This is a genomic window from Pelomicrobium sp. G1, assembly GCF_051905455.1.
In the GTDB taxonomy this organism is placed as follows: domain Bacteria; phylum Pseudomonadota; class Gammaproteobacteria; order Burkholderiales; family UBA6910; genus Pelomicrobium.
Map to the genome: position 1 here is coordinate 110,490 of NZ_JBQACR010000008.1, position 54,286 is coordinate 164,775.

Consider the following 54,286-nt stretch of genomic DNA (forward strand, 5'->3'; position numbering starts at 1 on the left):
CCAGGTTCGGGCCTGGGTCGCGGCGGCCTCGGCCGCCTGGGCCTGGTCTTCCGGGGACAGGTCCCGGCTCTGGGCCCGGGCTGCCAGGGGAGCCAGTTCCCGCGCCAGCGTCTCGGCCCGCTCCAGGGCTTGAGCCGTCTCCGGACGCTGTTTTTCTACCGCCTGGCGCGCCGCTTCGCGGGCGATCGCCTCCTGCTCGGCTTGGGCGAGGGCGGCTGCCGCGCGCTCGGCCCGGGCGGCCGCCTCGGCTTCGATCCGGGCCCGGGCCTCCGCCAGAGTTTTCCCTTCGGCCAGCGCCTCGGCCTGGGCTCGGGTCAGGGCCTGGACCACCCGATCGGCCGTGTCGCGGGCCTCCTGCAAGTCCTTAAGCTGTTCCTCGGTCGCGCCCCGCGCCTGGCCGAGTTCCGCTTTTTGCTTCTCGTCGGCGGCTTCCAACGCCCGCTCCAGGGCGGCGAGGCGCACTTCGGCGTGCCCGCACGCCAGGGCCAGGAGCTGGGCCTGGGAGGAAGCCTGCTCGATGGCGGTGGAGAGGGCCCGGGCCCTGGCTTGGGCTGCGGCGATGGCGCTGGCGAGGGCCTGCAGTTTCCCCTGGGACCCGGTTCCAGGAGCTTCGCTCTTGGCCTTGTGCTCGGCGAGATGCTTACCGTGGTGATCCGCCTCCGCGCGGGCTTTCGCCAGGGCGGTGGCGACCTGGTCCAGGCGGCGCTGGGTATCGGCCAGAACCCGGGCCGCGCCGTCCGCCTCCCGCCGAGCGCTGGCCGCGGCTTTGGCGCGCCGTTCGGCGGCGAGCCGCGCCTGGCGCGCCGCCTCTTCCCGGGCTTTCGCCTCCTCTTCCAGGCGGGCCCGTCGCTCCGCCTCCTCCCGGGCCCGGGCTGCTGCTTCCTCTCTCGCGCGCCGTTGCGCTTCTTCTCTGGCGCGGCGGCCCGCGTCCGCCTCGGCGGACCTGGGTCTAAGGGGCCCCGTATTGAGGATGATGGTGAAGTCCAGGGACTCGCCCTCGTCTTCCGGCGGCGGGGCGGTTCCAGGCCTGGCATTGGTGGCCTGGCTCGCGCCGCCGGGGGCGAACTCCTTGACGTAGCCTTCCTTCTCCAACTTTTCCATCGTCGCCAGCAGGCTCGCGGGGCTTAAGCCCGCGGCCTCGGCGAGCTGACGCACCGTCGACTTGCCGTCCACGAGCCTCAGCACCTTCATCAAGTCTCGGGGAAGCCGGCTCGCTCGGCTGGAGAGCTCCATGACCCCTTTGGCGCTCTTGGTGAATACGGTGCTTAAGTTCATGGAATAGGCCGCTACCCGGAAACTCCGTTGTCGCCCTTACAAGCCCGTGCGGCGCAGAAACGGAGGAAAAGCGTTCCTGGTCCACGTATCCGGCTCATTATATGGGGCTGATCCCCGGGCCGAAAGTGAAGTTTCCCCCGTCCTCCACCAGGACGACAAAGGGGGTGCCGGCGGCTTTCCATTGCCCCGCGGCCTCCTGCAGGATGCCGAGCAGGGTCGTGAAGGTCTCGGGTGCCTGGCGGGCCAGGCCTTCCGGCCGGATCACGTGCAGCACGTACCCCCGCGCGGGAAGCCAAGCGAGATCGTTCACGCACTCCTCAAAGGCGTCCCAGTTGCCGCCGAAATAGGAGGGGAACTGGAGCGCCTGGGCGGCGCGGGAGAGGAGCTCCTCCTTGGTTGCCACGCCGTCCAGATCCAGGGTGCAGACCCGGTAGCCCCGCTCGTGGGCGGCGGAGAGCAGCCGGGGCAGGGCAGCGGGGTCGGCGACTCGATAGACCCCAGAGACTTCGGCCCGGTCCAGATCGGCGGGGTTCATTCCCGGATGCGCATGAAGCTGCGGTAGTGGTCGCCGGTATAGTACGCCTCCCCCTGGGCTCCCATCACGATCCGCCGGGCGCCCCGGTCCCGCGCCCCGGGCGTGGGCACGGTGTATTCCCGGTAGTAGCCGGGGGGGTTGGGGGGCAGGCGCCCTTCCCGGTTGCGGAATTCCGTGCCGTCCTTGGCGTAGGGAAAGGGTCCTCCCTGCCGGATGAGGGCCAGGGTCTGCCGGGCCTCGAGGGGAAGCTCGGCGAGGCTCACCTCGGGAAAGGGAGCGTTCTCCCGCGCCGGGCCCCATTCCGGACCGAGAACGGCCAGGCCCGCCAGTACCGCCAGCGCCGCCGCCAGGAGGAGGGCGGCGGGGAGTAAGCGGTTTCGTCTCATGGGGGAAGGGGAAAAAGCGCAAGGGCGAAATACAGCCGGGCGAACGGTTCCCCCCGATGCCGCCCGAGGTGGCGGGCAGCGCCCGGGAACGCGAATCGCACCATCGCCCCGGAGCCTCAGAACCCCACTTTGACCGCGGCGTTTACCACGATCATCAGGTCGCTGGTGTCGCCTTTTTCCGGCAGCACAGTGCCACTGGGCACCAGCATGCCGCCGTCCACCACCTGAACCGTCACGCGCCCGTAGGGCAGGGCCTGGCGCACCCGCTCCACGTCCAGCTTGTCCCGGTCGCAGGGCAGCGCCAGGGTCACTTCCACTTCCATGGACCGGAAGTCTCCCCCGGGCAGCAGAGCCTTGAGCCCGGGCATGGCGTTGCGCCGGATCGCATCTTCCACTGCTCGCACCGCGGCCACGGTGACGTCTTGGCCGTGCTGGTCGATGCCCATGCCCAATTCGATCAGGTAGGCCAGATTCATCGCCGTTCCTCCAGGAAGCCCGCCGGCGGCTAACGCTCCACTACGAGGACGATCTTGCCGATATGGGTGCCGCTTTCCATGAGGGCGTGGGCCTGGGCGGCTTGCGCCAGAGGGAAGGTGGCGTGGATCACCGGCTTGATCTTGCCCGCCTCGATGAGGGGCCAGACCTTCTCCTGGAGGGCCCGGGCGATGGCCGCCTTCACGTCCACCGGCCGCGCCCGCAGGGTGGAGCCGGTGATGGTGAGCCGGCGCAGCATCACCTCGGCGAAGTTGACCGTCGCCTTGGCGCCGCCGAGGAAGGCGATCAGCACCAGACGCCCGTCGTCGGCGAGGGCCTTCAGCTCCCGGGGGATGTAGTCCCCACCCACCATGTCCAGGATCACGTCCACGCCGCGGCCTCCGGTCTCCTGGTGCACCACCTGGACGAAGTCCTCGGTCTTGTAGTTGATGGCCCGGTCCGCCCCCAGCTTGACGCAGGCGGCGCATTTCTCGTCGGAGCCGGCGGTGGCGAACACCCGGTGGCCGAAGGCCTTCACCATCTGGATGGCGGTGACGCCGATGCCGCTCGTGCCCCCCTGGACCAGAAAGCTCTCGCCCGGTTTTAGGCGACCCCGCTCGAACACGTTGTGCCATACGGTGAAGAAGGTCTCGGGGAGGGAGGCCGCTTCCGTCAGGGTCAAGCCCTTGGGGACGGGCAGGCACTGGGCGGCAGGGGCCGTCACGTACTCGGCGTAGCCGCCGCCTGCCAACAGGGCGCACACCGGGTCCCCCACCCGCCAGGGAGCCGCGCCGTTGCCCAGTTGGACGACGGTGCCCGCCACCTCCAGGCCCGGCAGGTCGGAGGCGCCGGGCGGGGGAGGATACTTGCCCTGGCGCTGGAGCACGTCGGGTCGGTTCACCCCGGCCGCGGCGACTTGGATGAGTACTTCCCCGGCCTGGGGCTGCGGCACCGGCCGAGTGGTCAGGATCAACGTCTCGGGGGGACCGGCTTCCTTGATCTCCACTGCCTGCATGGTCGTCGGTATTGCTTCGCTCATGACGTCCTCGATCAACAAGATATTAGCCACGGAGGCGCTTTCAGCCTTCAGCGCGGAACGCTCGGAGGCGCGCCTTGAGGCCCGGCCGGCCGACGGAACGGGCGAGCTCCGCCATGTCGGCGTCCCGGCTCTCGGTCACCGTCAGGGCGTTGAGCCGCGCCGCGCTCTCCAGGGGCAAGGCCCGGGCCTCCCGCGCCGCCTCGGCGATCAGGTCCTCCCACTCGTCCCGGGCGGCGATGCGGCTCAGAAATCCCGTGTCCATGGCTTCGTCGGCGCCGAAGGTGCGGCTCTCGATCAAGAGCCGCCGCGCCTCTTCCGGGCCGACCCGGTGCGCGAGCCGGCGGGTGCCCAGCACCACGCCGAAGCGCAGGCCCGGCATGCGAAAGGTGGCCTCGGGGGAAGCGATCCGCCGACTGCACGCCACCACCAGGTCGGCGCCGGCGCCGAAGTTGCGGCCGTGGGCCAGGGCGAGGGTCTGGAAGGGGGCGTGATAGATGGCCTGGAGCAGGGTCTCGATGCGCAGGAACCGCAGCGCCAGGTCGCCCTCGGTCTGGCTTTCGAAGTCGCTGAAGTCGAAGCCGGCGCAGAAGTGCTCGCCGCTGCCGTCCAGGATCAGGAGCCGGGTGCCGTCGCCCGCCGCCGCCTCCACCGCGGCGATCAGGGCCTCCACCAGGGCGCCGTCCAGGGCGTTCGCCTTGTGGGGCCGGTGGAGGGTCAAGCGCGCGACGCCCTCGGTGCGGGCGATGAGGAGCGGTTCGCCCGGATTCATGCGGCGGCCAGGGAGACGCGGACTTCCGCCGACCGATCCCAAATGTTAGGCAGGGCGGTGTTGGAATAGCCCGAGACGAACGGCTTCGCTTCCCCCGTCTCCGGCACGTACACGTGGCGCGCCACCGCGCCGATGTTGGCCCCGTAGACGTGGATCGACACCGAGGGGCGGTCTTGGAGCGCGTTCGACACCTGGTGCACGTCGCCGATGCGGGGGCTCACCAGGTCCACCTGGCCGGGCTGGAGGAGGTGCTCGTGACCGGCCGCGAGGGGGCGCCCGGGCCCCTGGAAATCGTACTCCCGGCACCGCTCCGCCCCGCGCATCATGCCTACCATGCCCCAGACCGTGTGATCGTGGACCGGCGTCGCCTGGCCCGGGCCCCACACGAAAGAGACCACGCTGAACCGTTCCAGGGGATCGCAATGGAGCAGGTATTGCTGGTAGTGATCGGGGTGGGGCCGGGCGAATTCTTCCTGCAGCCAGTCGTCATGGGACACCAGGGCCGAGAGGAGCTTCCTCCCCTCTTCCAGGAGGCGGGCTTCGTCGCCGCCGGCGGATTCCACCAAGCGGGTCATTTCCTGGACGAACGTGCGAAAGCGGGCCGTGTTCACTGTCTGCCTCCTGGAGCGGAAAGAAGGCTATGGTCTGCTTGAAACTCCATCTGCACCCCGTGCCGCGGTCGAGGGGCAGGGAGCGCGAGGGCTTTTGTGCGTCGGGGACGATAGGATAACATACCCCGCGCCCCGCTCCGCCGGGCCCCTTCCTGTCATCAGATCACCATGATCTACCGCCGCCTTGGAGAGAGCGGGCTCAAGGTTTCGCCTTTGTGCCTCGGCACCATGATGTTCGGCGACCGCACCGACGCCGCCGAGGCGGCGCGCATCGTCGCCTCGGCCTACGAGGCGGGGGTGAACTTCATCGACACGGCCGACAACTATGGGAAAGGAGAGTCGGAGCGCTTGACCGGCCGGCTCCTCCAACCCCACCGCCACCACTGGGTCCTGGCCACCAAGGTGGGGAACAAGGTGGGCGGCGAAGTCCATGCCGGGGGGCTGTCCCGCAAGTGGCTGGCGGTGGCCCTGGAGGCGAGCCTCGCCCGGCTCGGCACGGACTACGTGGACATCTACTACCTGCACCTGGACGATTACGATACGCCCCAGGAAGAGACCCTGGCCGCCCTCGGCGACCTGATCCGCGCCGGCAAGGCGCGCTATTGGGGCGTGTCCAACTTCCGCGCTTACCGCATCGCCTCCCTGGTTTGCCTGGCGAGGCAGATGGGCGTTCCGCCACCGGTCGCCTGCCAGCCCTATTACAACGCCATGAACCGGATGCCGGAGGTGGAGATCCTGCCGGCCTGCGGCGAGCTAGGCCTGGGAGTCGTCCCCTACAGCCCCCTCGCCCGGGGGGTGCTCACGGGCAAGTACCGGCCGGGGGAGGCGCCCCCCGAAGAGACGCGGGCGGGACGCCGCGACGAGCGGATGATGCAAACCGAATTCCGCCCCGAGTCCTTGGTCCTTGCCCAGGAAATCAAGGCTCGGGCCGAAGCCAAGGGCATGAGCGCCGGTCAGTGGGCCCTCAACTGGGTGCTGGCCAATCGGTTGGTTACCTCCGTGCTCGCCGGACCGCGCACGCTGGAACAGTGGCAGGAGTACCTGGGGGCCCTGGAGCACCGGCTGGACGCCGAGGACGAAGCCTTTCTCGATGCCCGGGTGCCTCCCGGGCATCCCTCCACCCCCGGTTACACCGACCCCAAGTACCCGGTCCGCGGGCGGGTGGTGGACGCGGCTCCCGCCCGGACGGGAAATTGAACCTCGACGGGGCGCCATGGGTGTGCTGAAACGAGTCTTCGCCGCGGTGGGCGCGAAGAGCGCCATCCCCTTCCGGGTGGTTTTCGCCGACGGCTCCAGCTACGAAAACCAGGCCGACGACGACCCGGCGTTTGTCATCACCTTCAAGACCCGGGCCGCCGAGCGGGCCACGGCCCTCTTCGGCCACGTGGGATTCCTGGAAGCTTACTTCGACCGGGAGATCGAGCTGGAGGGAGACTTAAGGCTCGCCATCCGCGCCGGCATGGAGGGCGGGTTCGACCGCCGCCCGGGCCCCTTGGTGCGAGCGCGCAACCGCTGGCACGAGCTGCGCTACGGTAACCGCACCGTCGAGCAGGCCAAGGCCAACGCCCGCTATCACTACGGCCTGGAGACGGCGTTCTACCGCTTCTGGCTCGACCACCCCTACATGATGTACACCTGCGCCTACTGGAAGGAGGGCACTCGCACCCTGGAGCAGGCCCAGCAGAACAAGCTGGAGCACGTGTGCCGCAAGCTGCGGCTCGCCCCCGGCGAGCGGGTAGTGGACATCGGCTGCGGCTGGGGTGGCTTTCTCTTCTACGCCCACGAGCGCTACGGCGTCACCGGCGTGGGCGTCAACACGACCCCCGAGCAGGTCAAGGCCATGCGGGAGGAGATCGCCCGCCGGGGGCTTGAGGACCAGATCGAGGCGGTGGAGGCGGACTTCCGCCAGGTGCCGGGGACCTACGACAAGGTGTGCTCCATCGGCGTGCTGGAGCACGCCGGGCGGGACCAGTTGGAGGAAGTGGTGCGCGCCCATGCCGATTGCCTGAAGCCTGGCGGGATCGGCGTGCTGCATTTCATTGGCCACGTGGGACGCTACGAGACCGAGTACTGGATCCGCGCCCATATCTTTCCCGGCGGCTGGATCCCGGCCCTCTCCGAGACCATCGAGGCGATGGAACGCGCCGGGCTCGAAATCCTGGACGTGGAGAACCTGCGGCGCCATTACGCCCTCACCCTGGACGCCTGGGCCGAGCGCTTCGACGCCCACTGGGAGGAAATCCACGCCCTCGATCCCCGGAAGTTCGACGAGCGCTTTCGACGCAAGTGGCGGGTCTATCTCTATTCCTGCGCGGAAATGTTCCGCTCCCCCCACGGGTACACCCATCTCTTCCAGATCGTGTACTCCAAGGGCAACACCACCACCTATCCCATGAGCCGGGCTTTCCTGTACCGGGGCGAAGCGAGCCCATGAACGGCGCGACCCACGCGGCCAAGGTGGAGCGGCTGCGGGCGCTGCTCGCGTCCCGGCAGGGGCCGGTGGGGCTGGCCAAGGGCACGTCCAACCTGTTTCGCGACCGGCGAGAGCAAGCCAAGCAGCGCCTCGACGTGGCGGACTTCGACACGGTGCTGCGGGTGGACCCGGCGGCCGGCCTGATCGAAGCCGAGGGCATGGTGACCTACGAGCGGCTGACCGACGCGGCCCTGGCCTGCGGCATGATGCCCGCCGTGGTGCCCCAGTTGAAATCCATCACCCTGGGAGGGGCCGTGGCCGGCGTGGGGATCGAATCCAGCGCCTTCCTCTACGGGCTGGTGCATGAGACGGTGGAGGAGCTGGAGGTCTTGACCGGGGACAGGCGCGTCGTCATCGCCCGCCGGGACAACGAGCACCGGGACCTGTTCTACGGCTTCCCCAATTCCTACGGCACCCTGGGCTACGCCCTGCGGCTCAAGGTGAAGGCGGTGCCAGTCAAGCCCTACGTGCGCCTGGAGCATCGGCGCTTCGGCGACGCCCGCCGCTTTTTCGAGGCGCTCGAGGGCGAATGCCACGGAGATGCGGACTTCATCGACGGCGTGGTGTTCGGGCGCGACGAGCTGGTTCTCACCCTGGGCCGTTTCGTGGACCAGGCGCCGTACGCGAGCGACTACCGTTTCGAGCGCATCTACTACCGCTCGCTGCGCAGCCGGCCGGAGGACTACCTCACGGTGCGGGACTACCTGTGGCGTTGGGACACCGACTGGTTCTGGTGCTCGAAGAACCTGGGGGCCCAAAACCCGCTGTTGCGGCGCTTCGTCTTCGGCCCGTCCCGGCTCAACTCGGTGACTTACACCCGCATCATGCGCTGGAACGCCCGCTGGGGGCTCACCCGGGTCTTGAATCGGGTGATGGGCTGGCACACCGAGTCGGTGATCCAGGACGTGGACATTCCGCTGTCGCGCTGCGCCGAGTTCCTGGACTTTTTCCTAGGCGAGATCGGCATTCTGCCCGTCTGGATCTGCCCCATCCGGGTGCACTCGGGGGATTACGCCCTCTACCCCATGCGTCCCGGGCAGCTTTACGTGAACTTCGGCTTCTGGGACGTGGTGAGGCGCCGCGAAGCCTTCCCTGCTGGATACCACAACCGGCTCATCGAAAAGAAGGTCCAGGCCCTGGGCGGAATCAAATCCCTCTATTCCGAGTCATATTTCACCGAGGACGAGTTCTGGCGGATCTACGGGGGGGAGGCCTACCACCGGTTGAAGACTCGATACGACCCGGAAGGGGCATTCCCTGACCTGTACCAGAAGTGCGTCCTGGGACGCTGATAGCCGTTGGTTTCCGTCGCTATAGAGGAAGAATTCGTTATGAGGCGTAAGAAAGTTGCGGGTTTCGGGCTCCTCGCTCTGGGGCTTGTCGCGGCGTCCGCCGCTGCCCAAGAGTTCGCGCTTCCTCCGGAAAGATCTCAAGGGTCCGTAACTTATCTCACCGGGGGCGTGGGCAAGGAGGAGTCGGACGCCATCAAGAGGGTCCAGGACCGCTACCCCTTGAGCTTGCTTTTCGTCGAGCGCGGTGGCCCGAACACCTGGCACTACCTGGCTAACGTACGGGTGAGCATCCAGGATGCCGCAGGTAAGAGCTTGCTGGAGACCACTGCCGAAGGGCCCTTCCTGCTGGCCAAGCTGCCGGAGGGCCGCTACACCGTGGTTGCGGAAGTGCGCGGTCAGCTCATCACCCGGCGGGTCGATCTTACACAGGGCAAGCGGGCCCAGCTCGTGTTCGAGTGGAGCCCATAGCGCCCTGAGCCGTTCATTCCCGGGGATGGACCCGGTCCTTTCTCGGGTCTGCTGAGGAAGGAACGCCCCCGCCGCCCGGCCGTCTAACGATTGTCCGTTGCGGGAGGCGTGGGTATGGACACAGAGCTCAAGGAGCGCGCCGAACGCATTCTCGCCAGCCTCAACGCGGTGGCCCGCCCGGACGGGGCCCTGGCGCACGCCCTGGCGCGCAATGCGAGCCTCGCCGTGATCGCCGACCACGCCCGGGAAGAGGGCTTCGAGGCCCAGGCCGAGGCGCTGGAGGAGATCGCCGCCGCCCTGGCCAAGGAAAGCGCCGGGTAAGGTTTACTCGAACCGGTTGGTGAGGATGCCGATCCCTTCGATCGCCACCTCCACGGTGCTGCCCGGCTTCATGGAGCCCACGCCCACCGACGTGCCGCAGGCGATCACGTCCCCCGGCTCCAGGGTCATGTCCCGGGAAATGAGGGCCACCAGCCGGTGCGGCCCGAAGATCATGTCGGACACGGGATAGTTCTGCCGCTCTTCCCCGTTGAGGATCGTGCGCACCGTAAGCCGGTGGGGGTCGAGGCCGGTGGCGATCGCCGGCCCGAACGGACCGAAGGTGTCGTAGCCCTTGGCCCGCACCCACTGGGGGAAGGTGGGATCCTTCTGGATGATCTCCGCCGCGGTCACGTCGTTCACGCAGGTGTAGCCGAAGATGTAGCGGGGGGCCTCTTCCTCGCTGCAGCCGCTCACCCGTTTTCCGATCACGATCCCCAGCTCCCCCTCGAACACCACCTTGCCCTCGTAGGCCCGGGGCGCGCGAATGGTCTCGCCGGGAGCGAGGAACGAGTTGTTGGCCTTGAGCAGGTAGAGGGGCTCGGGCGGCTCCGGCACCTTGAGCTTGGCGGCGAGGGCGTGGAAGTTGTTCCACAGGGCCACCATCTTGCCCGGCGCGCAGGGGGCGAGGAGCTTGACCTCGGCAAGGGGCAGGCGCTTCCCCGTAGGCCGGGGCGAGGCGAAGAGATCGCCTTCGTGCTCCGCGATGTCCTCCCCTTCCAGCGTTCCGAACCCGATGCGGCCTTCGGCCTCATAGCGTACCCATTGGGTCATTGAATCCTCTCTTGCGGCGGAAAAACGACGGCTAAGCGCAAAGAAGCCGCGCCCCAAATTTCGCGATGTGAATGGACGTATCGCGATCCGAGGCAAGCATACCGCGGATCGGCGCGGCCCGGAATAGCCGTGGAGGTTCCGGGTTACGGACGGGCTCGGGAAAGGCGGGCCGCCTCGCCCCAGCCGCCCCCCAAGGCTCTCACCAGATCGGCCACCGCCGCCCGCTGATCCCGCAGGGCGTCGATGCGGCTCAATTCCGCCGCAAGGAGACTGCGCTCGGCGTCCAGCACTTCCAACTGGCTGGAGAGCCCCTGGGCGTAGCGTACCCGGGCGAGCCGCAGGGTCTCGGTGAGGGCCTGCATGCGGCTGCCTTCCGCCTCAAAGATCTCCCGGGAGCGGGTCTGGCGGGCGAGGGCTTCCCGCACCTCGCTGAAGGCTTGCTGGATCGCTTTCCGGTACTGGGCCACCGCCTGGCGCTGCCGGGCCTTGGTTGCCTCCACTTCGGCGAGGAGCCGACCGCCCTGGAAGATGGGTTGCGTGAGCCCTGCCGCCAGTTGCCAGACGCCCGCCGGTCCGGAGAAGAGGTCCGACAAGGACGCGCTCTCGGAGCCGAGAAAGCCGGTCAGAGCGATGCGGGGGAAGAGGGCCGCCCGCGCCGCGCCGATATCGGCGTGGGCGGCGATCAGCGACTGCTCCGCTTCCACCAGGTCCGGGCGCCGCAGCAGGAGATCGGAGGGCAGGCCCTCCGGCACCACCACGGCGGGCGGCGCGTCCCGGTGGGCTCCCCGCTCCACCTCGCCCTCGAGAATGGCCCGGGGGCTGCGGCCCAGGAGCAGGGCGAGGGCCGCTTCCTCCGCTTCCCGGGCGCGCTCGAGGGCGGAAAGCTGGGAGCGGGCCGAGGCCACTTCCGCTTCCCGCTGCCGCAACTCGAATTCGCCGATCAAGCCGCTCCGATGCCGGACCCTCTGCAGTTCCAACTCTTCCAGGCGCAGCGCCAGGGAGCGGCGGGTGGCCTCCACCTGGCCGTCCAGGGCGGCCAGATTGAAATAGGACCGGGTCACCTGGGCGGTGAGGACGAGGCGCACGGTTTCCTGGGCGGCACGGGTCGCGAGCAGGCGGGCGCGGGCGGCCTCGGCGGCGTTCTTCAACCGTCCCCACAGGTCGAGCTCGTAGGCCACGTTGAGGGTGCCGCGGTAGGTATCCTGGGTGGCGGGGGTCCCCGGCGGCAGGGGAAAGGAGGAGCGCTCGGAGCGCCGGCCGCGGCTCGCCTCCGCCGCCGCGTCCACTGAGGGCAGCCGCTGGGCCTCCGCGATCCGGGCGAGGGCCCGGGCTTCATCCACCCTGGCCACGGCGAGCTGCAGATCCTGGTTGTGGGTCAGGGCTTCTTCCACCAGCCGGTCGAGGGCGGGCTCCCCGTAGAGCATCCACCACCGGTCGGCCGGGGCGGCGACGCCGTCGGCGGGCGCCACCTTCCACGCGGCCGGCAGTTCCTGGGCTGGCCACTCGTCATCCGGGGCGAGGGATACGCAGCCCGTGAGGAGAGATACCACCAGGAATGACAGAAGCAGCTTATGCGCCACCGCTGCCTCCTTTGCTGGTGGGATGCCGATGGGGCATGGCGGGCGCGGGCCGATGGGCCAGCGCCCGGGCGTGCTCCGCCTCCTGCAGGATGTCTTCCGTCGAGCGGGGCTCCCGCAGCGTGCGCGCCGTGATCAGCTTGAAGAACAGGGGCACGAAGAAGATGGCGAGGAAGGTGGCGGCCAGCATTCCGCCCACGACGCCCGTGCCCACCGAGTGGCGGGCGCCGGCCCCGGCGCCGGTGGATACCGCCAGCGGCAGCGCACCGAAGATGAAGGCGAGCGAGGTCATCAGGATGGGCCGGAAGCGCAGCCGTGCCGCCTCCACCGCCGCGGCGCTGGCGGACATGCCCTCGTGGAATTTCATCGAGGCGTATTCCACGATCAAGATGGCGTTCTTGGCGGCGAGGCCCAGCAGGGTCACCAGCCCGATCTGAAAATAGACGTCGTTGGTGAGCCCCCGCAGCCACACCGCGGCCAGCGCTCCGAAGGTGCCGAAGGGCAGGGCGAATAGCACCGACAGGGGCAACGACCACTTCTCGTACTGGGCGGCGAGGATCAGGAACACCATCACCACCGCCATCACGAGGGCAAGAGTGGAGGCGCCGCCCGCCTTCTTCTCCTGGTAGGAGGCGCCGCTCCAGTCCAAGCTGAAGTCGGGGGGCAGCACTTCCCGGGCGATGCGCTCGATGGCCTCGATGGCCTGGCCGGAGCTCACGCCCGGGGCGCCCGCGCCGAAGATCTTGGCCGCCGGCAGGTTGTTGAACCGGTCCAGGGTCTCCGGCCCCGAGGTGTAGCGCACCGCGGCCAGCGACGCGAGGGGCACCATTTCGCCCCGCTGGCTGCGCAGCCACACGTGACCGATGTCGTCCGGCGCCTTGCGGTAGCGGGGCTCCGCCGACATGAGCACCTGCCAGGTGCGCCCGTACTTGTTGAAATCATTGACGTAGAAAGTGCCCAGCGTCGCCGCCACCGTGTCGAACAGCTCGTCGATAGGCACCCCCAGCGCCTTCGCCTTTTCCCGGTCCACGTCCACGTAGAGCTGGGGTGTGTTGGATCGCCACAGGGTGTTCACCTGGACAAACGTGGGGTCCTGCGCTACCCGGGCGAGAAACTGCTGGGTGACCTGGGCGAGCCGCTTGGGGTCGCCTTCGCCGCGGTTCTGCAGGTATAGTTCGAAGCCGCCGGCGTTGCCGAGGCCGAAGATGGGCGGCGGGTTGAAGGCCAGCACCAGCGCCTCCTGGAGATGGGCGGTTTTCATGAACAGGTCTCCGATGAGGGCCTGCACGGGCACGTCCCGCTCGTCCCAGTGCTTCTGGGTGACGAAGATGGTGGCGGCGCTGTTGCGGAAGGCGCCGCCCAAAAAGTCGAAGCCGGTGAAGGCCACCGCATCCTCGTTAGCCGGGTTGGACCGGATCGCCTTCAGTACCTCGCCCACCACCTGGTCGGTGCGCTCGAGGCTCGCCCCGTCCGGCAGCAACACCGCGGCGATGTAGTAGCCCTGGTCCTCGTCCGGCACCAGGGAGCCGGGCGTCAAGCGCCACAGCCCGGCGGTCAAGGCCGCCATTCCGGCGAAGAGCAGGATGCCGATGCCGCTGCGCCGGATCATCCACGTCACGCCCCGGGTGTAGCGCCGGGTGACCCATCCGAATCCCTCGTTGAACCAGTGGAACACCCAGCCGGGCTGCTTGTGCTCCCGCTTCAAGATGAGCACGCACAAGGACGGCGTCAGGGTGAGGGCCACCAGGCCGGAAATGACCACCGAGATGGAGATGGTGACGGCGAACTGGCGGTAAAGCTCGCCGGTCAAGCCTCCCAGGAACGCGATGGGGATGAACACCGCGCACAGGGTGAGCACGATCGCCACCACCGGACCGGTCACCTCCCGCATCGCCTTGATCGCCGCCTCCCTCGCCGAAGCGCGATCCTCGTGCATGATGCGCTCCACGTTCTCCAGCACCACGATGGCGTCGTCCACCACGATGCCGATGGAGAGCACCATGCCGAACAGCGTCAGGGTGTTGATGGAGTAGCCCAGGGCGAGCAGTCCCGCGAAGGTGCCGATCAGGGACACCGGCACCGCGATGATGGGGATGAGGGTGGCGCGGACGTTTTGCAGGAACGCGTACACCACCAGGAGCACCAGGAGCATCGCCTCGCCCAGGGTCTTCAGCACTTCCCGGATGGAAACCTCCACGAAACGCGTGGTGTCGTAGGGGATGGCATAGGCTAGCCCGTCGGGGAAGCGCTGGGCCAGCTCGGCCATGGTGGTCTTCACGCTTTGCGCCACGTCCAGGGCGTTGGCCCCCGGCTGCAGGAAAATGCCCACCAGGGTGGCGGGCCGGCCGTTGTAGCGGCCGATGAACTCGTAGTCCTTGGAGCCCAGCTCCACCCGGGCCACGTCCTTGAGCCGCAGCGTCGAGCCGTCCGGGTTCGCCCGCACCACGATGTTCTCGAACTCCGAAACGTCGCTGAGCCGGCCTTTGGCGTTGACGGTGTAGGTGAGCTCCTGGGGCCCGCCGGTGGGCGTCTGGCCGACCTTGCCGGCGGCGAACTGGGCGTTCTGCTCGTTGATGACACGTACCAGGTCGGCCGTGGTGAGCTTTAACTGGGCGAGCCGGTCGGGGCGCACCCAAATGCGCATGGCGTAGTCCTTGGCGCCGAAGATCTGCACGTTGGTGGTGCCGGGGACGCGCTTGAGCACGTCCAGCACGTTGAGCGTCACGTAGTTGCTGGTGTAGAGATCGTCGTAGCGCCCGTCGGGCGAATAGAACGCCAAGACCTGGAGGAACGCCGACGAGCCTTTCTCCACCGTGACGCCCTGGCGCCGCACTTCCTCGGGCAGGCGGGCCTCCGCTTGCTTGACCCGGTTGTTGACGTTCACCGCCGCGATGTCCACGTCGGCGCCGATGTTGAACGTCACCTGGATCTCCACCACCCCGTTGGAGGCGGACGTGGAGCTCATGTACAGCATGTCCTCAATGCCGTTGATGGCGTTCTCCAGGGGCGCCGCCACGGTCTGCTCCAGGGTCTCGGCCGAGGCCCCGGGATAGACCGCCCGCACCAGGACCACCGGGGGCGCGATCTCCGGGTACTGGGCGATGGGAAGGCTTCGCATCGCCGCCAGCCCGGCGATCACGACGAAGAGGGAGAGCACGGCCGCGAAGATCGGCCGGTCGATGAAGAAGCGGGAGAACATGGATCGGCCCGGCTATTTCACGAAGACGCCCCGGGCCGTTGTTCCGGCTGCGGGGTCGTGACGGTCACCGGCACGCCAGGCCCGATCTTCATGACGCCGTCCACGATCACCCGCTCGCCCGCGGCGAGGCCTTCCCGGATCACCCAGGATTCCCCGTTCCACGGCCCGGCCTGTACCGGGCGCGGCTCTGCCTTGCCTTCGGCGTTGACCACGTACACGAACTTCCCGCCCGGGCCCTCCAGCACCGCCCGCTGGGGAACCAGCACTGCCTGGGGGCGCACCGCGCCGTGGAGCGCCACGCGCACGAACTCTCCGGCCCGGAGCCAACCTTCCGGGTTGGGCACCTGGGCGCGGGCCTCGGTGGTGCCGGTCTGGGCGTTCACCCGCACATCGGTAAAGTCGAGGGTTCCCCGATGGGCGTAGGTGCGGCCGTCCGCCAGATTGAGCACCACCTTGAAACGCCCATCCGGCGGAAGCTTGAGGCGCCCGCTTTCCGCCTCTTCCCGGATGGCCATGCGCTCCCGGTCGGGGATGCCGAAGATCACGTACATGGGGTCGGTCTGGGTCACCGTGGTGAGCAGCACGTTCGGGCCGGAGACGAGCGTTCCCTCGGAGACCAGCGCTCGCCCGGAGACGCCGGAGATGGGCGCTTCCACCCGGGTGTAATCCAGGTTGAGCCGGGCCTCGGCCACGCGGGCCCGGGCCGCCTGCACTTCGGCCTCGGCGATCCGCTCGGCGGAAACGGCGTCGTCGTAGTCCTTCTGTGCCACTGCCTTGGCCTCGAACGCGGGCGCAAGCCGCGCCGCGTCCCGCCTGGCCTGGGCGAGGCGCGCCTCCGCCACGGCCAGATCCGCCTCGGCCCGATGGAGCGCCACCTGGAACGGCGCGGGATCGATGAGGAACAGGGACTGCCCCTCCTTCACCGGCGCGCCTTCCCGGTAGTGGCGCTTGAGCAGAATGCCGGTCACCCGGGCCCGCACCTCCACTTCCCGGAAGCCGGCGGTCTGGCCCACGTATTCGTAGGTGACGGGCAGATCCCGGGGCTCCACGGTCACGACGCTCACCGCCGGCGGGGGCGGAGGGGCGGGCGGCGCGCCGGCGGGCTGGCATCCGGCCATGAGCACAGGGAAACCGGCCAGAAAGAGGGCTCGGGAACGGAACCTGGTTGGCATCGTCGTAAAATCCACTCACGGACAGCGGTCACACGCCTGGGGCCACGGCGTTGAGCGTTAGCAAAATAGAGGAACACCGCTGGGGCGCCAGTGTACATACAGACATGAATGTATGTAAAGTAGACACCTGACGCTGCTTTGTACCGTAACAGTTGCGCTTTTCATTTACTCGAAGGTGTAAGGGACCGTGGCGAGACGCACCAAGGAGGAAGCCCAGGAGACCCGCAGCCGCATCCTGGACGCGGCGGAGCGGGTATTCCGCGACAGGGGGGTGTCCGGTACGTCCCTGGAGGACATCGCCGATGCGGCGGAGGTTACCCGGGGCGCGATCTATTGGCATTTCGCCAACAAGGCCGACCTATTCCTGGCCATGTCCGACCGGGTTACCCTGCCCATGGAGGAGATGGTGAAGCAGGCGGCGGACGACGCCATCGCCGATCCCCTGGCGCGGCTACGGGAGGCCTGCGTGCATGCCCTCAAGAAGACGGTGGAGGACCCGCGCTGCCGGCGGGTGTTCGAGATCCTGTGCTACCGCTGCGAATACGTGGGGGAGCTCTCCGCCATCCTGGATCGCCACCGGCAGTGCCGGTCCTCTGCGCTCATCCTGATCGAGCGGGCGCTGCGCAATGCGGTCACCCGGGGCCAGCTTCCGCCCAAGACCGACGTGCGCCGCATGGCCATCGGGCTGGACGCTTATTTCTTCGGCCTGATCTACACCTGGCTGTTGGACCCGGCCTCTTTCGACCTGGCGAAGGACGCCGAACGGCTGGTGGACATCTACCTGGACAGCGGGGCGGTCCGCCGCCTGCCGGCTCAATCCGCCCCGCGCCCGGGGAAGTCCAGCGCCACGAATCCCCACTCCGCCCGCCGCCGGGCGGGCGCCGGCTCGTCGCGAAGGTAGGGGGCCGCGCCCCTGCTTCAATCCCGCCATCGCGGCCTCTATACTGATGTCGTCTTTGCGCGTTCCCGTCGACCGCCATGGCCTTCGTCGCCCTCACCCGCATACGCCTGCGCTCCCCCCATCTCCTGCTGCCCTTCATGCTCCATACCGGGCGGGCGTTGCGCTTTCTGCGGCACGCTCCCGGGTGGGTGGTGACCCAGACCCGCAAGACCCGGGGCCTCACCTTCTGGTTCATGTCCGTCTGGGAGAGCGCCGCCGACCAGCGGGCCCACCGGGGCGTGGGCGCGCCCCTGGTGGACCTGGGCAAGTTCCGCGACTGGTGCGAGGAAATCGCCACCGCCGAATGGACCCAGCCGTCCGCGGAGCCCCCCTCCTGGGAGCAGGCGGAGGAGCGGCTCAAGAACTCGGCGCGGCTGCACCGCGTGGAACATCCGTCCCCTTCCCAACGGGCCTGGATGATTTCGACCGACTGAGAGCGGAAAAGGAGGGGCGGCATGAGGCACCCGGCGAGGGGGCCGCTGAAGGGCGGAAGAGGTGCCCCAGCGTCAAGCTGGGGATCTGACCCCGAAGGGGGGCCATGGCGGTCGGCGGCCCCTTGCGTCCGAGCTCGGATCGCATCCCCATCGTGGCGATGGGGCCCCTGCTCCGCCTCGCCGACCGCCCCTTAGGGGGATCGACGGCAAGGCGAATGCCGTCGGTCGCCGACGCCCGAGCGTTTGCAGACCGGAAGCGGAAAAGGAGGCGACCCCATGACCGAGAAGCAGCCACAAGGAACTTCCCGGGAAGAGCTCAAAGCGGAGAAAGTCTTCCAGGAAGGGCAGGACATCCGCACCCAGGTTCATGACCTCACTCTGGAAGCCCTGGCGGGCCGCCGGTTCGACCCGGAAGGCATCCGAGACGTGGTGCGGACCATGGGGGAAAGCATCGCCTCCGGAGCCCAGCGCAGCGGGGAAAATACGCGCCAGGCGGTGTCGGAAGCCCTGGCGGGGCTGGACCAGGCCCTCATGCGCTCGGTGGAAGCGGGGCGCCTCGCCCTGGAGCAGCTCCTGGCCGAGGGGCGGCGTCTGTCCGAGCGGGAGCTCCAGGTGGCCTTCGACGGCCTGCGGCGCCTGGAAGAGGATTTCCTCGCCACCGTGGAGCAGGTGGCCGAGGCCGCGGGCGAGGGAGTCCGGCCGGAGCTGCGGGAAGCCCTGGCCCAGGCGCGGCGCAACGGCACCGAAACCGGGCGCGAAGTCGCGCGCCTGATGACCGAGCTGGGGCAGCGCATCTCGAAGGCGACCCTGCATGCCGCGTTCACCGGCGTGGAGACCGCGGTGGAGGTGGGCGCGCGCTTCGCCCAGGTGGCGGGCGGGATCCTCTCGGGCCTCGCCGATTCCCTGCGCGAGCGGCGCTCCGAAGCGAAGCGATAGTCTTCGGTGGCCGGGGGCGGCTTCGCCCCAGGGGCCGTCGCGTCAGGAGCGGGAGCCTCGATGTTCAGGGAGACGCTCAGTTTCATGCGGGACCTTCCGCGTCTGCATGAGATCAGCTCGGTTCTGATCCGCCACGGCCTGGGCGACCTGGTGCGCCGGCTCGGCATCGGCACCCTGCTGGAGCGGGCCGGGCAGATCCTGCAATGGGGCGAAGCGGGGACGGGCACCGGGCTGGAGCCGCCCCAGCGCATCCGGCTCGCCCTGGAAGAGCTGGGGCCCACCTTCGTCAAGCTGGGCCAGGTCATGGCGACCCGGGTAGACGTCTTCCCGCCCCAGTGGATCGCCGAGTTCGAAAAGCTCCACAGCGAGGTTCCGCCGGTGCCCTTCGAGGCGCTGCTGCCGGAGCTGGAGAAGGCCCTGGGCCGCTCGCCGTTCGAGGTGTTCCGGGACCTGGAAACCCGCGCTTGCGCCTCCGCCTCCATCGCCCAGGTGCACCGGGCGCGGCTCCAGGACGGAGCCCCCGTCGTTCTCAAAGTCCGGCGCCCCGGAATCCGCCAGAAGGTGGAGGCGGACTTGCGCATCCTCACCTATCTGGCGGGGCTGATCGAAGCGGAGCTGCCCGAGGCGCGCCGTTACCAGCCCGTGCAGATCGCCGCTCAGTTCGTGGGCTCCATGGAGCGGGAGCTGGACCTTTCGGTCGAGGCGCGCAACATGGAGCGCTTCGCCAAAAACTTCGCCCGCCACCCCTACGTGGTCATCCCCCGGGTCTACTGGGAATGGACCAGCGAGACGCTCAACGTGCAGGAGCGCATCGACGGCGTTCCCGCCACCCAGCTCGCGGCGGTGGAGGCGGCCGGGCTGGACAAGCGGGTGCTGGCGGCGCGGGGGGCCGAGGCGGTGCTCAAGATGATCCTGATCGACGGCTTCTTCCACGCCGATCCCCATCCGGGCAACGTGTTCTACCTTCCGGGCAACCGCATCGTCATCATCGACTGCGGCATGGTGGGGCGCCTCACGCCCCCGCGCCGCAACCAGGTGGTGGACCTGCTGGCAGGCCTCGCCCGCATGGACGAGGAGCCCATGCTGGAGGTCCTGCTCGACTGGGCGGGGGACGCCTACGTGGACGAAGCGAAGCTCGCCGCCGACATCAACGAGCTGGTGTTCAACTACGAGGACATGCCCCTCAAGGACATCCGCATCGGCGCGGTGCTGCGGCAGTTCGCCGGCATCATCCGGGAGCATTCCATCGTCATGCCGGCGGATCTCGCCCTCATGTTCAAGGCGCTGATCACGCTAGAGGGGCTGGGGCGCCAGTACGACCCGGATTTCCACATCGTCGATCACCTGACTCCCCTGCTGCGGCGGGCCCTTGCCCAGCGGCTGCGGCCGGCGGAGCTGCTGCGGCGCGGCCGCCATTCCCTCGCCGATTTCGTGAACGTGATGGGCAGCGTACCCCGGGACCTGGCGCGCCTCGTCCGGGAGGCGCGGCGGGGCAAGACCCGCATCGACCTGGATCTGAAGCGGCTGGACGACTTCGGCCAGCAGTTGGACCGCACCCTGGACCGGGTCACCATGGGCATCATGACCGCCTCCCTGGTGATTGGCTCCTCTATCGTCATGACCGTGACCTCCGGCCCGCGGGTACTGGGCTTGCCCCTGTTCACCGTCCTGGGCGTGTTGGGCTACGTGGTCGCCTTCTTCAACAGCGTCTGGATCATCGTGGGCATCTGGCGCTCCGGCCGGCGGTAGAGTAAAAAAAGGTGGAACCACAGAGGCGCAGAGACACAGAGAAAAGAAGAAAAAGAAATTTTCAACGCGAAGGGTGCAAAGGGCGCGAAAGGAAAAACTTTTTTAATCCTCCGTCAACAGGAATTCCCGCACCACGCCGATCTGGTCTTCGGTCATGAGCCAGGGGGCGTGGCCGACGCCGGGGAACTCCACTACCCGGGCCTGGGGCCCGCGCTGCGCCATCTCCCGCGCGGTGCTCGCGAGCAGCAGATCCGACTCGGCGCCCCGCAGCACCAGGGTCGGGCAGCGCACCGCGTCCCACACGGGCCAGAGATCCACGCCCATGAGGAAGTCGGTGCCGAACTCGATCCCTTCGGTGTTGTGGTTGCGCAGGGCGCTGACGATGCCGGGGTCGTAAGCGAGGGCGTAGCTTCCATCCTCCAGTTGCCGGGCGCTGTGGCGGGCCACGTGCCGCCACTTGGCGTCGTCCAGAGGCCCGAAGCTGGCGCAGACCGCCCGCAGATGGGCCTCCACTTCCTGCAGGTCGCGAAAGCGGTCTTTGCGCCGGGCGTGGAGGCCTTTGAGCCTCGCCAGGCCGGACCAGGGCACCAGGGGACCCACGTCGTTCAGCACCAGCCGGCGGATGGGGGTGCCGGCCTTCGACGCCAGCATCATGCCGATCAGCCCGCCCATGGACGTGCCGATCCAGTCGAGGCGCGGCGGGCGCTCCCGCGCGAGGAGTCGCCGCAGAAAGGTCCCTGGACCCTCGGGCGCGGGGGCGGTGACGTGGGCGATGAGGGTGGCGGCGTCCGAGAGGTACAAGGGAAAGCCGTAGTCCGCCTTGTCCTCGAGCCAGTCGCTGTCGCCGCGCCCCGCCACGTCCATGCACACGACCCGGCAGTGCCGGGCCAAGGCCATGGCGAGGAAGTCGAAGTCCCGGCTGTTGCGGGTGAGCCCATGGACGCACACCACCACGTGGGGATTAAACCGCTCGCCCCACTCGGCGTAGGCGATGCGGTGAAAGCCGTGGGGGTCGAGGCACAGGAGGTGGCCGTGGCGGGGACTCATGGCGTCGGGACGGCCGCTGCGCGATCCGTGGCGGACGAATGCATGGCCGCCGATGATACCGCGGCCCGCCATCCCGCGGCAGGTTCATTGGAATCTTGCCGCGATTGCGGGGATCGGCGCTCCCGGAACGGGGCGGCACGTCCGGGGAAGGGCTTGCCCGGCCTGGACGATCCGGCGATCTTGTCGCGCGCCGGCAGCGGGTGCTACCATGGTGTCACTATACATTCGTACCTACCGCTTGCCGGCATGGGTTCCACGACCACACTGAAGTTGCCGCAGCAGCTCAAGGAGCGCATCGCGGCGCTGGCCGAGCAGACGGGGCGTTCGCCCCATGCGCTCATGCTGGAGGCGATCGAGCGCGAGGTGGCGCGCGGCGAGAGGATGCGCTCGTTCGTCGAGGAGGCCATCGCGGCCGATCGGCGCATCGACGCGACAGGCGAGGTATTCGCGGCCGACGAGGTTCATGCCTGGATCGAGCGGCTCGCCCGCAAGAGGAAGGCGGCCCGGCCCAAGCCGTGGCGCAAGTAGTCTATTCAGCCAATGCGCTCGCTCATTTGGAGCGCCTCTTCGATTACCTGGCGGATTACGATCCCGGTGCAGCTCTCGACTCCGCCCGGGCCATTCGCAGCGCGATCGAAGCGCTTGCCCAACATCCCTTGATCGGGCGCCGCGTGAGCGGCGAGCTCAGGGAACTGGTGATCTCCTACGGCAAGACCGGTTACGTGGCCCTGTACCGGTTCGTTCCCGCAAAAGGTCAGGTGCGCGTTCTGGCCATCCGGCATCAGCGGGAGCTGGACTATCCCGTCTGATTGCCGTAAGCATGACGGGCACCGGTCCGGCTGGCCGTCGCCCCGAAGAACCTTGTCTATCCCGACGCCGCCACGCGCCAGGTATCGCCGCCCGCCGCCTTGGCCTGGTACATGGCCGCGTCGGCGGCGGCGAGCAGGGCCCGGGAATCGCGCCCGTGTTGGGGGTAAAGGCTCACGCCGATGCTCACCGTCATAGGGAGTTCCAGGTCTCCGATGGCGTAAGGCCGTGCGCCGGTGGCCACCAGCCTTTCGGCGATTGCGCGCAGCGCCCCGGCTTGCTGGATGACCTCGACCAGGGCGACAAACTCGTCCCCGCCCCAGCGCCCCAGGGTATCCCCGACCCGCAGGCCCGCCTGTAGACGGTGGGCGACAGCGGCGAGCAGCCGGTCTCCCACGGCGTGCCCCAGGGTGTCGTTCACCTGCTTGAACTGGTCCATGTCGATGCACAGGACCGCGAACGACGAATGGTGGCGCTGGCCGTGGGCGATCGCCAGGCTCAGGCGGTCCTCCACCAGAGCCCGGTTGGGAAGGCCGGTCAGCCCGTCGTAGAAGGCCAGGCGCCGCAGGGACTCCACCAGCCGCTGGCTGGTCATGTCCTGCACGAAATGGACGAATCCGGCAACGGGCCCGCCGGGCTCCCCCACCGCGCACACCGTTTCCAGGGCGGGCAGGAAGCCGGCCGCCCGGTCCCGGTAGCGCACTTCCCCCTCCCACCGGCCCCGGGCCAGCAGGAACGGCCGGATCTGGTCCAGCCGGGCGCCCTCGTCCGCGCAGCGGATGGCGTCGATTCCCAGGCCGAGGGCCTCCTGGAGCGAAAGGCCGGTCACGGCGCTCAAGCGGGGATTTACGTACTCCAGGATCCCGTCCGGGCGGGTCATGGCGACGCCGATGGGGATCTGGTCGATGGCGGCCAGCAGCCAGCGCATCGGCCGAGGAAGGCCCTCCGCCGCGCCCGCCGGGGGTTCCGGTTCCCGGGCCAGCGCCCGGGTGGACGGGCTCAGGGAAGGGTATTGCGCCTCGCCGCCCTTCGGCGCGGCGGGCTGGGGGGCCGGGTGCATCGTGACCTCGTTCTTCGCGGGATCGGTTTCGCTCATGGGCCGAGAGGCGGCACGGGGCATTCCACCATGCTCTTCCGGAGAGATCGAGGCGCCATGCGCGCGACCCACGCCAGGTATTCGAGTTGCATAGGTTATCAGCGGTTACTGATATATGCAACCTCGGGTTGGCATATGGTCTCGTGCTTGGTGCTACCGTTGCCGGCATGGGTCTGACCGATGAAAAGCGGGCTTTCAGCAAGCGACTCGTGGAAGCGATGCGCAAGGCCGGCATCGACACCCTCAGCCCCACCCACGTGGCCCGGGCGTTCAATCTGCGCTACCAGGGCGATCCGGTCAGCACCCAGAGCGTCAGAAAATGGCTCACGGGCCGCGCTCTGCCTTCCCAGGACAAGCTGCGCGTCCTCGCCGAATGGCTCGGCGTGGCGCCCCAGTGGCTGCGCTTCGGCGACGGCGCTGGCGAGGGCGCCCGGCGTGCCGGCGTCCTTCGTCAGGAGACGCGCCCCTACCGGCGCGACCAGGACATCCTGCTAGAAGTCTTCGGCCGCTTGAGCGAGCGGCACAGGAAGCTGGTGCTCGACCTGGCAGAGGCGCTGGCGGCGGCCGAACGGAAGCGGTGAGGCCTACGCGCCGGGGCGTGACTTGCCGGCGCTCGGGAAGGCGGGCTGCAGGCCCCGTGGTCCAACGCAAGCGGTCCCCATCCGCGGTTTATGCGTTTCCCTTGGAAACACCGTTCGTTCGGGCGCAGGTTGACGCAAGTCTGTACAGCTTGCACAGTTCTGGGCCGGAGGTGAACCTCCCTGAGCGGCATCAAGAGAAGCGGCGTCGAGGCGGCCCGCAAGAACCTTCCCACCTTGCTCGAGCAGGCCCACCGCGGCGAGCCGTGCCTGATCACGAAGCACGGCAAGATCTATGCGGCCATCGTTCCTCCTCTTATCCGGGCAAGCACCCGGGGGGGGCCGGACCTTCGTGCCCTGCGGGGGAGCGGCAAGGGGCTCTGGGACAGGTCGGTCAAGCGCGTCATCGCGCGAATGCGGGACGAATGGCGCTAGAAACCCCGGCAGAGCCCCCGAGCGGCTGTGTCCTGCTCGTCGATTCGGCACCGATCATCTACTTCCTCGAGGCCATCCAACCCTCGCGGATCGGTTTCAGCCTCTTTCGACCGTGCAGCGGCGGGAGACCTGAACCTCGTCGTTTCGACCATCACCCTGGCCGAGGCGGTCTCGGGACCTTTGGCTGCGGGCAACGAGTACCTGGCCGAGCAATACCGGCTCGCCATGACGAGGGGCCCGGGTCTGGCCGTTGTCGCCGTGACCGAGACGATCGCCGTGACTGCGGACCGTTTTCGTGCGCGATACCGGCTGCGCTTGCCCGATGCGATCCAGTTGGCCAGGCGGTGGAAGTCGGCGCCTACGCCTTGGTGACGCACGACCACGGCTTTCGCCGAGTCGAAGAAGTGCGGATATCGGGCCAGGCTCTCTCCCGGAAATAATCTGCCGACTCTGTTCAGCGGCGTTGCAGTATCGGGCGCCTGGACTACGCGCCAGCACGCCTTTGCCGTCAAGCCATCATCCGGCCGACGGTTTCAAGGGCCAGCCAGGGATGGCGCGGGCAGATGGCGCTTGAAACGCGTGAGGCAGGCGAAGGACAGCAGCGCACACCCCAGGATCAGGGCGAAGCCGGCGTGGAAGGCCGCCCGCCCGAAAAGCGGAGCGTTTCCGAGCGGCGCGTCGCTGGATAGCAGGTCCAGCACCCATCCGAAAAGGGGCTGCAGCAGCAGGGGCCCGGCGATGGAGCCCATGTTGACCAGCCCGCTGGCGGTGGCGGCGAGCCGGCGGGGCACCCGGTCCCGCGCCAGGGTGTAGCCCAGCACGATGGTGCCGGCGCCCGCCGCGGCGACCGCCAGCAGCGGGAGCAGCAGTCCGAGGGGCAGCCCCGGCACCCCGGCGATCACCCCCCAGGCCGCCGCCGTCGCCAGCGTTCCACCCCGGTAGAGGGCCCCGGCGCGGCCGGTGCGGTCCGCGAGCCACCCCCAAAACGGGCTGCTCGCGCCGAAGAGAACGATCAAGAGGGAGCACGTCAGGGCCGCGTCGGCCACCGGCATGCCATAGTGCATGTGGAAAAACGGCACGCCCCACAGGCCGGCGAAAGCGAACACCGAAGCCAGCACCCCTCCGCCGGCCGCCACCAGCAGCCACAGGGCCCGGTAGCGGGCGGTTTCCCGCAGGAGGCCGAGCATGCACCTGAGGGCTTCGTCTTCGGCGCTGGCGAGCGGCATCCAATGGCTGTGGTATCCAGCCTCCGACGGGTCGTCCCGCATCCGCTTCCACACCAGGAAGGCGAGGGTGAGGGCGGCAAGGGCGGTCGTCCCCAGGGCCGGCCGCCAGCCCAGGGCTTCCACCAGGAGCCGCAACGGTAGGCCGGCGGTGAGCGCCCCCAGCACGCCCGCCATCAGCAGCATGCCGCTCGCGAAAGAGAACTGTCGCGGCGGCATCCAGTGGCTGGAGAATTTCAGCATGCACACCCAGGTGACGGAGGTGCCGACACCGATCAGCAGGCGGCCGATGAAAAGCGAGGGGAGCCCGCCGGCGGCCGCGAACATCAAGGTGCCGGCGGCGGTCAAGAGGGCTCCAGCCGCCAGAATGCGGCGCGGACCCCAGGTGTCCACCAGCAACCCGGTGGGCACCTGCAGCATCAGGTAAGCATAGAAGTAGCTGGCCGACAGCAGCCCGAGCCCCGCGGCGCTCAGGGCGAAATCGGCCACCAGCTCGCCGGCGATGACCGACGGCGCGACCCGGTGCAAATAACCCAACAGGTAGAAGGTGGCGCCGATGGCCCACAGGCTCCAGGTGAGCCGGCCCCCCGGGTAGGGAGTGGAGACGGAATCAGTCGGCAACCGGGACCGCCTCCCGCTTGCGGGCTTCTTCCAGCAGCCACTCCCGGAAACGCGCCACCTGGGGCCGGTCGGCGGTGGCCTGGGGGCATACCAGGTAATAGGCGTACCCGGCCTCCACGGCAATGTCGAACGGTGCCACCAGCTTTCCCGAGGCCAGGTCCGGACCCACCAGCTCCAGGACGCCCAGGGCGACGCCCAGGCCGTCCTCCGCCGCCTCGATGGCGAGGGCCGAGTTGGTGAAACGGGGTCCCCGGGACGTGTCGATGCCGGTGACCCCGGCCGCTTCGAGCCAGGCCTCCCAACTGATCCACCGGCGGGCGTTCCGCACCGTGTCGTCGTGGATCAGGGCATGGAAGCGCAGGTCCGCCGGCGTGCGCAGGGGCCGCTGGCTTCGCAGGAGCTGGGGGCTGCAGACCGGGGCGTAGGTCACGGGGAAGAGCTTGTCCGCCCGCCAGCCGGGATAGCGGCCATGGCCGAAGCGGATCGCCACCTCGGCCCCCAGGTCCGAGGCCTCGGGCGTGGCGAATCCGCCCGGGCTGTCCTCCCCGTCCCGATCCACCATGGCCTCGCTCTGGGAGATGCGCAAGGTCACCTCCGGATGGAGGGCCGTGAAGCGCTGCAGCCGGGGCACCAGCCAGCGGGTGGCGAACAGGGGCGGGGCGCTGACGCCCAGCGGCCCCAGCCGGGCGTGGCTGCGGGTGCGTTCCACACCGGCTGCCAGCGCCTCGAAGCCCTCCCGGATCTTGGGCAGGGCGGCCCGCCCGGCTTCGGTCAACTCCAGGGCCCGGGTGAGGCGCCGGAACAGGCGCACCCCGAGAAAGTCCTCGAGGCCCTTTACCAGGTGGCTCACGGCCGCTGGGGTGACGTTCAGCTCCTCGGCCGCCTTTTTGAAGCTCATGTGCCGGGCGGCGGCTTCGAAGGCGCGCAGGCTGTTCAAGGGCGGCAGGCGATAGGCCATGGGATATGGATTAGTCCAGCTAATTCATCACATAATAATAAATCATTTGTTGCGGCGCAAAAAATCTCTATATTGACCCTGTAGGCAACGTCGCAACAAGTGCTGCGATGAAAGGAATTCGATCACTCGACAGTGTAGAGAACGGATATGAATTTTGACCAAGCCGACGCAGTCCTCCACGAGGCCAGGCAGCTACGGGCGCAGGTCCTCAGACAATTGCTCGCCCGGGCCTGGACCGGCATCAAGGCGGTCTTCGTAAAGACTGTGCAGCCGGGCAAGACCGGCACCGGGAAGGGGGGAGCGCCGGCAGCCTGCTAGGGATTCAGGTCTTTACCGACCCGGGCGTCCGCCCCCCCGGCGGGCGCTCGCAGGGCCCGGTTCGCGCTCTTCCTCCTCCTCGCGAACCGGTGATTCAAAGGGCGCGCCTCAAGCGCGCCCTCTTTTTTGGCTGGGACGGGAACGGGCGTTCGGCGGACCCGCCCGCTCCGCGCCGCCGTCTTTCCCCTGCCCCACGCCTTAGCACGACCAGGGCGCGGGCTTCGTAGGGTCGATGCCGTAGCGCTCGGCCGCCCGGGCCAGCATCGAGGGCTCGACGGCTTTTTCCTCATGGAGGGCGGCAAGGGCCGCAAACGCGATATGTTCCCGGCTCACTTCGAAAAAGCGGCGCAGGTTCGCTCGGGTGTCGCTGCGGCCGAAGCCGTCGGTGCCCAGGGCGACGTAGCGGCGGTGGACCCAGGGACGGATGAGATCGGCCACCGCCGAGACATAATCGCTCACCGCCACCACCGGCCCTTCCGTCGGGCCGAGGCAATCTTCCACGTGGCTTTGTTGCCGGGGCTCGCCGCCGGTGAGCCGGTTGCGACGGGCCGCGGCGAGCCCGTCCCGGCGCAGCTCGGTGAAACTGGTGACGCTCCACACGTTGGCGGGAATGCCCCAGTCCCGCTCCAGCAGCTCGCCGGCGGAAAGGGCCTCCCGCAGGAGCGTGCCGCTGCCCAGGAGCTGCACTTTCGCGCCTTCCCGGGGCTTGAAGAGGTACATGCCCCGCAGGATGCCGGCTTCCGCCCCGGACGGCATGGCCGGATGGGGGTAGTTCTCGTTCATGACCGTGACGTAGTAGAACACGTCCTCCCGGGCTTCCAGCATGCGGCGCATGCCGTCCTGGAGGATCACCGCCAGCTCGTAGCCGAAGCAAGGATCGTAGGCCCGGCAGTTGGGGACGGTGGAGGCCACCAGGTGGCTGGAACCGTCCTGGTGCTGCAGTCCCTCCCCGGCCAGGGTGGTGCGGCCGGCGGTCGCCCCGAGGAGAAAGCCCCGGGCGCGGGAGTCCGCCGCCGCCCAGATGAGGTCCCCGACCCGCTGGAAGCCGAACATGGAATAAAAGATGTAGAAGGGCAGCATGGGTACCCCGTGAGCCGAATAGGCCGTGGCGGCGGCGAGCCAGGAGGAGAGGGCGCCCGCCTCGGCGATGCCTTCCTCCAGGATCTGCCCGTCCTTGGCTTCCTTGTAGTAGAGCAGCTCGTCCCGGTCCTCCGGCTCGTAGAGCTGGCCCACCGAAGAGTAAATGGCCACCTGGCGGAACAAGGACTGCATGCCGAAGGTGCGCGCCTCGTCGGCCACGATGGGCACGATGCGCTGGCCGATGGCGGGATCCCGCAGGAGCTGGGCGAGCAGCCGCACGAACGCCATGGTAGTGGACTCCTCCCGCTCGCCGGAGCCTTCCAGGATTTTCGCGAACGCCTCCAGCGGCGGCGCCGGCAGCGGCTGCGCGTCGCTGCGGCGCACGGGCAGGTAGCCGCCCAGAGCGCGGCGGCGGGCATGAAGGTATTTCATCTCCGGCGTGTCGTCGGCGGGCTTCAGGAAGCACAGGCGCTTCACCGCCTCGTCGGAGAGGGGCACGTTGAAGCGATCGCGGAAGGCGAGAAGGGCCTCGTCCTCCAGCTTCTTCTGCTGGTGGGCCCCCATCCTGCCCTGGCCCCAGTGGCCCATGCCGTAGCCCTTCTTGGTCTGGGCCAGGATCACCGTGGGCTGGCCGCGATGATTCACCGCGGCGTGATAGGCGGCGTAGATCTTCAGGGGATCGTGGCCGCCCCGGTGCAGCCGGTCGATGTCGTCGTCGGAGAGATGGGCGACCAGGGCTTGCAGCTCGGGGTACTTGTTAAAAAAGTGCTCCCGGTTGAAGCGGCCGTCGGTGGCGGCGTATTTCTGCAACTCCCCGTCCACCGTCTCGTGGAGCCGCCGGAGCAGGATCCCTTCCCGGTCCCGGGCGAAGAGGGGATCCCAGTCGGAGCCCCACAGCACCTTGATCACGTTCCAGCCGGCGCCGGCGAAGAGACCTTCCAGCTCCTGCACGATGGAGCCGTTGCCCCGCACGGGGCCGTCCAGCCGCTGGAGGTTGCAGTTGACCACGAAGATCAGGTTGTCCAGCTCTTCCCGCGCGGCGAGGGAGAGCCCGGCCAGGGACTCGGGCTCGTCCATCTCCCCGTCGCCCACGAAGGCCCACACCTTGCGGCCCCGGGTGTCCAGGAGCCCCCGGTCCGCCAGGTACTTCATGAAGCGGGCCTGGTAGATGGCGTTGAGGGGCCCGAGGCCCATGGAGCCGGTGGGAAACTGCCAGAAATCGGGCATCAGCCACGGGTGGCAGTAGGAAGAGAGGCCCTTCGGGCCGCCGAGCCCGGTCTCCCGCCGGTAGCGGGCCAGCCGCTCTTCCGGCAGGCGTCCCTCGAGGAAGGCGCGGGCGTACACGCCCGGGGCGGAGTGGGGCTGGAAGTAGACCAGATCCCCCAACTGGCCCGCCCGGAAGAAATGATTGAAGCCCACCTCGAATAGATCGGCCGCCGAGGCGTAGCTGGCGATGTGGCCCCCCAGCTCCGGGTGCTCGCGGTTCGCGCGCACCACCATGGCCAGCGCGTTCCAGCGCACCAGCGCCGTCACCCGTTCCTCCAGGGCCGGGTCGCCGGGGTAGGGGGGCTGCTCTTCCAGGGGGATGGTGTTCGCGTACGCCGTGGTGGCATTGAAGCGCAGCCGCCGGCAGGACCGGCGGGCTTTGTCGAAGAGCTTCTGCAGCAGGTACTCGGCCCGCTCCTCGCCTTCTTCCTCGATCAAGGCTTGCAGGGCCTCCAGCCACTCGCGGGTTTCCTGGGGATCGATGTCGGTGGGGTGTCCCATGGTGCGGTCTCCGGGCGTTTCGCTGCTAGGAAAAAGATTACGCCGATTCCAGCGGGAAGGATTGCGAAAATCCTCGAATGGGCGCCCAATAGCGCCATGTTGTTGCGCCTCGCACCCCTAGGGAGGTCAAGAATGCCAACCGTCGAGCTAGACGCCATCGATCGCAAGATCCTGGAGATCCTGCAGTGGCAGGCGCGGATCCCCAACGTGAAGTACAACACCGCCCTGCCTTTGCCCCACGACTGAGGCTGCGGTCCGGTTGAGAACCCATCGCCGTTTGCCGCCGTCCAGGCGCGGGGCACGAACGGGGGCGGCGACGATCTAATGAAGCATCCCGCAGCGTGTCGAGGGGAAGGAGGCGGGCGGAGAAGCGGCAACCGAGCCCGCGGGCGCGGTCGGGACAATCGAGGAGGTGACTGCCATGGCGGACGTCTTGAAAGGCAAAGTTGCGCTGGTGACGGGGGTGAGCGGCGGCGGCCAGGTGGGCATCGCCGTGGCCCAGGCCTTGGGGGCGGAAGGGGCATGGCTGGCCATCGCCGCCCGCAGCCGGGACAAGGTAGAGGCGCGGGCGGAGGAGCTCAAGGCAAGCGGCGCGCGGGTCGTGCCCATCGCGGCGGACCTTACCGACGAGGCGCAAGTGAGCCAGACGATCGAGCGGGTCATGGGCGAGTACGGCCGGCTCGACGTGCTGGTGAACCTGGCCGGCGGGCTCACCCGCTACAAGCCGGCGACGGAGCACACGCTGGAGGACTGGCATCACGAGGTGGGCAACAACCTGCTCTCCGCCTTCCTCTGCGCTCGGGCCGCTTTTCCGCGCATGAAAGAGGCGGGTGGCGGCGCCATCATCAACTTCTCCCGGGCGGGAACGCCTCAAGCGAACATGGTGGCCTACAACTGCGCCAAGGCGGGCGTAGACGCCCTCACCCGGACCCTGGCCCTGGAGGGAAGGGACTACGGCATCCGGGTGAACGCTGTCGCGCCCGGGTTGGTGGACACCGCCACCAACATCGAGGCCATGAAGCCCAAGGACCTCAAGAAGTGGACCAAGCGGGAAGACATCGCCCGGGTAGTGGTGTTTCTCGCCTCCGACGCGGCGGCGGGAATCACCGGGCAGACGATTCCGGTTACCGGCTGGGGAATTTGAAAGATCATGGGAGCGCCGCGGCACCGTCCGCGTGGAGCTTCAGCGCGGCGTAAATCGCCCGGTTGAGGGGCGTAGGGACGCCGGCTTCCCGGCCCAGCCGCACCACCGCGCCGGAGAGCCAGGGCACTTCGAGCCGGTTGCCCCGCCGCAGGTCCCCCAGCATGGAGGAAACCATGTCCCGGGGCAGACCGTCGGTGAACCGCATCTGCTGGTCCACCGTGTCGGGGGGCAGGTCGATCCCCTTGACCCGGGCCACCGCCACCACCTCGTTCATCACGTCCCGCAGCAACTCCCGGGTGACCGGGTCTTCCCGGATCGGGCCGATGGGCATGCGGGTGAGGGAGGTCATGCCGGAGAGCCCCACCAGGAACACGAACTTCTCCCAGATGGCCCGCTGGATGTCGCCGGAGAGGTGGGCCTCGATCCCTGCTCGCGTGCAGGCTTCCAGGAAGGCCTTGGCCCGGGGGGAGGCCGTTCCGTCCAGCTCGCCGAAGGTGAGTTTGGCCATGGTGCCGTTGTGGCGGATGACGCCCGGGGCTTCGATCAAGGCCGCGATGTGGGCCACGCCTCCCATAGCGTGGGTACGCCCCAGGCGGCGGATCAGGATGTCCACGGCGTCCACCCCGTTCTGGAAGGAGACCACCCCCGTGTGCGGCCCGAGGAGGGGTTTCGCCGACTCTACCGCCTCGTCGGTGCTCCAGAGCTTGACGGCGATGATGGCGAGATCCACCGGGCCCACGGCCGCCGGGTCGTTTGTCGCCCTGACCGGCTTAAGGTGCAAGTCCCCCAGGGCCGAGCGCACGATGAGCCCCGCCTTCTGCATAGCCTCCAGATGAGCGCTCCGGGCGATGAAGGTCACGTCCTCTCCCGCGGCGGCGAGCCGCGCGCCAAAATATCCACCGACGCCCCCGGCGCCCACGATGGCGATCTTCACGGATCAAGCCTCTTTGATTTCAGGAACCGCCCTTCGAATTCGACCCCTGGCAGGGGCGGGGCGAAGAAATAACCTTGTCCGGCATTACACCCGAGCTCTTGCAGGAGTCGGAACTGGTCTTCAGTTTCGACCCCTTCCGCGACGACGCACAGGTCGAGGTTCTGGCCCAAGGCGATCACGGATTTTACGGCAACGGCGGCGCTGGGGTCGGTCACCACCTCCCGGACGAAGGAGCGGTCGATCTTGAGCGTGTCTAGGGGAAGCTTGCGCAGGTAGGCGAGGCTGGAGTAGCCGGTGCCGAAGTCGTCGATTGCCACGAAAAGCCCAAGCTCTCTCACCGCTTGGAGAGTATGCGCCGCCTGTTCCAGATTGTGCATCAGTGCCGACTCGGTGATTTCGAGCCCCATCTGGACGCAGCGCTGGTCCAAGCCCGATTCCTTGAGCAGCGCCGCGATGCCCTGGGCGAACCCCGGCTGGGCGAGCTGCCGGGTGGAGATGTTCACTGCTAGCCGGAAGGGTTGTCCCAATGCCTCGGCCCATTGCTGCGCCTGGGCGCAGGCGGTGCGCAAGATCCACTCCCCCAGGGGGACGATGAGGCCGGTGGCTTCCGCGATCTGGATGAACTGGTCCGGGCGCACCGGCCCGAGGATGGGGCTCTCCCAGCGGATCAGCGCCTCCGCTCCGACCACCTCGCCGGTCCACAGGTCCACGACGGGCTGGTAGTGCAGGGCCATCTCGCCCCGCTCCCAGGCGTTGGCCAGCCCCGACTCAATGGCCTGGCGCGCTCTCACCCGCTCCCCTATGTCTGCGGAGAAGAACGCGAGGGCGTGCCCCGTTTCGGGGGCGACGGAGCGCATGGCGAGCTCCGCATGATGGACAAGGGTTTCGCCATCCTCGCCGTCTTGAGGGAAGACCGCCACGCCGGCAGCAAGGCTGAAGGTCACCTCCCCTTGGGGGCCCGGCACGGCACCGGGACAGCGGTCGAGGAGGCGCTTCGCCACGGTGGCGGCGTCCTCCGCCCGGGCGAGGTCCGCCAGCAGAAGACCGAACTGGTGCCCCCCGAGCCGGGCGATGGTGTCCCCCTCCCGCAGCCCCGCGGCGAGGGCTTCGCCGACGGTCCGAAGCACCGCGTCTCCCGTGGCCTGGCCGAAGGTGTCGTTGATCTGGATGAGCCGGTCCACGCTTACCGCCGTAATGGCCATGGACCGCCCGCCGTGCCGGGCGCGGGCCAGGGCCTGGGCCGCCCGGTCCCGGAACAGGGCGCGGTTGGGGAGCCCGGTCAAGGGATCATGGAAGGAGAGGTATTGGACCTGGGCCTCCTTCTCCGTCATGGCGAGACCGAAGGCGGCGTCGGCCGCGATTTCCCGCAGAAGCCGCAGGCTCTCACCTTCGAAGTAGCGGGGCGCCGCGGCGTAGAGATTAAGGGTTCCGTAGAGGCGCTCGCCCTTGAGCACGAGCACTGCACACGATTGGCAGCCCAGGAGGCGAGCGAGCTGGAAGAACGGCCCTCCCGGATCGGATGTTTCAAGCTCGGGGCAGATCACATCCTCGCCACGACGGAGGGCGTCCCAGGTCGGGGCATCCGGGTGTGCCGTTTCGGGCTCGAGCCCCGAGCGCAGGGCGGCCGAAAGCTCCGGATCGCCCGCATGGGCCGTGAGGCGGGCGGTCCCGGTCTTCTCCTCGTATTCGACCGCCGCCACCAGCAGGAAGCCGCCGAAGCCCTGGGTGATCCGGCAGATCTCCGTGAGCAGCTCCTCCCGGTCCCGCAGCCGCACGATGGTGCCGTTCACCGCGGACAGGGTGGCGTAGAGGCGGTTCAGGGTCTCGATTTCCTGGACGCGCCTCTCCAGGGCCTCGGCCATGGCGTTGAAGGCCGACCCCAGCTCCTCGATTTCCGCGATGCCCCCCGACACCTGGGCTCGGGCGCCCAGGTCGCCGGCCTGAAGCCTTTGAGTCGCGCGCCGCAGATCGTCGACCTGGCGCAGGAGGAAGACGTTTCCGCCCCAGCCCATGAGGAGGGAGAGCGCCACGATGGCGAGGCCAACGGCGCCGATTCCCGTGGCGAGCTGGGTGGTCGCCTCGGCGTAGGCCACGGACTCGGGGATGCCGACGGCAAGATGCAAAGGGTCTCCGCCCGAGCTCTCGTGAAAGGGAACGATCCCGTAGAGGCGTTGTTTGCCGTCGAGCCCGCGGGCGCTCGCCGTGGCCTCTCCATGGGCCGAGGCGATCGCCTGCCCTACTTCGGTGTCGCCGATGGTCCTGCCGGTCCACTCCTGGCCGTCCGGGAGGTAGGCCAGGACTCGCTGGGCGGGGTCGGTCACGATCACCTGGGAGCCCTCGGGGAGCGCCCGCCGATCGACGTGCTCGCGAATCCAGCGCAGCGACACGGCGGCGTAGAGGACCGAGGTGCCGGCTGGGTCCTGGCCGAGCAGGGGCAGGGCGAACACGATGCTGGGTTCGCCGGTCACCCGGCCCACGATATAGTTGCCGGCCACGAAGTCCCGGGTGCGAAGCGCCCGCTGGAAGTATTCCCGGTCGGACATGTTCAGGGGCAGGGAGAAAGGCACGGCGCTGCAGAACAGGGCCCCGTCCGGCCGGATGACGCCCAGGTTGGTAAAGGTGCTGGTCGTCCGCAGCACCCGGCGCAGGGTCTCGCTGCAGGCGTCGGGGTCATCGCCCCTCAGCTCGGGGGAGAAGGCGAGGCTCAGCAACAGGTTCCGGGTTTGCTCCACCAGACGGCGGTGATGGGACGCCGCGTCCCGCGCCACCTGGAGGGCGGCGCGCTGGGCGTCCTCGATCGCCTCAAGCCTTCTCTCCTCGGCGAGGAACGCCACCAGGGCCAGCGCAGGGAACGACGCCAGCAGCGCCAGCAGCAGGAGCCGCACGCGCAATCGAGAGAAAACCCGTCCTCGCAACTCTCCCCTCCATCGTCGTTCCACTCCTGCACCCGAGAAGGGTGGCGGGAGGCTGGAGGCGGATGGTCGCCATCCGAGCCTTCCGTAAGCGTAGGCCAAGGAGCCAGGAAATTCAATCATCATATGAACATGGAAAAAACTATTAAGAAATCGCTGTAAGCGGACGCCGCCCGGTTCGCTACAATAGGCGAGAAAGTCGATCGCTCCCGTCCTTCCATGCCCCTCCCAGAGCCTCCCGCCGCCCGGCGCATGGGCGCCATTCGGCCATTTCAGGTGATGGAGCTCCTCGCCCGGGCCAGGGCGCTGGAAGCCGAGGGGCGTTCCATCGTCCACATGGAGATCGGGGAACCCGATTTCGACACGCCCGCGCCGGTGGCGGCCGCGGCGCGCCGGGTGCTGGAGGGGGGCTCGGTGCCCTATACCCCGGCGGCGGGGCTCCCGGCTCTGCGGGAGGCGATCGCCGGCTGGTACCGGCGCCGTTACGGGGTGGAAGTGGCGCCGTCCCGCGTCCTGGTGACGCCTGGAGCCTCCGGCGCCCTGCTGCTCGCGGCGGGCGTACTCCTCGACCCCGGGGACCGGGTCCTGATGGCCGACCCGAGCTATCCGTGCAACCGGAACTTCGTGCGCTTCGTCGGCGCCGAAAGCGTAGGCGTGCCTGTGGGGCCCGAGTCCGCCTACCAGCTTTCCCCAGCCCTGATCGATGCCCACTGGAACGGTGCGGTCCGTGCGGTCATGCTCGCCTCCCCCTCCAACCCGACCGGGACGGTGATCGCGCCCGAGACCCTGCAGGCCATCGCGGCCCAGGTGGAGCCCCGCGGTGCCCGGCTCATCGTGGACGAGATCTACCACGGCCTCACCTACGGGCACGAGGCGGGCACGGCCCTCGCGGTCTCCTCTGAAGCGTTCGTGATCAACAGCTTCTCCAAGTACTTCGGCATGACGGGCTGGCGCCTCGGCTGGCTGGTGTGTCCTGAGGGCTACGGGCGGGAGGCGGAAAAGCTCGCCCAGAACCTCTTCATCTCCGCGCCCACCCTGTCCCAGCACGCGGCGCTGGCGGCCTTCACCCCCGAGTGCGCGGAAATCCTGGAAGCGCGCCGGCGCGAGTTCGAGGGGCGGCGGGACTTCCTGGTGCCGGCCCTGCGGTCCCTGGGCTTCGATATCCCCCTCGTGCCCCAGGGCGCGTTCTACGTGTACGCCGGCTGCGGGCGCTTGACCAGCGACAGCTTCCGTTTCTGCTTCGACCTGCTGGAGCGGGCAGGCGTGGCGGTGACGCCGGGCGTCGACTTCGGCGAACACCGCGCCCGGGAACACGTGCGCTTCGCCTACACCAACTCCCTCGAGCGCCTGGAAGAGGGCATCGAGCGTCTGCGCCGGTTTCTGGGCTAAGATCGGATCATGGTTTCCTCGGCAGGTCGCATCGCCTGGGTCCTTCCCGCGCTCCTCTTCGCCGGCTGCTCCAACGTGGGCTATTACGCCCAGTCGGTGAGCGGGCACCTGGAGGTGATGCGCCGCGCCCAGCCGATTCCCCAGGTGCTGGCCGATCCCGCCACCCCCGATCCCGTGAAGCATCGGCTCGAACAAGTGCTGGCGATCCGGGAGTTCGCCAGCCGGGCGCTGGGGTTGCCGGACAACGGGAGCTACCGCCGCTACGCCGCCCTGGACCGGCCCTACGTGGTGTGGAACGTGTTCGCCACCCCGGAATTCTCCACCCGGCTCAAGGAATGGTGCTTTCCGGTGGCGGGCTGCGTGGGCTACCGGGGCTACTATGCCCGGAAGGAGGCGGAGGCTTTCGCCGCGGGGCTCAAGGCCCGGGGCTACGACGTGCTGGTGCGGGGCGTGCCGGCCTATTCCACCCTGGGCTGGTTCGACGATCCGGTGCTCTCCACCATCCTCCGCTATCCCGAAACCGAGATCGCGCGCTTGATCTTCCACGAGCTCGCCCACCAGGTGGTGTACGTTCGGGACGATTCCGTGTTCAACGAGTCCTTCGCCACGGCGGTGGAGCGGGAGGGGGTGCGCCGCTGGCTTGAGGCCCAGGGCACCGAGGCCATGCGCGCCGTCGAGGCCGCGGCCCGGGGGCGCCGAGAGGATTTCGTCCGGCTGGTGCTGGAGTACCGGGATCGGCTGGAGGAGGTCTACGGCGCCGATCTTCCCCGGGAGGAGAAGCGGGCGCGGAAGGGCGAGCTCCTCGGCGCCCTTGCGAAGGATTACCGGCAGCTCAGGGAACGCTGGGGCGGCTTTTCCGGCTATGACTCCTGGTTCGACGGAGAGCTTAACAACGCCTACCTGGCGTCGGTGGCGGCCTATACCCAGCTCATGCCGGCTTTCGAAGCGCTCCTTGCCCGGGAAGGAGGCGATCTTCCGCGCTTCTACGCCGCGGTGAGGGCCCTGGCCCGTCAGGACAAGGCAGCGCGCCTGGCGGCCCTGGAAGCCCTGGCCGCCCGCGCCGGCGGGACCGAGCCCGGGCGGTCGCCGCCCCAAGATGCCAGGATGCAGAGGGCGGAATGGTAAAATCGGCCGCAGCCGCCAATGCCTCCGCCCCCATGTACCAGGAACCCGACATCCCCGCCCTGCGGCGCATCCTCAAGGAGAACCGGGTGATCGCCGTGGTGGGCATCTCCGCCCACTGGTACCGGCCGAGTTATTTCGCGGCGAAATACATGCTGGACCACGGCTACCGGGTGATCCCGGTCAACCCCTCCTACGGGGAGGTGCTGGGACAGAAGTGCTACCCCAGCCTGCTGGACATCCCGGAGAAGGTGGACATCGTGGACTGTTTCCGTAAGAGCGCCGACATTCCTCCCATCGCCGATCAGGCCATCGTCATCGGCGCCAAGGTGCTGTGGATGCAGATCGGCGTCATCCACTTTGAGGCAGCGGAGAAGGCCCTGGCCGCTGGGCTGGAGGTGGTGATGGACCGGTGCGTGAAGATCGAGCACGCGCGCCTGTTCGGGGGCCTCAACTGGGTGGGGGTCAACACCCGGGTCATCTCCGCCAAGCGGCCCCGGTGGCTGCCCTATTGAGCCTGTCCGGCCCTGGCAAGGGCGGCCGCGCTCCGGCGCTCCCGCGCCCTCTGGGGTAAGATAACGGAAATCTTCGATTTTCCCGACGTGAGCGGAATCACCATCGCCCTGTCCAAGGGCCGCATTCTGGAGGAAGCCCTGCCGCTCCTCGCCGCCGTGGGCATCGTTCCCCGGGACGACCCCGCCCGGTCCCGCAAGCTGATCCTCACCACTTCCCGGGAGGACCTGCGGCTGGTGATCGTGCGGGCGGCCGACGTGCCCACCTACGTGGAGCACGGGGCCGCGGACCTGGGGATCGCGGGCCGGGACGTGCTGGTGGAGCACGGGGGAGCGGGCCTCTACCAGCCCCTGGATCTGGGCATCGGCGCTTGCCGCATGATGGTGGCGGTGCCGGCCGGGTTCGACTACGCCGCCGCCGTGTACCGCGGCGCCCGCTTGCGGGTGGCCACCAAGTACGTGACGGCGGCCAGGGAGCACTTCGCGGCCAAGGGCGTGCACGTGGACCTGATCAAGCTCTACGGCTCCATGGAGCTCGCCCCCTTGACCGGGCTCGCCGACGCCATCGTGGACCTGGTGAGCACGGGCAACACCCTCAAGGCCAACCGCCTGGTGGCGGTGGAGGAGGTGATGACGGTGTCCTCCCGCCTGATCGTGAACCAGGCCGCGTTGAAGCTGCGCCGCGCCGAGATCCAGCCCCTGATCCGGGCCCTGTCCAAGGCCTGCGCGGGGCAGGGGCGGGAGCTGGCCCATGGTTAGGCTACGGCGCCTGTCCACGGCCCAGGCCGATTTCGACGCGAGGCTCGCCGAGCTGCTGGCGTTCGAGTCCGCCCAGGATCCCCGGGTGGACGCCGCCGTGGCGGAAATCCTGGCGGAGGTGCGGCGCCGAGGGGACGCGGCGGTGCTGGAATACACCCGCCGCTTCGACGGCCTCGACGCCCGGTCGATGGCCGAGCTGGAGCTGCCGGCGGAGCGGTTGCGGCAGGCCCTCGCGCGGCTCCCCGCCGCCCAGCGGGACGCCCTGGATCAGGCCGCGGTGCGCATCCGAGCCTATCACGAGAAGCAGAAGCAAGCCTCCTGGTCCTACACGGATGAAGAAGGGGTTTTGCTCGGGCAGCAGGTGACGCCTCTGGACCGGGTGGGGCTCTACGTGCCCGGCGGCAAGGCGGCGTACCCCTCCTCGGTGCTCATGAACGCCATTCCCGCCGCCGTGGCGGGGGTGCCCGAGCTGATCATGACGGTGCCGGCGCCCCGGGGAGAGCTGAGCGAGCTGGTGCTGGCGGCGGCGGCCCTCGCCAGGGTGAACCGGGTGTTCACCATTGGCGGCGCCCAGGCGGTGGCGGCCCTCGCCTACGGCACCGGGACGGTTCCCCAGGTGGACAAGATCGTGGGACCCGGCAACGCTTACGTGGCGGCGGCCAAGCGCCGGGTCTTCGGGGTGGTGGGGATCGACATGGTGGCCGGTCCCTCCGAGATCCTGGTGATCTGCGACGGATCCACCGCCCCCGACTGGATTGCCATGGACCTCTTCTCCCAGGCCGAGCACGACGAGCTGGCCCAAGCCATCCTGGTGTCCCCCGATGCCGCCTACCTGGAGGCGGTGGCAGCCAGCATCGAGAGGCTTCTCCCCCGGATGGAGCGCCGGGAGGTGATCCGGGCGGCCCTGGAAGGCCGCGGCGCCCTCGTCGCCGTGCGCGACCTGGAAGAGGCGTGCGCGGTGGCCAACCGCATCGCCCCCGAGCACCTGGAGCTGTCGGTGGAAGATCCCGACCGCTGGCTGCCGAAAATTCGCCACGCCGGTGCCGTCTTCCTCGGCAGGTACACCTCCGAGGCCCTGGGAGACTATTGCGCAGGCCCCAATCACGTGCTTCCCACCTCCCGCACGGCCCGCTTTTCCTCGCCCCTGGGGGTCTACGACTTCCAGAAGCGCACTAGCGTCATCCGCGTCTCCGCCGCGGCCGCCGCCCGCCTAGGCCGTGTTGCCGCCACCCTGGCCCGGGGCGAAGGGCTAGAGGCCCACGCCCGCTCGGCGGAGCTGAGGGTGGAACAACTGTAAAAATTATGCCGCTGAAGCCCGAACAGCTCGTCCGCCCCGAGATCCTGGCCCTCTCGGCCTATCCCGTGCCTCCGAGCCGGGGCATGGTGAAGCTGGATGCCATGGAAAACCCTTATCGCCTGCCCCCCGAGGTGCAGGCGGAGGTGGGGCGACTCGCCGCGGAGACGGCCCTCAACCGCTACCCCGACCCCCAGGCGCCGGCCCTCAAGGAACGGTTGCGGGCGTTCTTCGGGCTGCGGGCGGACACCGGGCTCATGCTGGGCAACGGCTCGGACGAGCTGATCCAGATCGTCGCCCTGGCTCTCGCCCGGCCTGGGGCTGTGCTGCTTTCGGTGGAGCCCACCTTCGTTATGTTTCGCCTGATCGCCACCTGGGCCGGCATGGCCTACGAAGGGGTGCCCCTCAAGCCGGACTTTTCCCTGGACCTGGAGGCAGTCCTCGTCGCCATGGAGCGGCGCCGGCCCGCCCTTATCTTCATCGCCTATCCCAACAATCCCACCGGCAACCTGTTCGACCGCTCGGCCCTCCTTCGCCTGATCGAGGCGGCCCCCGGGCTGGTGGTGATCGACGAGGCTTACCACGCCTTCGCCGAAGAAAGCCTGCTGGACGCCCTGGAGCGCTACGAGCACGTGCTGGTGATGCGCACCCTGTCCAAGCTGGGCTTGGCCGGCCTGCGGCTGGGGGCGCTGATGGGCCCGCCCGCCTGGCTGGAGCAGTTGGAAAAGGTACGGCTGCCTTATAATGTGGGCGTGTTGACCCAGGTGGTGGCCGAGTCCGTTCTGCAGCGATCCGACGTGCTGATCCAGCAGGCCGCCGCCATCCGCGGCGAGCGGGAGCGGCTCGCCCGGGCGCTCGGGCAACGGCCCGGCGTTACCGTGTATCCGAGCCGGGCCAATTTCCTGCTATTCCGGGTCGCCCGGGCGCGCGAAGTGTTCGAGGGCCTGAAACGACAGGGCGTGCTGATCAAGGATCTGAGCGGTTCCCACCGGCTGCTCGCCGATTGCCTGCGGGTGACCGTGGGTACGCCCGAGGAAAACGAGCGTTTCCTTGTGGCCCTGGACGCGAGCCTCCCCGCGGCGGCCGGCATCGGGCGCTCCCCCGGACTTCCCGATCTCGCTCCCATCGCGCCGTCCAAGCCCTGACCCGAATCTGGATGCGCTATCGCCCCCTTCCACGATGCCGGAGAGCGTAGTCGTGCGCCAAGCCACCGTCACCCGCAACACCCAGGAGACCCGGATCACCGTCGCCCTCCACCTGGACGGCAACGGCGCCGCTCGGCTCGCCACGGGCGTGCCGTTCCTCGACCACATGCTGGACCAGGTGGCGCGCCACGGGCTGCTGGATCTGGAGGTGAAGGCGGAAGGGGATCTGCATATCGACGCCCATCACACGGTGGAGGACGTGGGCATCACTCTGGGCCAGGCGCTGGCCCAGGCCCTAGGCGACAAGCGGGGGGTGCGCCGCTACGGCCACGCCTACGTGCCCCTGGACGAGGCGCTCTCCCGGGTGGTCATCGACCTCTCCGGGCGGCCGGGCCTGTGGTTCCATGTGCCCTTCACCCGCGCCCGGGTGGGCGAGTTCGACGTGGACCTGGTGCGCGAGTTCTTCCAGGGCTTCGTCAACCACGCCATGGTGACCCTGCACGTGGACAACCTTTCGGGCAGCAACGCCCACCACCAGGCGGAGACCGTGTTCAAGGCTTTCGGGCGGGCGCTGCGTATGGCGGTGGAGCTGGACCCGCGCCAGGGGGGCGCGCTGCCGTCCACCAAGGGGGCCCTGTGAGCGCGGGACGCATCGCGGTCGTGGACTACGGGATGGGCAACCTGCGCTCGGTGGCCAAGGCCCTGGAGCACGTGGCCCCCGGCGCCCGGGTGGAGGCGACCCGGGATCCCGCGGTGGTGGAGGCCGCCGACCGGGTGGTCTTCCCCGGCCAGGGGGCCATGCCCGATTGCATGCGGGAGCTAGAGGCCACCGGCCTGCGGGAAGCGGTGGTGGCGGCGGCGCGGGAGAAGCCCTTCCTGGGCATCTGCATCGGCTTGCAGATGCTCTTCGAATGGAGCGAAGAGGGGAGCGTGGCGGGGTTGTCGGTGCTGCCGGGCAAAGTGCTGCGTTTCCCGTCCCACGCCATGGTGGACGCCGAGGGGCGCAAGCTCAAGGTGCCCCACATGGGCTGGAACCAGGTCTATCCGGTGATCGAGCACCCTCTATGGCGGGGCATCGCGGCAGACGCCCGGTTCTACTTCGTCCACAGCTATTACCCGGAGCCGGGCGATCCCGCCTTGGTGGCCGCCTACAGCCTTTATCCCTTCGCCTTCACCTGCGCCGTGGCGCGGGGGAACGTCTTCGCGGTGCAGTTTCACCCGGAAAAAAGCCAGGCGGCGGGGCTGCGGCTGCTCGCCAATTTCGTCGCCTGGGACGGAAGCTCCGGGAGCTCCGCCGCGGCCTCCCGGGTCGAGACGGGCGCGGTGCGGGCATAGCGGGCCGATCGGGCGTGACGGGGAGAGGGTAGAACGGTTTCAACGCAGGGGTGGGCATGCTGATCATTCCGGCGATCGACATCAAGGACGGCAAGTGCGTGCGGCTCAAACAGGGGGTAATGGATACGGCGACCGTCTTCTCCGAGCGTCCGGCGGAGATGGCGCGGCATTGGGTGCAACTAGGGGCCCGCCGGCTGCACCTGGTGGACCTGAACGGGGCCGTCGCCGGCCGGCCCAGGAACGCAGCGGTAATCAAGGAAATCGTGGCGGAGGTGGGCGATGAGGTGCCCCTGCAACTCGGCGGCGGCATCCGGGACCTGGAAACCATCGAGCGCTACCTGGACGACGGCATTTCCTGGGTGATCATCGGCACCGCGGCGGTCAAGACGCCGGGATTTGTGCACGACGCCTGCTATGCCTTCCCGGGCCACATCATGGTGGGCCTGGACGCCAAGGACGGGAAGGTGGCGGTGGACGGCTGGTCCAAGATGACCGGCCACGACGCCCTCGACCTCGCCAGGAAGTACGAGGACTACGGGGTCGAGGCCATCATCTACACGGACATCGGTCGCGACGGCATGCTCGCGGGGATCAACATCGACGCCACCGTGTCCCTGGCACGGCGGCTCAAGATCCCGGTGATCGCGAGCGGCGGGGTGACCGGCCTGGAGGACATCCGAGCCCTGTGCCGGGCGGAGGACGACGGAGTGATCGGCGCCATCACCGGGCGGGCCCTCTACGAAGGCCGGCTCGATTTCGTCCAGGCGCAAAAGCTCGCGGACGAGCTGAGCGGCAAAACGTAGATGGGCCTTGCGAAGCGCATCATCCCCTGTCTGGACGTGGACAAGGGCCGGGTGGTCAAGGGGGTCTCCTTCGTCAACCTGCGGGATGCGGGCGATCCGGTGGAAATCGCCCGCCGCTACGACGAGCAGGGGGCGGACGAGCTCGCCTTCCTGGACATCACCGCCAGCGCCGAGGCGCGGGACACCATCGTCGGCATCATCGAACGGGTGGCGGAGCAAGTGTTCATCCCCCTGACCGTGGGGGGCGGCGTGCGCACGGTGCAGAACGTGCGCACCCTGCTCAACGCCGGCGCGGACAAGGTGAGCATCAACACGGCGGCGGTGGAGAATCCGGATTTCGTGGCCGAGGCAAGCGGCCGCTTCGGCGCCCAGTGCATCGTGGTGGCGATCGACGCCAAGCGGGTCGACGGCGCCGAGCGCTGGGAGGTCTACACCCATGGCGGGCGCCGGCCGACCGGGCTCGACGCCGTGGAGTGGGCGCGCCGCATGCAGGCCCTCGGGGCAGGGGAGCTGCTGCTCACCAGCATGGACCGGGACGGCACCCGGAGCGGCTTCGACCTGGCCCTTACCCGGGCGGTCTGCGACGCGGTGGACATCCCGGTGATCGCCAGCGGCGGCGTGGGCCGCCTGGACCATCTGGTGGAAGGGATCGTGCAAGGGCACGCCGACGCGGTGCTGGCGGCGAGCATCTTCCATTACGGCGAATACACGGTGCGCCAGGCCAAGGAACACCTGGCGCGCCACGGCATCGAGGTGCGATGGTGAGGGGCGGGCAGAAGTGAGCTGGCTCGACGAGGTGGCGTGGGACGAACGGGGGCTGGTGCCGGCCATCGCCCAGGATGCCCGCACCGGCCGGGTGCTCATGGTGGCATGGATGAACCGGGAGGCCCTGGACGAGACCGCCCGCACCGGCCACGCCGTGTACTGGTCCCGCTCCCGGGGCCGGCTGTGGCGCAAGGGGGAGGAGTCGGGCCACGTGCAGCGCGTGAGAACGATCCGCCTGGATTGCGACGGCGACGTGGTGCTCCTCATCGTGGAGCAGGTCGGGGGCATCGCCTGCCACACGGGGCGGGAGCGCTGCTTTTTTCGCGAGCTGCAGCAGGGGCGGTGGGTCACCACCGAGCCGGTGCTCAAGGACCCGGGGGAAATCTATCCGGGAGCCGGGGAGAAGGGGGCTGGATCATGATCGACGCGAACGTGCTCAAGCGCCTGGGGGAAGTCATCGCCGCCCGCCGCCAGGCGAGTCCGGATAGCTCCTACGTGGCCCGGTTGTTCAGCCAGGGGGAGGATGCTATTCTTCGAAAAATCAGCGAGGAAGCCACCGAGACGGTGCTCGCCTCCAAGTCGGGGGACAAGCTCCACCTGGTGCGGGAGACCGCCGATCTGTGGTTTCACAGCCTGGTGCTTCTCGCCTATCATGGTCTCGGGCCGGACGACGTCCTGGCGGAGCTGAGGCGGCGCGAGGGCATTTCGGGCATCGACGAGAAGGCGAGCCGGGTCGATCGTTGAAAAACTCTTCTGGTTCTTGAGCGTCTAATCAAAAGCTAAATAATGGACAGTTGCGTGTTCTGCAGGATCGTGCGGGGGGAGCTCCCCAGCCGCAAGGTCTACGAGGACAATGATATCCTGGCATTCCACGACATCAATCCGCTCGCCGCGGTGCATTTCATGATCATCCCCAAGCTGCACGTGGAATCCCTCATGCACGTGACGGATGCCCACCGTGACGTCCTCGGCAAGATCCTGGTGATGGCGCCGCGGCTCGCCCGGGAGCAGGGGTTGAACGACGGCTTTCGCGTGATCATCAACACCGGGCGCATCAGCAGGCAGGAGGTGTTCCACCTGCACGTGCACGTCATCGGGGACAAGGAAGTCCTGCCGCCCATGCTCGTGCGCTCGCGCGCGGCCTAGCACAGGAGTCACTCCATGGGTACCTTCAGCATCTGGCACTGGCTCATCGTTCTGCTGATCATCCTGCTGGTGTTCGGCACCAAGAAGCTGCGCAATATGGGCGCCGACCTGGGCGCCGCGGTCAAGGGCTTCAAGCAAGGGATGAAGGAGGGCGAGGCCGAAAAGGACGAGGGTCAGTCCCAGATTTCCAAGCAGACGATCGAGGGCGAAGTCAAGGAAAAGACCGAAACCAAGGCGTAGAGGCCGTGAAAAACGACTCGTGAACGCTGAAAGGCGGCGGCCGAGGCGCCGGGGATCGGGACGCCCGGCTTTTCATCCGACCTTTCTCCGCCCGCCCATCCTAGGTCTGCCCCGAGCGTTTCACGCACAAAATGTTCGACATCGGTTTCTCAGAGCTTCTCGTCATCGCCCTCGTCACCCTGATCGTCGTCGGTCCCGAGCGGCTGCCGAAAGTGGCGCGCACGCTGGGGCACATGCTCGGCCGCTTGCAGCGCTACGTGAACGACGTGAAGGCCGACATCGCCCGGGAGATGGAGCTGGAGGAGCTGCGCAAGATGCGCGCTTCGGTGGAGGAGTCGGCGCGGGAAATCGAGCGTTCCATCCAAGAGGAGGTGAACCGGGCCGAACGGGAGGTGCAGTCGGTGGCGGAGGCGGTGGAAAAATCGGCGGTCGAGGGCGCCGCCGCGGCCGAGGCCTCTTCCATTCCGTCCCGGGACGGGGAGGCGCGGGAGCGGCCCGCCGCCGACGAGCAAAAGCGCTGAGCCCGCCGCGCCATGGACCAGCAGGAAACCTTCATCTCCCACCTGGTCGAGCTGCGCGACCGGCTGCTCAAAGCCCTGATCGCCTGGCTGCTGGTGTTCGTTGCCCTGTTCCCCTGGGCGCGCGACTTGTACACCCTGCTCGCCAAGCCGCTGCTGGCCAAGCTTCCCCAGGGCGGGCAGATGATCGCCACCGAGGTGGTGACGCCCTTCTTCGTGCCGGTCAAGGTGGCGATGCTGACGGGCTTCCTGGTGGCGCTGCCCTACATCCTGTACCAGCTCTGGGCCTTCGTCGCCCCCGGCCTCTACAGCCACGAGAAGCGGCTGGTCCTGCCCCTGGTGGTGTCCAGCACCGTGCTGTTCGCCGCCGGCATGGCGTTCGCCTATTTCCTGGTGATGCCGGTGGTGTTCGGGTTCATCACCGCCATCGCCCCGGAAGGGGTGGCGGTGATGACCGACATCAGCAAGTACCTGGATTTCGTCATGACCCTGTTCCTCGCCTTCGGCATCACCTTCGAGGTGCCGATCGCGGTGATCGTGCTGGTGCGCTTCGGCGTGGTGAGCATCGACAAGCTCAAGCAGGCGCGCCCCTATGTCATCGTCGGCGCCTTCGTGATCGCCGCCATCGTCACGCCTCCCGACGTGATCTCCCAGATCATGCTGGCCGTGCCCCTGTGCCTGCTCTACGAGGCCGGCATCCTCCTCGCCCGGTTCTTCGCCCGCCCCGCCGCGGAGGGCTACCGCCCCATGTCGGACGAGGAAATGGAGCGGGAGCTGGACCGCATCGAGCGCGGGGAGAATTGACCCGTCCGGGGCGCCCGCTGGCGGGCCGCCCCTCTTTCAGGACGCGCCGGGCCGCGGCCGCTTGCCCACTTGCACCGTCACCTGCAGCTCCTTCTGGTTGCGCAGGAGGGTGAGCTGGGCCTTCTGGCCGGGCTTGAGGGCCGCCACCAGGTTGAGCAGGGCGGAGGCGTTGGCCACGGGCTTGGATTCCACCGCCACCAGGACGTCGCCGGGCTTCACCCCCGCCCGCTCCGCCGGCTCGCCCTTCATCACCTGGGTGACCAGGGCGCCCCGGGTCGAGCCGAGGCGGAAGGATTCGGCCAGCTCCGGGGTGAGATCCTGGATCTGGACGCCGATCCAGCCCCGGGTCACGCCGCCTTCGGCGATGATCTGCTCCATCACCTGCCTGGCCAGGCTGGCGGGAATGGCGAAGCCGATTCCCATGGAGCCGCCGTTTTGGGAATAAATGGCCGTGTTGATCCCGATCAGGTTGCCGTCGGCGTCCACCAGCGCGCCGCCCGAGTTGCCGGGATTGATGGCGGCGTCGGTCTGAATGAAGTTCTCGAACGTATTGATGCCGAGATGGGTGCGGCCGACCGCGGACACGATGCCCATAGTGACCGTCTGTCCCACGCCGAAGGGGTTGCCGATGGCGAGCACCACGTCCCCTACCCGGGAAGCCTCGGGGCGCCCGAAAGTGGCCGGGTGCAGGGGCGCCAGGTCGATCTTGAGGACGGCGAGGTCGGTCTCCGGGTCGGAGCCCACCAGGCGGGCCTTGGCGCTGCGCCCGTCGGCCAGAGCCACCTCGATCTCGTCGGCTTTTTCCACCACGTGGTGATTGGTGAGGACGTAGCCCTCGGGACTGACGATGACCCCCGAGCCGAGGCTGGAACTCTGGCGCGCCTCGTCGTCGAACTCGTCGCCGAAAAAGCGGCGGAACAGGGGATCGTCCAGCAGGGGATGGCGGGGAGCGGTGACCACTTTGGACGTGAAAATGTTCACGACCGACGGCATGGCCTTCGCCGCCGCCGTCCTCAGGGTCCAGGGGCCGGGAGACCCCCCGGCCGGCGCAGGGGCCTCGGCTTCCCGCACGGTGGCGACGGTTTCCGCCGGCTTCGTCCAGGGCAGAAGCTCCGGCCGCAAAGTCGCCACAACGAAAAACACCGCCAGGGCGATGGTCGCGGTTTGAGAGAAAGTCAGCCAGAGTTTGCGCATGGATAGGCGCCCCCTCCGGGCCCGGCGCCGGAGGCTAAGTGCGCCCGGCAAGGCGGGGGGATTCAAGGGCGGGACTCAGGATAGGTGGATCGAAACCCGAAGATGTTGAAACCCGTTAGGCGAACCTGCGGCAAGTCGTACGTTACCGAAATTATTGCCCAAACGGGTGGCAGGGGGAAGGCCAGGAGGCCGGCGTGGGGCGCGCGTTGCCGTCGATGGCGCCTCCGACCGGCAGCGGGCGAGGGCGAAAGCCGGGGGGCGGTTTGCCGCCCCCGCAAAACGGGCCGAGGCCCTTGAATCTCTGCGCCTTTTGCACTCCGGGACTTAAGTTTGCCGTCCACTTTCGGTAGAATGCACAAATTTTTCTGATCAACTCAGTCAGGGAGCGGGCATGAGCGATCAACAGGTGGATGCCGGTCGCAGGAGGCTCCTGATCGCCGCCACCAGCGTGGTGGGAGGCATCGGGACCGTGGCGGCCCTCTGGCCTTTCATCGACAGTATGAACCCGAGCGAGCGGGCTCGGGCCGCGGGCGCCCCGGTGGAGGTGGACATCGACAAGCTGGAGCCGGGGATGCTGATCCAGCAGGAGTGGCGGGGCAAAGTGGTCTGGGTGCTGAACCGCACCCAGGAGATGCTAGCCGCGCTGCCCAAGCTGGCCGAGGAGGGGGCGCTGGCGGACCCGAATTCGGACCGCTCGATCCAGCCAGAGTACTGCAAGAATCCCCACCGGTCGATCAAGCCGGAATATCTGGTAGCGGTCGGGATCTGCACCCACCTGGGTTGCTCGCCCACTTACCGGCCCGACGTGGCCCCCGCCGACCTGGGACGCGACTGGCTCGGCGGCTTCTTCTGTCCCTGCCACGGCTCCAAGTTCGACCTGGCCGGGCGCGTGTACAAGAACGTCCCTGCGCCCACGAACCTGGACATTCCTCCCCACAAGTACCTCACCGACACCCGCATCCTGATAGGCGAAGACACGAAAGGGGCCTGAGCGATGAACGGCATGCTGACGGCGTTGATCCGCTGGTTCGACGAAAGGTTCCCGCTCACCGCGACCTGGAAGCGGCACCTCTCCGAGTATTACGCACCGAAAAACTTCAATTTCTGGTACTACTTCGGCTCGCTGGCGCTGCTGGTGCTGGTGATCCAGATCGTCACCGGCATCTTCCTCACCATGCACTACAAGCCCGACGCCGCCCAGGCGTTCGGTTCGGTCGAGTACATCATGCGCGACGTGAACTGGGGCTGGCTCATCCGCTACCTGCATTCCACCGGCGCCTCGGCCTTTTTCATTGTCGTCTATCTGCACATGTTCCGCGGCCTGATGTACGGCTCCTACCGCAAGCCGCGGGAGCTGGTGTGGCTGATCGGCATGGGCATTTACCTGGCCCTCATGGCGGAGGCGTTCTTCGGCTACCTGCTGCCCTGGGGGCAGATGTCCTACTGGGGAGCCCAGGTGATCGTGAACCTGTTCTCCGCCATTCCGCTGGTTGGACCGGACCTGGCGGTGTGGATCCGCGGCGACTACGCGGTGTCGGACGCGACGTTGAACCGCTTTTTCGCCTTCCACGTGATCGCCTTGCCGCTCGCGCTGGTGGGGCTCGTGTTCGTGCACATCGTGGCGCTGCACGACGAGCATGTTGGATCCAACAATCCCGACGGGATCGAGATCAAAAAGAAAAAGGGACCGGACGGCAAGCCCCTGGACGGCATTCCGTTTCACCCCTATTACACGGTCAAGGACATCGTGGGGGTAGTGGTGTTCCTGATGGCATTCTCGGCGGTGGTCTTCTTTGCCCCGGAGATGGGGGGGTATTTCCTCGAGCACAACAATTTCATCCCTGCCGATCCGCTCAAGACCCCTGAGCACATCGCCCCGGTGTGGTATTTCACCCCTTACTACTCGATCCTGCGGGCGACCACCTCGGACTTCATGTGGGTGGTGGGGGCGTTCACTGTCGTAATCGCCGCCCTCGTCGTCTTCTCCCGGGGAAGCGCGGCGCGCAAGACCGCCGCGGTGGCCATCGCCGCGATTCTGCTCCTTGGCTACGCGACCCTGGATCCCAAGTTCTGGGGCGTGGTCCTGATGGGCGTGTCGGTGCTGATCTTCGCCCTGCTGCCGTGGCTCGACAAGAGTCCGGTCAAGTCGATCCGCTACAAGGGCCCGATCTTCAAGCTGGCGCTGGCGCTGTTCGCGGTGAGCTTCCTGATCCTGGGCTACCTGGGCGTGCTCCCGCCGACACCGGGACGTACTCTCCTCGCCCAGGTATGCGCCGTGATTTATTTCGCTTTCTTCGCGCTCATGCCGTGGTACTCGAGCGTGGACAAGACCAAACCTGAACCGGAAAGGGTGACGGGGTGATGAAGATCAACAACTTTTTCATAAGCGCCTTGTTGGCCTTGCTGCTCGCGCCGGCGGCGGCCTGGAGTGCCGGCGCCGAAGTCAAGCTGGACAAGGCGCCCATCGATCTGGAGGACGGGCTGTCCCTGCAGAGGGGCGCGCGGCTTTTCGTGAACTACTGCCTGAACTGCCACAGTGCCGCTTACATGCGCTACAACCGGCTCACTGACCTGGGCCTGTCCCAAGAGGAGATCGAGAAATACCTGATCTTCACCGGTGCCAAAGTGGGCTCCACCATGACCGTGGCCATGAACGTGGACGATGCCAAACAATGGTTCGGCGCCGCCCCTCCCGACCTCACAGTCATCGCCCGCTCGCGGGGACCGGACTGGCTGTACACCTATCTTCGCACCTTCTACCGGGACGACTCCCGCGCCCTCGGCTGGAATAACCTGGCCTTCCCCCAGGTGGGCATGCCCCACGCGCTGTGGGAGCTGCAGGGCGTGCAGGTGCTCAAGGAGGAAGAGGTGGAGTCCCACGGCGAGAAGCGCGTGGTCAAGCGGCTCGTCCTGGCGGAGCCTGGAAAGCTCTCCAAGACCGAGTACGACGCGGCGGTGGCGGACCTGGTGAATTACCTCGTCTACATGGGGGAGCCCGCCCGGCTCAAGCGGATCCAGATCGGGATCGTGGTGCTGCTGTTCCTCGCGGTGCTGTTCGTCCTGACTTATCTCCTCAAGAAGGAGTTCTGGAAGGACGTGCACTGAGCCGGCCTAGCGTCGCCGCTCATCCGACAATAACGTGGAAACGCTGCCATGATGAGGCTCTATTCAGGCACCACCTGCCCGTTCAGTCACCGTTGCCGGATCGTTCTGTACGAAAAGGGGATGGACTTCGAGATCATCGACGTCGATCTCTACAACAAGCCCGAGGATCTGGCGGTCATGAACCCGTACAACCAGGTGCCGGTGCTGGTGGACCGGGACCTGATCCTGTACGAATCCAACATCATCAACGAATACATCGACGACCGCTTCCCGCACCCCCAGCTCATGCCGGCAGACCCGGTGATGCGGGCGCGGGCGCGGCTGTTCCTGTTCCGCTTCGAGCAGGAGCTGTTCTCCCACGTGCAATCGATCGAAAAGGGCAGCCAGAAGGCGGCGGAAAAGGGCCGCCAGCTTATCCGCGAGAGCCTGATCCAGATCGCCCCGGTATTTACCCGTCAGAAGTACATGCTGGGCGATGAGTACACCATGCTGGACGTGGCGATCGCGCCGCTCTTGTGGCGGCTCGACCATTACGGCATCCAGTTGCCGAAACAGGCGGCGCCGCTCATGAAGTACGCGGAACGGATCTTCTCCCGGCCGGCGTTCATCGACGCCCTTACCCCGTCGGAGAAAGTCATGCGAAAATGAAAATTTGGACGATCCTGCGGCCATGCGCGAGCTCTCCACCAAGCCCTATTTGATTCGCGCCATCTACGAGTGGTGCGTCGACAGCGGCGCCACCCCCTACCTCTCGGTGACGGTCGACGCCAACACCCGCGTTCCCATGGAGTACGTTCGCGACGGGCAGATCGTGCTCAACATCAGCCCCGACGCCACCCGCAACCTCACCATTGGCAACGACCTGATCCAGTTCTCCGCCCGCTTCGGCGGCGTGTCGCGGGAGCTGTCCATCCCCATCGACGCGGTGGCGGCCATCTTCGCCAAAGAGAACGGTCAGGGCCTCATGTTTTCCAGGCCGGAGCAGACCTCGGCGGGTACGGGCGGAGCGGACGCGGGCCCGGACGACAAGTCCCCGCCCTCGGGGGGAAACAGCGGGCGGCCGCGGCTGCAGGTCGTCAAGTAGTCGTAACGGCGGCCGCCTGGGAGCGGTTGGGTAAAGGGTGGCCGGCCAGTACAAGCCCGTGATCTATAATTTCCTCGCGGGCCGACATAGCTCAGGGGTAGAGCAACCGCCTTGTAAGCGGTAGGTCGTGGGTTCAAATCCTACTGTCGGCACCCTGCCAGCGATCCCGTCGAGCCGGCGCGAAATGCATCTTCCCGCCCGCCCCGGGCGCTTCGCCCGTGACGGTCACGGCCCGAGCTGGCCCGAAGACTCTTCTCCGGACGAGCGCCGTGGGGGCGCCAGTTCTTCGAATATTGACCCCGGTCAATAGCGCGAGGCGGGCTCATGCCATAGATTAATAAGCAATTTCGTCCGGCCGTGGTGCCGGCGTCCGTTTCCACCATCCTGGAGCAGGCAAGAGAAAATGAAAATCCACGAGTATCAGGCCAAGGAAATCCTGAGGAAGTACGGGGTCGCGACGCCCCGCGGTTTTCCCTGCTTCAGCGTCGACGAGGCGCTGGAGGCGGCAAAGAAGCTGGGCGGACCCGTCTGGGTGGTCAAGGCCCAGATCCACGCGGGCGGTCGGGGCAAAGGGGGCGGCGTCAAGCTAGCCAAATCCCTTGACGAGGTCCGGGCGCGGGCCTCGGAAATCCTGGGCATGCGGCTGGTCACCCACCAGACCGGTCCCGAGGGGCGCATCGTCAAGCGGCTCTTGATCGAAGAGGGCGCCGACATCCGCAAAGAGCTCTACGTAGGCATGGTGGTGGACCGGGTGACCCAGCGGGTCTGCCTGATGGCCAGCTCCGAAGGGGGCATGGACATCGAGGAGGTGGCGGCCAAGACCCCGGAAAAAATCCACAAGGTGTTCATCGATCCCGAAACCGGGCTGAAAGCCGAAGAGGCGGACGAGGTGGCGCGCAAGATCGGCATCCCGGAAGGCTCCATCTCCAAGGCCCGGGCCGTGCTGCAGGGCCTGTACCGGGCCTTCTGGGAGTGCGACGCCTCCCTGGCCGAGATCAATCCGCTGATTCTCACTGAGGACGGAAGCGTGCTGGCGCTGGACGCCAAGATGAACTTCGACGACAACGCGCTCTTCCGTCACCCGGAAATCGTGGAGATGCGGGACCTGGACGAGGAAGATCCCCTGGAGATCGAGGCGTCCAAGTACGACCTGTCCTACATTTCCCTGGACGGCAACATCGGCTGCCTGGTCAACGGCGCGGGCCTCGCCATGGCCACCATGGACACCATCAAGCTCTTCGGCGGCGAGCCGGCCAACTTCCTGGACGTGGGCGGCGGCGCTACTACCGAAAAAGTGACCGAGGCCTTCAAGATCATGCTGAAGAATCCCAAGATCAAGGCGATCTTGGTCAATATCTTCGGCGGCATCATGCGCTGCGACGTGATCGCCGAAGGGGTAGTGGCAGCGGCCAAGCAGGTCCATCTGAGTGTGCCGTTGGTGGTGCGCATGAAGGGCACCAACGAGGATATCGGCAAGCGGATCCTGGCCGAATCGGGCCTGCCCATCATTTCCGCCGACAACATGGCCGAAGCCGCCCAGAAAGTCGTCGCGGCTGCTGGCCGCGCCTGAGACTTGGGGGAGGCTAACGTGAGCGTAGCGAGCGTTAAGCGAGACGGAGTCGAGCGGCCGACACCAAAAGAGGGAAAGCGGCTGCTGGCCGCGCTTGAGACTTGGGGGAGGCTAACGTGAGCGTAGCGAGCGTTAAGCGAGACGGAGTCGAGCGGCCGAC

The 54,286-nt window shown here is 68.0% G+C and carries 57 protein-coding genes and 1 tRNA gene (1 of these 58 running past the window's edge); 39 read left to right on the forward strand and 19 right to left on the reverse strand.

Annotated elements, in window-relative coordinates:
• The 7 genes from ACTFO6_RS09565 to ACTFO6_RS09595 all read right to left on the reverse strand — a co-directional run.
• Positions 1–1,275: the 5' end (the start) of a winged helix-turn-helix transcriptional regulator gene (locus ACTFO6_RS09565; protein WP_439934228.1), read on the reverse strand. 2,421 nt of this gene lie to the left of the window's left edge; the window shows 1,275 of its 3,696 coding nt (coding positions 1–1,275); the start codon lies at positions 1,273–1,275; the stop codon falls past the left edge of the window.
• Positions 1,276–1,372: 97 nt separating this feature from the next.
• The gene (locus ACTFO6_RS09570) at positions 1,373–1,810 is read right to left on the reverse strand and encodes a barstar family protein (RefSeq protein ID WP_439934229.1); all 438 of its coding nucleotides are present in this window, start codon (positions 1,808–1,810) and stop codon (positions 1,373–1,375) included.
• Entirely contained in the window at positions 1,807–2,196 is a 390-nt protein-coding gene (locus ACTFO6_RS09575; RefSeq protein WP_439934230.1) for a ribonuclease domain-containing protein, read from the reverse strand. The genes ACTFO6_RS09570 and ACTFO6_RS09575 overlap by 4 nt, the downstream gene beginning before the upstream one ends.
• A 116-nt stretch (positions 2,197–2,312) precedes the next feature.
• Positions 2,313–2,672, reverse strand: a complete 360-nt coding sequence (locus ACTFO6_RS09580) for a Lin0512 family protein (protein WP_439934231.1) — start codon at positions 2,670–2,672, stop codon at positions 2,313–2,315.
• A gap of 29 nt (positions 2,673–2,701) precedes the next feature.
• Complete coding sequence (locus tag ACTFO6_RS09585) at positions 2,702–3,685, reverse strand: NAD(P)H-quinone oxidoreductase (protein ID WP_439934295.1); 984 nt, start codon at positions 3,683–3,685, stop codon at positions 2,702–2,704.
• 64 nt (positions 3,686–3,749) lie between these two features.
• On the reverse strand, positions 3,750–4,478 hold the full coding sequence (locus ACTFO6_RS09590) for an enoyl-CoA hydratase/isomerase family protein (protein ID WP_439934232.1): 729 nt from the start codon (positions 4,476–4,478) through the stop codon (positions 3,750–3,752).
• Entirely contained in the window at positions 4,475–5,089 is a 615-nt protein-coding gene (locus ACTFO6_RS09595) for a cysteine dioxygenase (RefSeq protein ID WP_439934233.1), read from the reverse strand. Before ACTFO6_RS09595 ends, ACTFO6_RS09590 begins: the two co-directional genes overlap by 4 nt.
• 168 nt (positions 5,090–5,257) lie before the next feature.
• Here ACTFO6_RS09595 and ACTFO6_RS09600 point away from each other — a divergent pair, with 168 nt between their 5' ends.
• The 5 genes from ACTFO6_RS09600 (at position 5,258) to ACTFO6_RS09620 (ending at position 9,643) form a co-directional block, all read left to right on the forward strand.
• Entirely contained in the window at positions 5,258–6,286 is a 1,029-nt protein-coding gene (locus ACTFO6_RS09600) for an aldo/keto reductase (RefSeq protein ID WP_439934234.1), read from the forward strand.
• 16 nt (positions 6,287–6,302) lie between these two features.
• On the forward strand, positions 6,303–7,523 hold the full coding sequence (locus tag ACTFO6_RS09605; protein ID WP_439934235.1) for a class I SAM-dependent methyltransferase: 1,221 nt from the start codon (positions 6,303–6,305) through the stop codon (positions 7,521–7,523).
• A complete protein-coding gene (locus ACTFO6_RS09610; protein ID WP_439934236.1) occupies positions 7,520–8,854 on the forward strand; it encodes an FAD-binding oxidoreductase in 1,335 nt (444 codons plus the stop codon). The genes ACTFO6_RS09605 and ACTFO6_RS09610 overlap by 4 nt, the downstream gene beginning before the upstream one ends.
• Before the next feature lie 39 nt (positions 8,855–8,893).
• Positions 8,894–9,322: a carboxypeptidase-like regulatory domain-containing protein gene (locus ACTFO6_RS09615; RefSeq protein ID WP_439934237.1), complete on the forward strand. Its 429-nt coding sequence runs from the start codon at positions 8,894–8,896 to the stop codon at positions 9,320–9,322.
• Between the two features lie 114 nt (positions 9,323–9,436).
• On the forward strand, positions 9,437–9,643 hold the full coding sequence (locus tag ACTFO6_RS09620; protein WP_439934238.1) for a hypothetical protein: 207 nt from the start codon (positions 9,437–9,439) through the stop codon (positions 9,641–9,643).
• Positions 9,644–9,646: 3 nt separating this feature from the next.
• Here ACTFO6_RS09620 and ACTFO6_RS09625 read toward each other — a convergent pair whose 3' ends face one another.
• From ACTFO6_RS09625 to ACTFO6_RS09640, 4 genes are all read right to left on the reverse strand, one after another.
• Entirely contained in the window at positions 9,647–10,414 is a 768-nt protein-coding gene (locus ACTFO6_RS09625; RefSeq protein WP_439934239.1) for a fumarylacetoacetate hydrolase family protein, read from the reverse strand.
• A 143-nt stretch (positions 10,415–10,557) separates the two neighbouring features.
• Positions 10,558–11,994 carry an efflux transporter outer membrane subunit gene (locus ACTFO6_RS09630; RefSeq protein ID WP_439934240.1) on the reverse strand — a complete coding sequence of 479 codons (1,437 nt, stop codon included), beginning with the start codon at positions 11,992–11,994 and terminating at the stop codon, positions 10,558–10,560.
• Positions 11,984–15,190 (reverse strand): efflux RND transporter permease subunit, encoded by a 3,207-nt coding sequence (locus tag ACTFO6_RS09635; protein ID WP_439934241.1) that lies wholly within the window; start codon positions 15,188–15,190, stop codon positions 11,984–11,986. Before ACTFO6_RS09635 ends, ACTFO6_RS09630 begins: the two co-directional genes overlap by 11 nt.
• A 17-nt stretch (positions 15,191–15,207) precedes the next feature.
• Complete coding sequence (locus tag ACTFO6_RS09640; protein WP_439934242.1) at positions 15,208–16,362, reverse strand: efflux RND transporter periplasmic adaptor subunit; 1,155 nt, start codon at positions 16,360–16,362, stop codon at positions 15,208–15,210.
• A gap of 187 nt (positions 16,363–16,549) precedes the next feature.
• Here ACTFO6_RS09640 and ACTFO6_RS09645 point away from each other — a divergent pair, with 187 nt between their 5' ends.
• The 4 genes from ACTFO6_RS09645 (at position 16,550) to ACTFO6_RS09660 (ending at position 20,421) form a co-directional block, all read left to right on the forward strand.
• Positions 16,550–17,263 carry a TetR family transcriptional regulator gene (locus tag ACTFO6_RS09645; protein WP_439934243.1) on the forward strand — a complete coding sequence of 238 codons (714 nt, stop codon included), beginning with the start codon at positions 16,550–16,552 and terminating at the stop codon, positions 17,261–17,263.
• Between the two features lie 77 nt (positions 17,264–17,340).
• Positions 17,341–17,736 (forward strand): hypothetical protein, encoded by a 396-nt coding sequence (locus ACTFO6_RS09650; RefSeq protein WP_439934244.1) that lies wholly within the window; start codon positions 17,341–17,343, stop codon positions 17,734–17,736.
• A 276-nt stretch (positions 17,737–18,012) separates the two neighbouring features.
• Positions 18,013–18,672, forward strand: a complete 660-nt coding sequence (locus ACTFO6_RS09655; protein ID WP_439934245.1) for a DUF6781 family protein — start codon at positions 18,013–18,015, stop codon at positions 18,670–18,672.
• Positions 18,673–18,732: 60 nt separating this feature from the next.
• Positions 18,733–20,421 (forward strand): ABC1 kinase family protein, encoded by a 1,689-nt coding sequence (locus tag ACTFO6_RS09660; RefSeq protein WP_439934246.1) that lies wholly within the window; start codon positions 18,733–18,735, stop codon positions 20,419–20,421.
• Positions 20,422–20,523: 102 nt separating this feature from the next.
• Here the strand turns inward: ACTFO6_RS09660 and ACTFO6_RS09665 are convergent, their stop codons facing one another.
• On the reverse strand, positions 20,524–21,540 hold the full coding sequence (locus tag ACTFO6_RS09665; protein WP_439934247.1) for an alpha/beta fold hydrolase: 1,017 nt from the start codon (positions 21,538–21,540) through the stop codon (positions 20,524–20,526).
• Positions 21,541–21,714: 174 nt separating this feature from the next.
• On the opposite strand from ACTFO6_RS09665, the gene ACTFO6_RS09670 reads away from it, so the two are divergent.
• Both ACTFO6_RS09670 and ACTFO6_RS09675 read left to right on the forward strand, forming a co-directional pair.
• Positions 21,715–21,996: a CopG family ribbon-helix-helix protein gene (locus tag ACTFO6_RS09670; protein ID WP_439934248.1), complete on the forward strand. Its 282-nt coding sequence runs from the start codon at positions 21,715–21,717 to the stop codon at positions 21,994–21,996.
• Positions 21,984–22,277 (forward strand): type II toxin-antitoxin system RelE/ParE family toxin, encoded by a 294-nt coding sequence (locus tag ACTFO6_RS09675; RefSeq protein WP_439934249.1) that lies wholly within the window; start codon positions 21,984–21,986, stop codon positions 22,275–22,277. The genes ACTFO6_RS09670 and ACTFO6_RS09675 overlap by 13 nt, the downstream gene beginning before the upstream one ends.
• Before the next feature lie 56 nt (positions 22,278–22,333).
• On the opposite strand, the gene ACTFO6_RS09680 is transcribed toward ACTFO6_RS09675, so the two are convergent.
• On the reverse strand, positions 22,334–23,395 hold the full coding sequence (locus ACTFO6_RS09680) for a diguanylate cyclase domain-containing protein (protein WP_439934250.1): 1,062 nt from the start codon (positions 23,393–23,395) through the stop codon (positions 22,334–22,336).
• 143 nt (positions 23,396–23,538) lie between these two features.
• Between ACTFO6_RS09680 and ACTFO6_RS09685 the strand changes: the two genes are divergently transcribed.
• Together ACTFO6_RS09685 and ACTFO6_RS09690 are read left to right on the forward strand one after the other, a co-directional pair.
• Positions 23,539–23,952 carry a hypothetical protein gene (locus ACTFO6_RS09685; RefSeq protein WP_439934251.1) on the forward strand — a complete coding sequence of 138 codons (414 nt, stop codon included), beginning with the start codon at positions 23,539–23,541 and terminating at the stop codon, positions 23,950–23,952.
• Positions 23,953–24,411: 459 nt separating this feature from the next.
• The gene (locus ACTFO6_RS09690; protein WP_439934252.1) at positions 24,412–24,756 is read left to right on the forward strand and encodes a type II toxin-antitoxin system VapC family toxin; all 345 of its coding nucleotides are present in this window, start codon (positions 24,412–24,414) and stop codon (positions 24,754–24,756) included.
• A 161-nt stretch (positions 24,757–24,917) separates the two neighbouring features.
• Here the strand turns inward: ACTFO6_RS09690 and ACTFO6_RS09695 are convergent, their stop codons facing one another.
• Together ACTFO6_RS09695 and ACTFO6_RS09700 are read right to left on the reverse strand one after the other, a co-directional pair.
• On the reverse strand, positions 24,918–26,228 hold the full coding sequence (locus ACTFO6_RS09695) for an MFS transporter (RefSeq protein WP_439934253.1): 1,311 nt from the start codon (positions 26,226–26,228) through the stop codon (positions 24,918–24,920).
• On the reverse strand, positions 26,218–27,186 hold the full coding sequence (locus ACTFO6_RS09700; protein ID WP_439934254.1) for a transcriptional regulator GcvA: 969 nt from the start codon (positions 27,184–27,186) through the stop codon (positions 26,218–26,220). Before ACTFO6_RS09700 ends, ACTFO6_RS09695 begins: the two co-directional genes overlap by 11 nt.
• Before the next feature lie 147 nt (positions 27,187–27,333).
• Here ACTFO6_RS09700 and ACTFO6_RS09705 point away from each other — a divergent pair, with 147 nt between their 5' ends.
• Positions 27,334–27,504, forward strand: a complete 171-nt coding sequence (locus ACTFO6_RS09705; protein WP_439934255.1) for an RSP_7527 family protein — start codon at positions 27,334–27,336, stop codon at positions 27,502–27,504.
• Between the two features lie 198 nt (positions 27,505–27,702).
• Here ACTFO6_RS09705 and mdeB read toward each other — a convergent pair whose 3' ends face one another.
• The gene (gene mdeB / locus ACTFO6_RS09710) at positions 27,703–30,351 is read right to left on the reverse strand and encodes an alpha-ketoglutarate dehydrogenase (protein WP_439934256.1); all 2,649 of its coding nucleotides are present in this window, start codon (positions 30,349–30,351) and stop codon (positions 27,703–27,705) included.
• Between the two features lie 132 nt (positions 30,352–30,483).
• Between mdeB and ACTFO6_RS09715 the strand changes: the two genes are divergently transcribed.
• Positions 30,484–30,597, forward strand: a complete 114-nt coding sequence (locus tag ACTFO6_RS09715; protein WP_439934257.1) for an AsnC family transcriptional regulator — start codon at positions 30,484–30,486, stop codon at positions 30,595–30,597.
• A gap of 175 nt (positions 30,598–30,772) precedes the next feature.
• A complete protein-coding gene (locus ACTFO6_RS09720) occupies positions 30,773–31,495 on the forward strand; it encodes an SDR family NAD(P)-dependent oxidoreductase (RefSeq protein WP_439934258.1) in 723 nt (240 codons plus the stop codon).
• A gap of 4 nt (positions 31,496–31,499) precedes the next feature.
• On the opposite strand, the gene ACTFO6_RS09725 is transcribed toward ACTFO6_RS09720, so the two are convergent.
• Together ACTFO6_RS09725 and ACTFO6_RS09730 are read right to left on the reverse strand one after the other, a co-directional pair.
• The gene (locus ACTFO6_RS09725; protein ID WP_439934259.1) at positions 31,500–32,429 is read right to left on the reverse strand and encodes a 2-dehydropantoate 2-reductase; all 930 of its coding nucleotides are present in this window, start codon (positions 32,427–32,429) and stop codon (positions 31,500–31,502) included.
• Positions 32,426–35,314: a bifunctional diguanylate cyclase/phosphodiesterase gene (locus tag ACTFO6_RS09730; RefSeq protein WP_439934296.1), complete on the reverse strand. Its 2,889-nt coding sequence runs from the start codon at positions 35,312–35,314 to the stop codon at positions 32,426–32,428. Before ACTFO6_RS09730 ends, ACTFO6_RS09725 begins: the two co-directional genes overlap by 4 nt.
• A gap of 246 nt (positions 35,315–35,560) precedes the next feature.
• On the opposite strand from ACTFO6_RS09730, the gene ACTFO6_RS09735 reads away from it, so the two are divergent.
• The 16 genes from ACTFO6_RS09735 (at position 35,561) to tatC (ending at position 47,173) form a co-directional block, all read left to right on the forward strand.
• Positions 35,561–36,730 (forward strand): pyridoxal phosphate-dependent aminotransferase, encoded by a 1,170-nt coding sequence (locus ACTFO6_RS09735; protein WP_439934260.1) that lies wholly within the window; start codon positions 35,561–35,563, stop codon positions 36,728–36,730.
• Between the two features lie 9 nt (positions 36,731–36,739).
• Positions 36,740–37,855, forward strand: a complete 1,116-nt coding sequence (locus ACTFO6_RS09740) for an aminopeptidase (protein WP_439934261.1) — start codon at positions 36,740–36,742, stop codon at positions 37,853–37,855.
• Complete coding sequence (locus ACTFO6_RS09745; RefSeq protein ID WP_439934262.1) at positions 37,849–38,367, forward strand: CoA-binding protein; 519 nt, start codon at positions 37,849–37,851, stop codon at positions 38,365–38,367. The genes ACTFO6_RS09740 and ACTFO6_RS09745 overlap by 7 nt, the downstream gene beginning before the upstream one ends.
• 87 nt (positions 38,368–38,454) lie before the next feature.
• Positions 38,455–39,123: an ATP phosphoribosyltransferase gene (hisG, locus tag ACTFO6_RS09750; RefSeq protein ID WP_439934263.1), complete on the forward strand. Its 669-nt coding sequence runs from the start codon at positions 38,455–38,457 to the stop codon at positions 39,121–39,123.
• Positions 39,116–40,420: a histidinol dehydrogenase gene (hisD, locus tag ACTFO6_RS09755; RefSeq protein ID WP_439934264.1), complete on the forward strand. Its 1,305-nt coding sequence runs from the start codon at positions 39,116–39,118 to the stop codon at positions 40,418–40,420. Before hisG ends, hisD begins: the two co-directional genes overlap by 8 nt.
• 5 nt (positions 40,421–40,425) lie before the next feature.
• A complete protein-coding gene (gene hisC / locus ACTFO6_RS09760) occupies positions 40,426–41,562 on the forward strand; it encodes a histidinol-phosphate transaminase (protein WP_439934265.1) in 1,137 nt (378 codons plus the stop codon).
• A gap of 52 nt (positions 41,563–41,614) precedes the next feature.
• A complete protein-coding gene (gene hisB, locus ACTFO6_RS09765) occupies positions 41,615–42,202 on the forward strand; it encodes an imidazoleglycerol-phosphate dehydratase HisB (protein WP_439934266.1) in 588 nt (195 codons plus the stop codon).
• Positions 42,199–42,897: an imidazole glycerol phosphate synthase subunit HisH gene (gene hisH, locus ACTFO6_RS09770; protein WP_439934267.1), complete on the forward strand. Its 699-nt coding sequence runs from the start codon at positions 42,199–42,201 to the stop codon at positions 42,895–42,897. The genes hisB and hisH overlap by 4 nt, the downstream gene beginning before the upstream one ends.
• 56 nt (positions 42,898–42,953) lie before the next feature.
• On the forward strand, positions 42,954–43,700 hold the full coding sequence (hisA, locus tag ACTFO6_RS09775) for a 1-(5-phosphoribosyl)-5-[(5-phosphoribosylamino)methylideneamino]imidazole-4-carboxamide isomerase (protein WP_439934268.1): 747 nt from the start codon (positions 42,954–42,956) through the stop codon (positions 43,698–43,700).
• On the forward strand, positions 43,701–44,465 hold the full coding sequence (hisF, locus tag ACTFO6_RS09780) for an imidazole glycerol phosphate synthase subunit HisF (protein WP_439934269.1): 765 nt from the start codon (positions 43,701–43,703) through the stop codon (positions 44,463–44,465). It abuts the gene before it with no gap.
• Between the two features lie 13 nt (positions 44,466–44,478).
• Positions 44,479–44,886 (forward strand): phosphoribosyl-AMP cyclohydrolase, encoded by a 408-nt coding sequence (gene hisI, locus ACTFO6_RS09785; RefSeq protein WP_439934270.1) that lies wholly within the window; start codon positions 44,479–44,481, stop codon positions 44,884–44,886.
• Positions 44,883–45,209 (forward strand): phosphoribosyl-ATP diphosphatase, encoded by a 327-nt coding sequence (locus tag ACTFO6_RS09790; protein ID WP_439934271.1) that lies wholly within the window; start codon positions 44,883–44,885, stop codon positions 45,207–45,209. The genes hisI and ACTFO6_RS09790 overlap by 4 nt, the downstream gene beginning before the upstream one ends.
• A gap of 42 nt (positions 45,210–45,251) precedes the next feature.
• Positions 45,252–45,611 carry a histidine triad nucleotide-binding protein gene (locus ACTFO6_RS09795; RefSeq protein ID WP_439934272.1) on the forward strand — a complete coding sequence of 120 codons (360 nt, stop codon included), beginning with the start codon at positions 45,252–45,254 and terminating at the stop codon, positions 45,609–45,611.
• 15 nt (positions 45,612–45,626) lie between these two features.
• Positions 45,627–45,851: a Sec-independent protein translocase subunit TatA gene (tatA, locus tag ACTFO6_RS09800; RefSeq protein WP_439934273.1), complete on the forward strand. Its 225-nt coding sequence runs from the start codon at positions 45,627–45,629 to the stop codon at positions 45,849–45,851.
• Positions 45,852–45,982: 131 nt separating this feature from the next.
• Positions 45,983–46,372, forward strand: coding sequence for a Sec-independent protein translocase protein TatB (tatB, locus tag ACTFO6_RS09805; protein ID WP_439934274.1), 390 nt, complete (start codon positions 45,983–45,985; stop codon positions 46,370–46,372).
• 12 nt (positions 46,373–46,384) lie between these two features.
• Entirely contained in the window at positions 46,385–47,173 is a 789-nt protein-coding gene (tatC, locus tag ACTFO6_RS09810) for a twin-arginine translocase subunit TatC (RefSeq protein ID WP_439934275.1), read from the forward strand.
• A 36-nt stretch (positions 47,174–47,209) separates the two neighbouring features.
• Here tatC and ACTFO6_RS09815 read toward each other — a convergent pair whose 3' ends face one another.
• A complete protein-coding gene (locus ACTFO6_RS09815; RefSeq protein WP_439934276.1) occupies positions 47,210–48,367 on the reverse strand; it encodes a Do family serine endopeptidase in 1,158 nt (385 codons plus the stop codon).
• A 391-nt stretch (positions 48,368–48,758) separates the two neighbouring features.
• On the opposite strand from ACTFO6_RS09815, the gene petA reads away from it, so the two are divergent.
• The 7 genes from petA to sucC all read left to right on the forward strand — a co-directional run bounded on the left by petA (position 48,759) and on the right by sucC (position 54,126).
• A complete protein-coding gene (gene petA / locus ACTFO6_RS09820) occupies positions 48,759–49,358 on the forward strand; it encodes a ubiquinol-cytochrome c reductase iron-sulfur subunit (protein ID WP_439934277.1) in 600 nt (199 codons plus the stop codon).
• Positions 49,359–49,361: 3 nt separating this feature from the next.
• A complete protein-coding gene (locus ACTFO6_RS09825) occupies positions 49,362–50,729 on the forward strand; it encodes a cytochrome b (protein WP_439934278.1) in 1,368 nt (455 codons plus the stop codon).
• Complete coding sequence (locus ACTFO6_RS09830) at positions 50,726–51,472, forward strand: cytochrome c1 (RefSeq protein ID WP_439934279.1); 747 nt, start codon at positions 50,726–50,728, stop codon at positions 51,470–51,472. Before ACTFO6_RS09825 ends, ACTFO6_RS09830 begins: the two co-directional genes overlap by 4 nt.
• 48 nt (positions 51,473–51,520) lie before the next feature.
• Positions 51,521–52,120, forward strand: coding sequence for a glutathione S-transferase N-terminal domain-containing protein (locus ACTFO6_RS09835; RefSeq protein ID WP_439934280.1), 600 nt, complete (start codon positions 51,521–51,523; stop codon positions 52,118–52,120).
• Between the two features lie 22 nt (positions 52,121–52,142).
• Positions 52,143–52,556, forward strand: a complete 414-nt coding sequence (locus tag ACTFO6_RS09840; RefSeq protein ID WP_439934281.1) for a ClpXP protease specificity-enhancing factor — start codon at positions 52,143–52,145, stop codon at positions 52,554–52,556.
• Between the two features lie 80 nt (positions 52,557–52,636).
• Positions 52,637–52,708: transfer RNA gene (locus tag ACTFO6_RS09845), tRNA-Thr, on the forward strand.
• Positions 52,709–52,959: 251 nt separating this feature from the next.
• Complete coding sequence (gene sucC / locus ACTFO6_RS09850; RefSeq protein ID WP_439934282.1) at positions 52,960–54,126, forward strand: ADP-forming succinate--CoA ligase subunit beta; 1,167 nt, start codon at positions 52,960–52,962, stop codon at positions 54,124–54,126.
• Positions 54,127–54,286: the final 160 nt, after the last annotated feature.

Coding starts and splice junctions, on each gene's coding strand:
- ACTFO6_RS09705 (WP_439934255.1), top strand. CDS start 27,334: ATGAATTTTGACCAAGCCGACGCAGTCCTCCACGAGGCCAGGCAGCTA.
- ACTFO6_RS09580 (WP_439934231.1), bottom strand. CDS start 2,672: ATGAATCTGGCCTACCTGATCGAATTGGGCATGGGCATCGACCAGCAC.
- ACTFO6_RS09670 (WP_439934248.1), top strand. CDS start 21,715: ATGGGTTCCACGACCACACTGAAGTTGCCGCAGCAGCTCAAGGAGCGC.
- ACTFO6_RS09700 (WP_439934254.1), bottom strand. CDS start 27,186: ATGGCCTATCGCCTGCCGCCCTTGAACAGCCTGCGCGCCTTCGAAGCC.
- ACTFO6_RS09640 (WP_439934242.1), bottom strand. CDS start 16,362: ATGCCAACCAGGTTCCGTTCCCGAGCCCTCTTTCTGGCCGGTTTCCCT.
- ACTFO6_RS09740 (WP_439934261.1), top strand. CDS start 36,740: ATGGTTTCCTCGGCAGGTCGCATCGCCTGGGTCCTTCCCGCGCTCCTC.
- hisF (WP_439934269.1), top strand. CDS start 43,701: ATGGGCCTTGCGAAGCGCATCATCCCCTGTCTGGACGTGGACAAGGGC.
- hisD (WP_439934264.1), top strand. CDS start 39,116: ATGGTTAGGCTACGGCGCCTGTCCACGGCCCAGGCCGATTTCGACGCG.
- ACTFO6_RS09575 (WP_439934230.1), bottom strand. CDS start 2,196: ATGAGACGAAACCGCTTACTCCCCGCCGCCCTCCTCCTGGCGGCGGCG.
- ACTFO6_RS09840 (WP_439934281.1), top strand. CDS start 52,143: ATGCGCGAGCTCTCCACCAAGCCCTATTTGATTCGCGCCATCTACGAG.
- tatB (WP_439934274.1), top strand. CDS start 45,983: ATGTTCGACATCGGTTTCTCAGAGCTTCTCGTCATCGCCCTCGTCACC.
- ACTFO6_RS09815 (WP_439934276.1), bottom strand. CDS start 48,367: ATGCGCAAACTCTGGCTGACTTTCTCTCAAACCGCGACCATCGCCCTG.
- tatA (WP_439934273.1), top strand. CDS start 45,627: ATGGGTACCTTCAGCATCTGGCACTGGCTCATCGTTCTGCTGATCATC.
- petA (WP_439934277.1), top strand. CDS start 48,759: ATGAGCGATCAACAGGTGGATGCCGGTCGCAGGAGGCTCCTGATCGCC.
- ACTFO6_RS09795 (WP_439934272.1), top strand. CDS start 45,252: ATGGACAGTTGCGTGTTCTGCAGGATCGTGCGGGGGGAGCTCCCCAGC.
- ACTFO6_RS09680 (WP_439934250.1), bottom strand. CDS start 23,395: ATGCCCCGTGCCGCCTCTCGGCCCATGAGCGAAACCGATCCCGCGAAG.
- ACTFO6_RS09610 (WP_439934236.1), top strand. CDS start 7,520: ATGAACGGCGCGACCCACGCGGCCAAGGTGGAGCGGCTGCGGGCGCTG.
- ACTFO6_RS09655 (WP_439934245.1), top strand. CDS start 18,013: ATGACCGAGAAGCAGCCACAAGGAACTTCCCGGGAAGAGCTCAAAGCG.
- tatC (WP_439934275.1), top strand. CDS start 46,385: ATGGACCAGCAGGAAACCTTCATCTCCCACCTGGTCGAGCTGCGCGAC.
- ACTFO6_RS09635 (WP_439934241.1), bottom strand. CDS start 15,190: ATGTTCTCCCGCTTCTTCATCGACCGGCCGATCTTCGCGGCCGTGCTC.
- ACTFO6_RS09745 (WP_439934262.1), top strand. CDS start 37,849: ATGGTAAAATCGGCCGCAGCCGCCAATGCCTCCGCCCCCATGTACCAG.
- ACTFO6_RS09790 (WP_439934271.1), top strand. CDS start 44,883: ATGATCGACGCGAACGTGCTCAAGCGCCTGGGGGAAGTCATCGCCGCC.
- ACTFO6_RS09650 (WP_439934244.1), top strand. CDS start 17,341: ATGGCCTTCGTCGCCCTCACCCGCATACGCCTGCGCTCCCCCCATCTC.
- ACTFO6_RS09720 (WP_439934258.1), top strand. CDS start 30,773: ATGGCGGACGTCTTGAAAGGCAAAGTTGCGCTGGTGACGGGGGTGAGC.
- hisA (WP_439934268.1), top strand. CDS start 42,954: ATGCTGATCATTCCGGCGATCGACATCAAGGACGGCAAGTGCGTGCGG.
- hisC (WP_439934265.1), top strand. CDS start 40,426: ATGCCGCTGAAGCCCGAACAGCTCGTCCGCCCCGAGATCCTGGCCCTC.
- mdeB (WP_439934256.1), bottom strand. CDS start 30,351: ATGGGACACCCCACCGACATCGATCCCCAGGAAACCCGCGAGTGGCTG.
- ACTFO6_RS09585 (WP_439934295.1), bottom strand. CDS start 3,685: ATGCAGGCAGTGGAGATCAAGGAAGCCGGTCCCCCCGAGACGTTGATC.
- ACTFO6_RS09660 (WP_439934246.1), top strand. CDS start 18,733: ATGTTCAGGGAGACGCTCAGTTTCATGCGGGACCTTCCGCGTCTGCAT.
- ACTFO6_RS09600 (WP_439934234.1), top strand. CDS start 5,258: ATGATCTACCGCCGCCTTGGAGAGAGCGGGCTCAAGGTTTCGCCTTTG.
- ACTFO6_RS09715 (WP_439934257.1), top strand. CDS start 30,484: ATGCCAACCGTCGAGCTAGACGCCATCGATCGCAAGATCCTGGAGATC.
- ACTFO6_RS09825 (WP_439934278.1), top strand. CDS start 49,362: ATGAACGGCATGCTGACGGCGTTGATCCGCTGGTTCGACGAAAGGTTC.
- ACTFO6_RS09685 (WP_439934251.1), top strand. CDS start 23,539: ATGGGTCTGACCGATGAAAAGCGGGCTTTCAGCAAGCGACTCGTGGAA.
- ACTFO6_RS09570 (WP_439934229.1), bottom strand. CDS start 1,810: ATGAACCCCGCCGATCTGGACCGGGCCGAAGTCTCTGGGGTCTATCGA.
- sucC (WP_439934282.1), top strand. CDS start 52,960: ATGAAAATCCACGAGTATCAGGCCAAGGAAATCCTGAGGAAGTACGGG.
- ACTFO6_RS09615 (WP_439934237.1), top strand. CDS start 8,894: ATGAGGCGTAAGAAAGTTGCGGGTTTCGGGCTCCTCGCTCTGGGGCTT.
- ACTFO6_RS09735 (WP_439934260.1), top strand. CDS start 35,561: ATGCCCCTCCCAGAGCCTCCCGCCGCCCGGCGCATGGGCGCCATTCGG.
- ACTFO6_RS09665 (WP_439934247.1), bottom strand. CDS start 21,540: ATGGCGGGCCGCGGTATCATCGGCGGCCATGCATTCGTCCGCCACGGA.
- ACTFO6_RS09605 (WP_439934235.1), top strand. CDS start 6,303: ATGGGTGTGCTGAAACGAGTCTTCGCCGCGGTGGGCGCGAAGAGCGCC.
- ACTFO6_RS09625 (WP_439934239.1), bottom strand. CDS start 10,414: ATGACCCAATGGGTACGCTATGAGGCCGAAGGCCGCATCGGGTTCGGA.
- ACTFO6_RS09590 (WP_439934232.1), bottom strand. CDS start 4,478: ATGAATCCGGGCGAACCGCTCCTCATCGCCCGCACCGAGGGCGTCGCG.
- ACTFO6_RS09835 (WP_439934280.1), top strand. CDS start 51,521: ATGATGAGGCTCTATTCAGGCACCACCTGCCCGTTCAGTCACCGTTGC.
- ACTFO6_RS09620 (WP_439934238.1), top strand. CDS start 9,437: ATGGACACAGAGCTCAAGGAGCGCGCCGAACGCATTCTCGCCAGCCTC.